The 57,032-nt window shown below is 63.4% G+C and carries 49 protein-coding genes and 1 riboswitch (2 of these 50 cut by a window edge); of the genes, 11 read left to right on the top strand and 38 right to left on the bottom strand.

Translation table 11 applies throughout. From position 1 onward, the window contains the following. The 6 genes from FDM28_RS04795 to radA form a co-directional block, all read right to left on the bottom strand. Positions 1-716 carry the 5' portion of a cytochrome b/b6 domain-containing protein gene (locus FDM28_RS04795; RefSeq protein ID WP_138513551.1) on the bottom strand. The gene continues 40 nt to the left of window position 1, outside the view, so 716 of the gene's 756 nt are visible here — the first part of the coding sequence; its start codon is at positions 714-716; its stop codon lies off the left edge, out of view. 26 nt (positions 717-742) lie between these two features. Further along, a complete protein-coding gene (locus tag FDM28_RS04790) occupies positions 743-1,270 on the bottom strand; it encodes a diheme cytochrome c (protein WP_138513549.1) in 528 nt (175 codons plus the stop codon). 32 nt (positions 1,271-1,302) lie between these two features. Then, positions 1,303-1,713, bottom strand: coding sequence for a DUF1924 domain-containing protein (locus FDM28_RS04785; protein WP_240791892.1), 411 nt, complete (start codon positions 1,711-1,713; stop codon positions 1,303-1,305). A 101-nt stretch (positions 1,714-1,814) separates the two neighbouring features. Then, complete coding sequence (locus tag FDM28_RS04780; RefSeq protein WP_138513545.1) at positions 1,815-2,150, bottom strand: hypothetical protein; 336 nt, start codon at positions 2,148-2,150, stop codon at positions 1,815-1,817. 8 nt (positions 2,151-2,158) lie between these two features. After that, positions 2,159-3,949, bottom strand: a complete 1,791-nt coding sequence (locus FDM28_RS18085) for a methyl-accepting chemotaxis protein (protein WP_138513543.1) — start codon at positions 3,947-3,949, stop codon at positions 2,159-2,161. Positions 3,950-4,036: 87 nt separating this feature from the next. Further along, positions 4,037-5,404 (bottom strand): DNA repair protein RadA, encoded by a 1,368-nt coding sequence (radA, locus tag FDM28_RS04770; RefSeq protein ID WP_138513541.1) that lies wholly within the window; start codon positions 5,402-5,404, stop codon positions 4,037-4,039. A 159-nt stretch (positions 5,405-5,563) separates the two neighbouring features. Between radA and FDM28_RS04765 the strand changes: the two genes are divergently transcribed. After that, positions 5,564-8,197, top strand: a complete 2,634-nt coding sequence (locus FDM28_RS04765) for a cation-translocating P-type ATPase (protein ID WP_138513539.1) — start codon at positions 5,564-5,566, stop codon at positions 8,195-8,197. Here the strand turns inward: FDM28_RS04765 and FDM28_RS04760 are convergent. Both FDM28_RS04760 and alr read right to left on the bottom strand, forming a co-directional pair. Then, complete coding sequence (locus FDM28_RS04760) at positions 8,172-9,398, bottom strand: HD-GYP domain-containing protein (protein ID WP_138513537.1); 1,227 nt, start codon at positions 9,396-9,398, stop codon at positions 8,172-8,174. The two genes, FDM28_RS04765 and FDM28_RS04760, sit on opposite strands and share 26 nt — an antisense overlap. A 6-nt stretch (positions 9,399-9,404) precedes the next feature. Beyond that, positions 9,405-10,499: an alanine racemase gene (gene alr, locus FDM28_RS04755; protein ID WP_138513535.1), complete on the bottom strand. Its 1,095-nt coding sequence runs from the start codon at positions 10,497-10,499 to the stop codon at positions 9,405-9,407. 126 nt (positions 10,500-10,625) lie between these two features. On the opposite strand from alr, the gene lplT reads away from it, so the two are divergent. Next, the gene (gene lplT, locus FDM28_RS04750; protein ID WP_138513533.1) at positions 10,626-11,909 is read left to right on the top strand and encodes a lysophospholipid transporter LplT; all 1,284 of its coding nucleotides are present in this window, start codon (positions 10,626-10,628) and stop codon (positions 11,907-11,909) included. A gap of 3 nt (positions 11,910-11,912) precedes the next feature. Here lplT and FDM28_RS04745 read toward each other — a convergent pair whose 3' ends face one another. Next, positions 11,913-13,130, bottom strand: a complete 1,218-nt coding sequence (locus tag FDM28_RS04745) for a GGDEF domain-containing protein (RefSeq protein WP_170211593.1) — start codon at positions 13,128-13,130, stop codon at positions 11,913-11,915. Positions 13,131-13,236: 106 nt separating this feature from the next. Between FDM28_RS04745 and FDM28_RS04740 the strand changes: the two genes are divergently transcribed. After that, positions 13,237-13,719, top strand: coding sequence for a glutathione peroxidase (locus FDM28_RS04740; RefSeq protein ID WP_138513529.1), 483 nt, complete (start codon positions 13,237-13,239; stop codon positions 13,717-13,719). Between the two features lie 30 nt (positions 13,720-13,749). On the opposite strand, the gene glcF is transcribed toward FDM28_RS04740, so the two are convergent. The 6 genes from glcF to glnK form a co-directional block, all read right to left on the bottom strand. Then, entirely contained in the window at positions 13,750-14,985 is a 1,236-nt protein-coding gene (gene glcF / locus FDM28_RS04735) for a glycolate oxidase subunit GlcF (protein ID WP_138513526.1), read from the bottom strand. A gap of 2 nt (positions 14,986-14,987) precedes the next feature. Further along, positions 14,988-16,142, bottom strand: a complete 1,155-nt coding sequence (gene glcE / locus FDM28_RS04730) for a glycolate oxidase subunit GlcE (protein ID WP_138513524.1) — start codon at positions 16,140-16,142, stop codon at positions 14,988-14,990. 101 nt (positions 16,143-16,243) lie between these two features. Continuing rightward, a complete protein-coding gene (locus FDM28_RS04725; protein WP_138513522.1) occupies positions 16,244-17,155 on the bottom strand; it encodes an SMP-30/gluconolactonase/LRE family protein in 912 nt (303 codons plus the stop codon). Then, positions 17,152-18,030, bottom strand: a complete 879-nt coding sequence (locus tag FDM28_RS04720) for an aldose 1-epimerase (RefSeq protein ID WP_138513520.1) — start codon at positions 18,028-18,030, stop codon at positions 17,152-17,154. The genes FDM28_RS04725 and FDM28_RS04720 overlap by 4 nt, the downstream gene beginning before the upstream one ends. A 148-nt stretch (positions 18,031-18,178) precedes the next feature. Further along, complete coding sequence (locus FDM28_RS04715; protein WP_138513518.1) at positions 18,179-19,687, bottom strand: ammonium transporter; 1,509 nt, start codon at positions 19,685-19,687, stop codon at positions 18,179-18,181. Between the two features lie 18 nt (positions 19,688-19,705). Beyond that, on the bottom strand, positions 19,706-20,044 hold the full coding sequence (glnK, locus tag FDM28_RS04710) for a P-II family nitrogen regulator (RefSeq protein ID WP_138513516.1): 339 nt from the start codon (positions 20,042-20,044) through the stop codon (positions 19,706-19,708). Positions 20,045-20,293: 249 nt separating this feature from the next. Here glnK and FDM28_RS04705 point away from each other — a divergent pair, with 249 nt between their 5' ends. Further along, positions 20,294-21,847: a YifB family Mg chelatase-like AAA ATPase gene (locus FDM28_RS04705; RefSeq protein WP_138513514.1), complete on the top strand. Its 1,554-nt coding sequence runs from the start codon at positions 20,294-20,296 to the stop codon at positions 21,845-21,847. A 103-nt stretch (positions 21,848-21,950) separates the two neighbouring features. Here the strand turns inward: FDM28_RS04705 and FDM28_RS17725 are convergent, their stop codons facing one another. The 12 genes from FDM28_RS17725 to FDM28_RS18080 form a co-directional block, all read right to left on the bottom strand. Next, on the bottom strand, positions 21,951-23,198 hold the full coding sequence (locus FDM28_RS17725; protein WP_138513512.1) for a tetratricopeptide repeat protein: 1,248 nt from the start codon (positions 23,196-23,198) through the stop codon (positions 21,951-21,953). Further along, complete coding sequence (locus FDM28_RS04695; RefSeq protein ID WP_138513510.1) at positions 23,195-24,112, bottom strand: ExeA family protein; 918 nt, start codon at positions 24,110-24,112, stop codon at positions 23,195-23,197. Before FDM28_RS04695 ends, FDM28_RS17725 begins: the two co-directional genes overlap by 4 nt. Then, on the bottom strand, positions 24,112-25,854 hold the full coding sequence (locus FDM28_RS04690) for a pilus (MSHA type) biogenesis protein MshL (RefSeq protein WP_138513507.1): 1,743 nt from the start codon (positions 25,852-25,854) through the stop codon (positions 24,112-24,114). Before FDM28_RS04690 ends, FDM28_RS04695 begins: the two co-directional genes overlap by 1 nt. 11 nt (positions 25,855-25,865) lie before the next feature. Next, positions 25,866-26,336 carry a hypothetical protein gene (locus FDM28_RS04685; RefSeq protein ID WP_138513505.1) on the bottom strand — a complete coding sequence of 157 codons (471 nt, stop codon included), beginning with the start codon at positions 26,334-26,336 and terminating at the stop codon, positions 25,866-25,868. Continuing rightward, positions 26,333-26,959, bottom strand: a complete 627-nt coding sequence (locus FDM28_RS04680; RefSeq protein WP_138513503.1) for a hypothetical protein — start codon at positions 26,957-26,959, stop codon at positions 26,333-26,335. The genes FDM28_RS04685 and FDM28_RS04680 overlap by 4 nt, the downstream gene beginning before the upstream one ends. After that, positions 26,956-27,657 carry a PilN domain-containing protein gene (locus FDM28_RS04675; RefSeq protein WP_138513501.1) on the bottom strand — a complete coding sequence of 234 codons (702 nt, stop codon included), beginning with the start codon at positions 27,655-27,657 and terminating at the stop codon, positions 26,956-26,958. Before FDM28_RS04675 ends, FDM28_RS04680 begins: the two co-directional genes overlap by 4 nt. A 12-nt stretch (positions 27,658-27,669) precedes the next feature. Continuing rightward, positions 27,670-28,728: a hypothetical protein gene (locus FDM28_RS04670; protein ID WP_138513499.1), complete on the bottom strand. Its 1,059-nt coding sequence runs from the start codon at positions 28,726-28,728 to the stop codon at positions 27,670-27,672. A gap of 159 nt (positions 28,729-28,887) precedes the next feature. Continuing rightward, on the bottom strand, positions 28,888-32,205 hold the full coding sequence (locus FDM28_RS04665) for a DUF6701 domain-containing protein (protein WP_138513496.1): 3,318 nt from the start codon (positions 32,203-32,205) through the stop codon (positions 28,888-28,890). 182 nt (positions 32,206-32,387) lie between these two features. Further along, the gene (locus tag FDM28_RS04660) at positions 32,388-32,780 is read right to left on the bottom strand and encodes a hypothetical protein (protein WP_138513494.1); all 393 of its coding nucleotides are present in this window, start codon (positions 32,778-32,780) and stop codon (positions 32,388-32,390) included. Further along, positions 32,777-33,673 (bottom strand): type II secretion system protein, encoded by an 897-nt coding sequence (locus tag FDM28_RS04655; protein WP_138513492.1) that lies wholly within the window; start codon positions 33,671-33,673, stop codon positions 32,777-32,779. Before FDM28_RS04655 ends, FDM28_RS04660 begins: the two co-directional genes overlap by 4 nt. A 2-nt stretch (positions 33,674-33,675) precedes the next feature. Next, positions 33,676-34,110 (bottom strand): type IV pilus modification PilV family protein, encoded by a 435-nt coding sequence (locus tag FDM28_RS04650; protein ID WP_206021910.1) that lies wholly within the window; start codon positions 34,108-34,110, stop codon positions 33,676-33,678. After that, positions 34,103-34,627, bottom strand: a complete 525-nt coding sequence (locus FDM28_RS18080) for a pilus assembly FimT family protein (protein WP_138513488.1) — start codon at positions 34,625-34,627, stop codon at positions 34,103-34,105. The genes FDM28_RS04650 and FDM28_RS18080 overlap by 8 nt, the downstream gene beginning before the upstream one ends. Positions 34,628-34,755: 128 nt before the next feature. On the opposite strand from FDM28_RS18080, the gene FDM28_RS04640 reads away from it, so the two are divergent. Then, positions 34,756-36,813 (top strand): O-antigen ligase family protein, encoded by a 2,058-nt coding sequence (locus FDM28_RS04640; protein ID WP_138513486.1) that lies wholly within the window; start codon positions 34,756-34,758, stop codon positions 36,811-36,813. A gap of 73 nt (positions 36,814-36,886) precedes the next feature. Here the strand turns inward: FDM28_RS04640 and FDM28_RS18075 are convergent, their stop codons facing one another. The 8 genes from FDM28_RS18075 to FDM28_RS04600 all read right to left on the bottom strand — a co-directional run bounded on the left by FDM28_RS18075 (position 36,887) and on the right by FDM28_RS04600 (position 47,004). Then, positions 36,887-37,300 carry a pilin gene (locus FDM28_RS18075; protein WP_138513484.1) on the bottom strand — a complete coding sequence of 138 codons (414 nt, stop codon included), beginning with the start codon at positions 37,298-37,300 and terminating at the stop codon, positions 36,887-36,889. Positions 37,301-37,481: 181 nt separating this feature from the next. After that, on the bottom strand, positions 37,482-38,003 hold the full coding sequence (locus FDM28_RS04630; protein ID WP_138513482.1) for a hypothetical protein: 522 nt from the start codon (positions 38,001-38,003) through the stop codon (positions 37,482-37,484). Positions 38,004-38,006: 3 nt separating this feature from the next. Beyond that, positions 38,007-39,245 carry a type II secretion system F family protein gene (locus FDM28_RS04625; RefSeq protein WP_138513480.1) on the bottom strand — a complete coding sequence of 413 codons (1,239 nt, stop codon included), beginning with the start codon at positions 39,243-39,245 and terminating at the stop codon, positions 38,007-38,009. A 2-nt stretch (positions 39,246-39,247) separates the two neighbouring features. Further along, positions 39,248-41,014 carry a GspE/PulE family protein gene (locus FDM28_RS04620; protein WP_240791891.1) on the bottom strand — a complete coding sequence of 589 codons (1,767 nt, stop codon included), beginning with the start codon at positions 41,012-41,014 and terminating at the stop codon, positions 39,248-39,250. Positions 41,015-41,060: 46 nt separating this feature from the next. Beyond that, the gene (locus tag FDM28_RS04615; RefSeq protein ID WP_138513477.1) at positions 41,061-41,918 is read right to left on the bottom strand and encodes an outer membrane lipoprotein; all 858 of its coding nucleotides are present in this window, start codon (positions 41,916-41,918) and stop codon (positions 41,061-41,063) included. 190 nt (positions 41,919-42,108) lie between these two features. Beyond that, positions 42,109-44,874 (bottom strand): methionine synthase, encoded by a 2,766-nt coding sequence (gene metH / locus FDM28_RS04610; protein ID WP_240791890.1) that lies wholly within the window; start codon positions 44,872-44,874, stop codon positions 42,109-42,111. A gap of 40 nt (positions 44,875-44,914) precedes the next feature. Then, positions 44,915-45,913, bottom strand: a complete 999-nt coding sequence (locus FDM28_RS04605; RefSeq protein ID WP_138513475.1) for a Gfo/Idh/MocA family protein — start codon at positions 45,911-45,913, stop codon at positions 44,915-44,917. 14 nt (positions 45,914-45,927) lie between these two features. Next, positions 45,928-47,004, bottom strand: a complete 1,077-nt coding sequence (locus FDM28_RS04600) for a homocysteine S-methyltransferase family protein (protein WP_138513473.1) — start codon at positions 47,002-47,004, stop codon at positions 45,928-45,930. 24 nt (positions 47,005-47,028) lie between these two features. After that, a riboswitch (S-adenosyl-L-homocysteine riboswitch) is annotated at positions 47,029-47,108 on the bottom strand. Positions 47,109-47,317: 209 nt separating this feature from the next. On the opposite strand from FDM28_RS04600, the gene FDM28_RS04595 reads away from it, so the two are divergent. Continuing rightward, positions 47,318-49,252, top strand: a complete 1,935-nt coding sequence (locus FDM28_RS04595; RefSeq protein WP_138513471.1) for a RecQ family ATP-dependent DNA helicase — start codon at positions 47,318-47,320, stop codon at positions 49,250-49,252. Between the two features lie 13 nt (positions 49,253-49,265). On the opposite strand, the gene FDM28_RS04590 is transcribed toward FDM28_RS04595, so the two are convergent. Together FDM28_RS04590 and FDM28_RS04585 are read right to left on the bottom strand one after the other, a co-directional pair. Then, positions 49,266-49,559, bottom strand: a complete 294-nt coding sequence (locus FDM28_RS04590) for a hypothetical protein (RefSeq protein ID WP_138513469.1) — start codon at positions 49,557-49,559, stop codon at positions 49,266-49,268. A gap of 187 nt (positions 49,560-49,746) precedes the next feature. After that, positions 49,747-52,074: an ATP-binding protein gene (locus FDM28_RS04585; protein WP_138513467.1), complete on the bottom strand. Its 2,328-nt coding sequence runs from the start codon at positions 52,072-52,074 to the stop codon at positions 49,747-49,749. Positions 52,075-52,221: 147 nt separating this feature from the next. Between FDM28_RS04585 and FDM28_RS17595 the strand changes: the two genes are divergently transcribed. From FDM28_RS17595 to FDM28_RS04575, 3 genes are all read left to right on the top strand, one after another. Then, a complete protein-coding gene (locus FDM28_RS17595; RefSeq protein WP_170211589.1) occupies positions 52,222-52,362 on the top strand; it encodes a hypothetical protein in 141 nt (46 codons plus the stop codon). A 13-nt stretch (positions 52,363-52,375) separates the two neighbouring features. Beyond that, positions 52,376-52,981: a glutathione peroxidase gene (locus tag FDM28_RS04580; RefSeq protein ID WP_138513465.1), complete on the top strand. Its 606-nt coding sequence runs from the start codon at positions 52,376-52,378 to the stop codon at positions 52,979-52,981. A 214-nt stretch (positions 52,982-53,195) separates the two neighbouring features. Continuing rightward, positions 53,196-55,079 carry a phosphoenolpyruvate carboxykinase (GTP) gene (locus FDM28_RS04575; RefSeq protein ID WP_138513463.1) on the top strand — a complete coding sequence of 628 codons (1,884 nt, stop codon included), beginning with the start codon at positions 53,196-53,198 and terminating at the stop codon, positions 55,077-55,079. 84 nt (positions 55,080-55,163) lie between these two features. On the opposite strand, the gene FDM28_RS04570 is transcribed toward FDM28_RS04575, so the two are convergent. Then, complete coding sequence (locus tag FDM28_RS04570) at positions 55,164-55,571, bottom strand: hypothetical protein (RefSeq protein WP_138513461.1); 408 nt, start codon at positions 55,569-55,571, stop codon at positions 55,164-55,166. 130 nt (positions 55,572-55,701) lie between these two features. Here FDM28_RS04570 and FDM28_RS04565 point away from each other — a divergent pair, with 130 nt between their 5' ends. Further along, a complete protein-coding gene (locus tag FDM28_RS04565; protein ID WP_138513459.1) occupies positions 55,702-56,664 on the top strand; it encodes a LysR family transcriptional regulator in 963 nt (320 codons plus the stop codon). Next, positions 56,661-57,032, top strand: the 5' end (the start) of a protein-coding gene (locus FDM28_RS04560; protein WP_138513457.1) for a metallophosphoesterase. The gene runs 435 nt beyond the window's last position; the window shows 372 of its 807 coding nt (coding positions 1-372); its start codon is at positions 56,661-56,663; its stop codon lies off the right edge, out of view. The genes FDM28_RS04565 and FDM28_RS04560 overlap by 4 nt, the downstream gene beginning before the upstream one ends.

Raw genomic sequence — 57,032 nt, 5'->3', positions numbered from 1 at the left:
TCGCTCACCGCCTGCGCCGAGATGAGGCCGTTGGGAGACTGCTGCCACTCCCAGCTCCAGTAGCCCAGCACCGCCACCAGCATCAATACCGCCAGCCAGCCGTGGTTGCGCTGCACGAGATCGGGGCCGGGGCCCTCGGTGCGGCCGTGCACCATCTGCATAGCCATGTTTTTGCGGCGCAGCAGGCTCATGAGCGCAATCACCCCGATGTGAGCCAGCACCAGCAGCAAAAAGGCGTTGCCCGCCACCTCGTGCACCTCGCCCAGCCAGTCACCCCATTCGTTGTAGGTGGCATACCCGGACGCGGTGAGCGGCACCACCAGCACCAGCAGGGCCACCACCGCGATGGCCAGCACCAGGTTTTGGCCCTGGCGCCAGTTCACGGCCACCAGACTGCCGTCTGCCACCCCCTGCTTGAGCGACGCCAGCCACTGCGGCAGAGAACCCAGCTTGCGCCAGAGCAGGCTCAAGCGGGCCTGGCGTGGACCTACCAGCCCGTAGACCACCCGGAACGCCAGCAAGCCGGCCATGCTGTAGCCCAAAGTCACATGCAGCAAGCGCATGGACTCGCCCTCGGACGTGAGGTAAGCCCCCAGAAAGCACAACGCGAACAGCGCATGGAACACCCGCGTGGGTGCATCCACCACGCGGCGGCTGCGCGCGGGGGAGGCAGGGGCGCGCGTATCTGCTGCGCCGGAATAAGAGGTAGAAGACATGAAGACGCCTTTCAATGGCCGGGCCATCAGTCGGGCCAGCCGCGGCGAAAGCGCGCGTCCAGCCCTTTGGGAAATTGGATTTCAGATTCGCGGAAACTGCCCTTGTCGGCGGCGGTGTGGCAGGCGGCACAGTTGGCCGCGCTTTTGACGGCCGCCTGCTTCCAGATTTGCGGATCTACCTCGCGGTGTTTGCGCACAAACCACTGCGAACGGGTGATGCGGTCCTGCGGCGGCTCTTCGGACACCCGCTTGTAGGTGCCCGCATGGGTTTGCAGCCAGCCGCTGATCTCGCGCACACTGGCTTCGTCCAGCGAGGCATCGGTGCCGAAGTGCTTGTCCAGCGAGCCCATGATGCGTTTCCACGACGCGGCCGGCAGCATGCCCGGCGGGTAAGCCACGTGGCAGGCCACACATTCCTGCTGGTATTTGGGCAAAGGGGTGACGCGCTGCGGGCTGTCAGCCTGCGCAACACCGGCAAGCAAGGCACCAACAATTGCTACACATTTGATAGCTACTTGCGCACGAAACGCGGGCGCTAGAGGGCTATTTTTCATGAATTTCTCCTGTCCACGGTATGCAGAAGGGCTCAGCGCTTGAGGCTGATGAGCCAGGCCAGCATGTCAGCCTTTTCGGCGGCGGTGCACTCGCGGGCGAGCACGTCGTTGCAGTTGCGACGGAACCACTTTTCGCTCTTGGCGGGGTCGGTAAAGCGCTCGGGGTTGAAGGCCGGGGCCAGGGCGGAGATGGTTTTGCCGGTGTTGGCGTGCTTGCCCTCGCCCGTTGGCTGGGCGTTGTGGCAGGAGGCGCAGCTCCATTCACGGCCATGCTTGGCGTTGAAAAACTGCTGGCCCTGCGCCGGGTTGGGGCTGCGGCCAGCCTGAGCGCTCAAAGCGTTGAGCTGCTCTTGCGGGGTGCCGGCCCAAGCCGTGCCCGCCAGGGCGGCGACCAGCGCCAAGCTCCCTGCCAGCGGGCGGATTACGGTGCGGATGAATGACATGCTTACCTCCATGCCCTGCATGGTGGCCGGCCAAGATTAAGCAGGTCTTAAGGGACGCCCCGGCGGAGCACCACCGGTGCCAGCGCAAAGAGCAGCGCGGGCTAGAGGTCCGCGCGGGGATGGTCGCTGTGGCTCACCTCCAGCCCATCGGCCACATAGCCGGGGCCCTTCATCACCATCACCACCACACAGCCGATGGCGACGGTGAGCACCAGGGTCCAGTGAAAAATCAGTACCCCCAGCACGATGTAGTCCGCCAACTGCAGGGCCCGCGCCTGGGCCGGGGTGCCACCGTCTTGCGCCCAGTGGTAGAGCAGCAAGCCCAGCACCGGCAGCAGCGTGCCCAACAATGCAATCAGCGGCAGCTTGCGCCACAGCGCCCACTCCAGCCCGGAGGCCGAGCGGATGCTATGGGGCAACTTGTTGAGCCAGCGCATGGAAGGGCTTAGAAGGTTTCCCAATCGTCATCCCCGCCGGCGGGAGTGGCTTTGGCCAGTTTCGGTGGGGTCCGCAGCGGCTCCGGGGCGGGCTTGGGCACGCTCGCCTTGGGCTTGGCAGCCACTGGCGCTGCAACACGCGCCAGCACGGGCGCGCTGACAGACGCAGCCGCCAAGCTCCGGGGCGCCGATGCGGTGCTCAGTTTGGGCGGCGCTTTGACCACCGCCGGGGTGGCGCGCGCGGTGGCCAAACCCGGTTGCAGCTTGAAGGACGCCACCACCTGCGCCAGGCGATGGGCCTGGTCTTTCATGCTGCTGGCAGCGGCCGCAGACTCTTCCACCAGCGCGGCATTTTGCTGGGTCATCTGGTCGAGCTGGCCCACGGCGCCATTCACCTCGGCAATGCCATCCGACTGCTCGGTGGCGGCGGCTGTGATCTCACCCATGATGTCGGTCACACGGCGCACCGAGCTCACGATTTCGGTCATGGTCTGGCCGGCCTGGGCGACCAGTGCCGCACCACCATCCACTTTTTCAACGCTAGTGTTGATCAGGGTTTTGATCTCTTTGGCGGCATCGGCCGAGCGGCCGGCCAGGCTGCGCACCTCGCTGGCCACCACCGCAAAGCCCCGGCCCTGCTCGCCGGCGCGGGCGGCTTCCACCGCCGCATTCAAGGCGAGGATGTTGGTCTGGAAAGCAATGCCGTCAATCACGCTGATGATGTCGCTGATCTTGCGGGAGCTGGCGTTGATGTCATCCATGGTGGACACCACCTGGCTCACCACCTCGCCCCCGCGCTCGGCCACTTGGGCAGCCGAGGCAGCCAACTGGTTGGCCTGGCGCGCCGACTCGGCAGACTGCTTCACCGTGCCGGTGAGCTGCTGCATGCTGGAGGCCGTTTTCTCCAGGTTAGACGCCGTTTGCTCGGTGCGGTTGGCTAGGTCTTGGTTGCCGGTAGCGATTTCTTCGCTGGCGGTGGCAATGCTGTCAGTGCCATGGCGCACATCGGCCACGAGGTGCACCAGCTGGTCTTGCATATGGGCCAGCGCGAGCATCATTTCGCCAAACTCGTCACCACGGTCGGTGTGAATCCGGGCACTCAAATCACCCGAGGCAATTTTTTCGGCCACCGCAATCGCATCTTTGAGCGGCTGGCGAATCTGGCGGACCAGCACCATGGTTCCAGCCGCCAAGAGCAGCAGCAACACGCCCACCATGCCGCGCGTCAACCAGTTGTTGGCGGCACGCTCATCCTGCAGGTGCTCGTTGAGCTTGGTGGAGCGGCTCTTTTGCAGCTCGGTGAACTCTTGCAGCGACTTCACATACTTGTCGACGCCGGGCTGCAAATTCGTTTTGGCCTCTGCGGCGGCAGACGGCTGGTCCCCGGCAGCTTTGAAATCTCGCACTTTGGCCAGCGACACCAAGGCAACCTTGCGCTCTTCCACAATGCGGGCGACCAGGGCCTTCTCTTCGTCATCCAGGCCGCTGGCTTCCACCTGCTTCTGGATTTCGGTGATGCGCGCGCTGGCGGCTGGAATCTGCGCTTTGAACAGCTCGTCCACCGCGGTGTCGGCCGTCGCAGCCGTGGCCACGATGCGGGTCAACTGGGTTTCCACCTGGCCAGCCCACTGCAGTGCGAGATTGATTTTGGCGTTTTGGGCGGTTGCGGCGGCATCCGCACGGGCCTGGAGCGCGCTGCTGCGGGCGGTGGCAAACATCAGCGTAAACACCAACAACGCCATGATGCCCCCAACGAACAGCCACAGTTTCGCGGCCAGGGTGAGGTGACTGGATTTCATGAACAGGTCTCCTTTTATGGTTTGGAGCCATCTTAGCCCTGCCCATGGGCTACAACAACCCGAGGAAAGACGGATTTAGCGCCCGTGTCAGCCCAGGCCGCGCACCACGTTCATGGCCTCTTCCACCCGGTCCACCGCGTGGATGATCATGCCCTCAATGGGTTTTTTGGGTGCATTCGCCTTGGGCACCACGGCCATGGTGAAGCCCAGCTTGGCAGCTTCTTTCAGGCGCTCCTGCCCGCGCGGTGCCGGGCGCACCTCGCCGGCCAACCCCACTTCGCCAAACGCGATGAAGCCTTTGGGCAGCGGCTTGCCGCGCAGGCTGGAGGTGATGGAGAGCATGACTGCCAAGTCGGCCGCGGGTTCGCCGATACGCACGCCGCCCACCGCATTGATGAACACATCCTGGTCCATACACGCCACGCCGGCGTGACGGTGCAACACGGCCAGCAGCATGGCCAAGCGGTCTTTGTCCAAGCCCACGCTCAAGCGGCGAGGGGACGGGCCACCCATGTCCACCAGCGCCTGAATTTCCACCAGCAACGGGCGGGTGCCCTCCAACGTCACCATCACGCAACTGCCGGGTACCGGCTCGGCGTGCTGGCTCAAAAAGATGGCGCTCGGATTGCTCACGCCCTTGAGGCCTTTTTCGGTCATGGCGAACACGCCAATCTCGTTCACCGCGCCAAAGCGGTTTTTGATGGCGCGCACCAGCCGGAACTGGCTGTGCGTGTCGCCCTCAAAGTACAGCACCGTGTCCACCATGTGCTCCAGCACGCGCGGCCCGGCCAGCGCGCCCTCTTTGGTGACATGGCCCACCAGCACGATGGCGGTGCCGCTGGCCTTGGCCGTACGGGTCAGGTGGGCTGCGCACTCCCGCACCTGGGCCACCGAGCCCGGCGCGCTGGTGAGCTGCTCGGAGTACACGGTCTGGATGGAGTCAATCACCGCCACGTCCGGGCGGTTGGCCTCCAGAGTGGCGAGGATTTTTTCGAGCTGAATCTCGGCCAGCACTTTCACCTGCGAGTGGTCCAGCCCCAAGCGGCGCGATCGCAAGGCGACCTGCGCCCCACTTTCTTCACCGGTCACATATAGCGTGGACTTGCCCGAGCGCTGCAGCGAATCCAACGCCTGCAGCAAGAGCGTGGACTTGCCGATGCCGGGGTCGCCACCAATCAGCACCACGCCGCCTTCCACCATGCCACCACCCAGCACGCGGTCCAGCTCCTCGTGGCCGGTGGGGGTGCGCTCCACGTCCTGCGCCTCGATGTCGGAGAGCACCGTGACCTCGGCCGTCTTGGCCAAGGAAGCGAAGCGGTTTTTGGCCGGGGCGTCGCTACTCGCCACGGATTCGATGAGCGTATTCCACGCATTGCAGTGCGGGCACTTGCCCAGCCACTTGGGGCTGGTGCCGCCGCATTCATTGCAGGTGTAGATGGTTTTTTCTTTGGCCATGGCGCCCATAATACTGTACAAAATCACAGATACACAAACCGCCGCCACCATGTGCCAGATCACAGACTTGGCAGCGCAGGCGGTCTAACATGGGGCACTGCGCAAGGCTCTGCTTGCTACCAAATCAGGAGCTGCTTGCGCATATTCCACGGGGGCTAGATGGCACTTTCATCTGAAACCAGCGCAGATCGCACGAATGCGGCCGAGCCCGCCAGCCGGGGGCTGAGCAGCGCCCGCGCCGCCGAGCTGCTCGCCACCCACGGGCCCAATACGCTGCCCGGTGCCGGTTCACGCCGGTGGACCCACATCGCCCGCGAAACGCTCACCGAGCCCATGTTTTTGCTGCTGCTGGGCGCCGCCTTGCTTTACGGCCTGCTCGGCGACTGGCAGGAGGGCAGCATTCTGATGGGGCTGGTGCTGCTGGTGCTGGCCCTCACCCTCTACCAGGAGGGCAAAACCGAGCACGCCATGCAGGCCCTGCGCCAGCTCGCCAGCCCGCAGGCCCAGGTGCTGCGCGACGGCGTCACCCAGGCCGTACCGGGCCACACCGTGGTGCCCGGCGATGTGCTGGTGCTGGCCGAGGGCGACCGCGTGGCGGCAGATGCGCGGCTGCTCAGCGGCAACGAGGTGATGGCGGATGAGTCCATGCTCAGCGGCGAATCGGTGCCGGTAGACAAGGCCCCGGAGGGCGATGCCCAACTCTTCGGCGGCACCCTGCTGGTGCGCGGCCACGGGCTGGCGGTGGTGGAGCACACCGGTGCGGCATCCGCCATGGGGCGCATCGGCAGTGCGCTGGACGGGCTGGGCCCCGAAGACTCGCCGCTCAAGCGGCAAACCGCCGTGCTGGTGCAGCGCCTGGCGGTCATCGCCGGCGCGGCCAGCCTGCTGCTGTTTCTGGCCAGCGGGTGGATGCATGGCGACTGGACGGCCGCCCTGCTCTCCGCGATTGCGCTGGCCATGGCCTTGCTGCCGCAGGAGTTCACCGTCATCCTCACCGTGCTGCCAGCGCTGGGCGCGTGGCGGCTCGCACGCCAGCAGGTGCTGACCCGGCGCTTGGCCGCCATTGAAACCCTGGGCGCCACCTCGGTGCTGTGCGTGGACAAAACCGGCACCCTGACCGAAAACCGCATGCGCGTGGCCGCCCTGTTTGCCTATGGCGGCACAAGCGCACCCGATGCCACCCTGCCCTTGACCGATGCGGCGCCCCACGCCTTGCCGGAGGCCTTTCACGGCGTGGCTGAATACGCGATTCTGGCCAGCGTGCAAGAACCGTTTGACCCGATGGAGCAAGCCTTTCACCACCTAGGCGCGCAAACCCTGCAAGACACCGAACACCTGCACCGCGACTGGACGCTGGTGCGCGAATACGGCCTGAGCCCCCAGCTGCGCGCCATGTCGCATGTGTGGACGGCGGTGGATGGCGATGCCCACATCGTGGCCGCCAAAGGTGCGCCGGAGGCGGTGTTTGACTTGTGCCACCTGCCACCGGATGAGCTGGTCCGCGTACAGGCAGCGGCTACCGCCCTGGCGGGCCAGGGCCTGCGGGTGCTGGGTGTGGCCGCCGGCCGGGTGCCGGGGGCGGCGGGCACCGTGACCTTGCCTGGGCATGAACATGATTTCGACTTCACCCTGCTCGGCCTGATCGGGCTGGAAGACCCGCTGCGCCCCGGCATTGCCGCCTCGGTGGCGAGCTGCCACCAGGCAGGCATCCGGGTGGTGATGATCACCGGCGACCACCCCGGCACGGCCACCGCGATCGCCCGGCACGCCGGCATCCTGCGCACAGCACCCGACGCAGCAGGCGCACAGGGCGCGCAGGTGCTGAGCGGCCACGAGATCGACACCCTGGACGACACAGCCCTGCGCACCCGCATGCGCCACACCCGGGTGTGCGCCCGCGTGGCGCCGGTGCAAAAGCTGCGCATTGTGCAGGCCTTGCAAGCGGAGGGCCAGATCGTGGCCATGACCGGCGACGGGGTGAACGACGCCCCCGCCCTCAAGGCCGCTCACGTCGGCATTGCTATGGGCCAGCGCGGCACCGATGTGGCCCGCGAAAGCGCGGCGCTGGTGCTGCTGGACGACAACTTTGCATCGATTGCCGCCGCCGTGCAGCTGGGCCGGCGCATTTTTGACAATGTGCGCAAGTCCATGGCCTATGTGCTGGCGGTGCATGTGCCGATTGCCGGCATGGCGCTGCTGCCCGTGCTGCTGGGCTGGCCCACGGCCCTCTACCCGCTGCACATTGCGTTTCTGGAGCTGGTGATCGACCCCGCCTGCTCCATGGTGTTTGAAAACGAGCCCGCCGAGCAGGACGGCATGCAGCAGCCTCCGCGCGATGTGCGTGCAGCGCTGCTGGGCCGCTTCACCCTCTGGCAGGCGCTGGCCCAGGGCGGCTTGGGCTTGCTGGCGGTCATGGGGGCCATGGCCTGGGGTTTGGCGCACGCCACCCCCGACTACGGCGGCCCCGAGCAGGCGCGCACCCTGGCGTTTGCCACCCTGCTGCTGGTGAACCTGGGCCTGATCTTGATGAACCGCAGCGCGCACTGGAGCCCGCGTACCTGGCTGCTGCCCCCCAACCGGCTGCTGTGGGGCGTGTGCGCCGTGGCGCTAGCGGTGCTGCTGGCCATGGTGTATGTGCCCTGGCTGCAAAAGCTTTCGGCCTTTGCACCGCTCGATGCAGCGCAATGGGGCGTGTGCGCCGCGCTGGTGGGCCTGACCCTGGCGGCCTGTATGGCCCTCAAGGCAGTGCAGCCCTTGGCCGCCGCGCTCAGGCGCTCTTCAAAGCCGGCTTAGGCAGGCGGCTGCGGGCGCGCTGGGCCTTGTCGGCATTCACGGCGACCCGCACCGTCTGAAAACTCAAAGGGGCCACCAGCGCCCAGGCAGGGTCGTTGGTGTCGCGGCAGGTGTATTGCAAGACCGGCATGGCGTTTTTATCGAGCACCGGAATCACCCAGGGCGCGTTGGCGCGGATGCCACGCTGGGCTACCACCGCCGTGTCGCCGCTGGCCAACATCACATAGGTGCCGGGCGGGTAAAAACCGGCCACAGTGGCCATGGCTGCGCCCACAGTAGCGGCCTCGCCCTCGGTACCGGCGAAGATGGATTTGGCAGCCGCAATCGGTGGCAAGGGCCCGCGACTTTTGCGGGCAGCCATCTTGGCGACAAACGCATCGGCCGTGGCCAGAATGCGGCGGGCCATGCTGTTGCGCGGCAGCGCATCCGGGTGCTGCGGGTGGTGGTGCCAGCGCACCAAGTCAAGCGTGTCTTCGTCTTCCAGCCCCAGGTTGCGCAGGGTGGTGGCGCTGATGACCGGGTGGTCCACAATCAGTTGGCGCTGCCATTTGGTGGGCGGTGTTTTTTGGCGGGAGAGGCTGTCCTGGTCGCGCGCCATGCCGATGTTCATGGTCAGGGCGGCGTCCAACAGGCTGCGGCGCACGCTGGCATCCAGCCCCAGTTTGTCGGCGGTCAGCAGGCTGATGGTGCCGCACAGCAGGCCGTGGGTGGCGCAGTAGCCCAGGCTGTTGTCGGAGAGCATTTGGAAGAGGCGGAACAAAGCATCGTCCGGGTCAGCCGCCACCAGCTTGAGCACCGCACGGGCAATGCCGTCGAGCCGGGACAAGGGGCTGATCGCCAGCCCGCCCTGGTAAACGATGCCGCGCAGCACATCCTGCACATCGGGCCAGCCACCGCTCAAAGGAGTGCCGACCACGTAGTCGGCCTCGCGGATGCGCTGAGGCATGGGCGCTCTGGCGATGGTTTGCACATCCACCCCCTCGCGCAGCATCTCGTGCACCATGCGCTCGTAGGCGCGCTGCCAGGCCAGTGCGTCGCCCGGCGTGGAGCAGGCGTTGAAGGCGTGCAGCTTGGCGCGGTGCTGCTCGGAGACGACGGGCTGCCCTTTCTTCAGGAGCAACTGGCCGGTGTCGCTCCAGATGTCAATCGGCAAAGGGCTGCCCACTTCCAGCATGGCGATAGGAATGGGCACATATTTCATGGGGGGCTAGTCTGCCACGACCACCGGCACCCGCTGCGCGAGCGCACACATCAGCTCGTAGCCCACGGTGCCGGCTGCGGCGGCCACTTCGTCAATCGGCAGCACCGCGCCATTCGCCGCCCGGCCCCACAGCGTGACGTCGCTGCCCATGCCGGCCTGGGGCACGGGGTCGAGATCGACGGTAATCATGTCCATGCTGACGCGGCCCACGATGCGGCTGCGCACCCCGTTGATGAGCACCGGGGTGCCGGTGGGGCAGATGCGGGGGTAACCGTCGGCATAACCGCAGGCCACCACACCGATGCGCATGGGCTTGTCAGCTACAAAAGTAGAGCCATATCCGACTGTATCGCCCGCCGATAGTGCGCGAGTAGCTATGATTTTTGCAGCAAGCGTCATGGTGGGCTGCAGGCCCCAGTGGGCGATGTCGTGCTCGGGGTAGTCGGGCGCACTGCCGTAGGTGGCAATGCCGGCCCGCACCCAGTCGGACACCAAGCCAGGGCCGGAGTGCCGCAGGGTGGCCGCGCTGTTGCTCACGGTGCGCTCGCCGGGCAGGTCGTCGGTAGCCCGCTTGAACACCGCCATCTGCTGCGCAATGCCTTTGGGGCCGTCGGCATCGCTGAAGTGGGTCATGAGCGAAATCTCGTCCACTTGCGGCAGGGCGTTGAGGCGCGTCCAGGCCGAGCGCACCTGCTCGGGCTGGAAGCCCAGGCGGTTCATGCCAGAGTTGACCTTGAGGAACACGCGGTGCGGCTCGTTGGTTTTGTGGATGGCCAGCATGTCGATCTGCTCCTGGCAATGCACCGTGTGCCACAGCCCCAGGCGGGAGCACAGCTCCAGGTCGCGTTGTTCAAACACGCCCTCCAGCAACAGGATGGGCCCGCGCCAACCCAGGTTGCGTACCCGCTGGGCCTCGTCCAGATCCAGGAGTGCAATGCCGTCTGCGCCCCGCAAGCCCTCGAAAGCACGCTCGATGCCATGGCCATAGGCGTTGGCTTTGACCACGGCCCAGATACGGGCATCCGGCGCAGCGCGGCGGCAGGCTTCGAGGTTGTGGCGCAAGGCCTGGGTATGGATGGTGGCTTGTATGGGACGTGGCATGGGCAGGACGGCAAGAAGGAACTGGGAGAATTTTGACATTCCATGCCGTGCTATAACCATCGCACGTTTGGAGACTCACAACAATACCCTGCGCATTAGCCCCGCTAATGCGCCCTGACCCGACCCATGAAACGCGGCTTTTACACCATCATGTCAGCGCAGTTTTTCAGCTCGCTGGCCGACAACGCCTTGTTTGTGGGAGCCGTCCAGTTGCTGCGCAGTTCCGGTTCGCCGGAGTGGCAGCAAGCGGCGCTCGTACCCATGTTTGCGTTGTTTTACGTCGTTTTGGCGCCTTTTGTGGGTGCGTTTGCCGACGCTATGCCCAAGGGCAAAGTCATGCTGATCAGCAACGGCATCAAGGTCGTGGGCTGCCTGCTGATGCTGTTTGGCACCCACCCGCTCATGGCCTATGCCATCGTGGGCCTGGGCGCGGCGGCCTACTCACCGGCGAAATACGGCATCCTGACCGAGTTGCTGCCCGCCTCCCAACTGGTAAAAGCCAATGGCTGGATCGAGGGCCTGACGATTTCTTCCATCATCCTGGGCGTGTTGCTGGGCGGCCAGCTGGTGAGCCCCACCATTTCGGGCCTATTGCTGTCGTTCGACTTTCCGGTGATCGACACCAGCATCGACACCGCGCCCGAAGCCGCCATTGGCGTGATGATTTTTGTCTACCTGGTTGCGGCCTGGTTCAACACCCGCATTCCCGAAACCGGTGTGAGCATGCGCGCCATGCCCAAAAATCTGTTGACGCTGTTGCCCGATTTCTGGTCGTGCAACACCAAGCTCTGGAAAGACCGCTTGGGCCAGATTTCGTTGGGCACCACCACCCTGTTCTGGGGCGTGAGCGGCAACCTGCGCTACATCGTGCTGGCCTGGGCCTCGGCTGCGCTGGGCTACAGCGTGACGCAGGCGTCGGCGCTGGTGGGCGTGGTGGCCATCGGCACCGCCGTGGGCGCGGTGGCAGCCTCGCTGCGCATGCGGCTGGAGCATGCGGTGAATGTGCTGCCCTTGGGCATCGCCATGGGCCTCTTGGTGATTTTGCTGAACTTCATCACCAACGTCTGGGTGGCCGCACCGTTTCTGATTTTGCTGGGGGGCCTGGGCGGCTTCCTGGTGGTGCCCATGAATGCCTTGCTGCAACACCGCGGCCACAACCTGATGGGTGCGGGCCGCTCGATTGCGGTGCAAAACTTCAATGAGCAGGCCTGCATTCTGGGCTTGGGCGGGTTTTACAGCCTGTCGACCGGCATGGGCCTCTCGGCATTCGGAGCGATCAGCGTGTTCGGCATTGTGGTGGCCGGATGCATGTGGCTCATCAAGCGCTGGCATGAACGCAACTGCCGCGAGCATGCGGCGGTGGTCAATCACTTGCTGGATGTGGCCCGCAACGACAGCCTACACGGCTAAGATTTAGCCTTCGGGCGCGGCGTACTCTACCCGGTCACGCCCCAGCTGCTTGGCCACATACAAAGCCCGGTCGGCTGCGGCGTAAATGGTGTCTACCGTGGCCGTCTCGCTGGCCGCGGTACCCGCCAACATGCTGCTCACACCAAAGCTGGCGGTCACGGGAATATTGGTCCCCTCAAACACTACCACCATCTGCCACAGGGCCTCCCGCAGCTTGGCTGCCACCCGTAGGGCACCCTCGCGCCCGGTGTCGGGCAGTAGCACGATGAACTCCTCACCGCCCAAGCGGGCCAGTGTGTCGGTGACCCGCAAAGCCTGTTGCAGGCAGGCGGCGGTAGCGACGAGCACCGCATCCCCACCGGGGTGGCCGTGGCGGTCGTTGATTTGCTTGAAGTGGTCCAAATCCACCATGATCACCGCGGTTTCGCCGGGGACCCGGCTCGCGCGGCGCAGCTCCAGTTGCGCCAGCCGCATGAATTCGCGGCGGTTGTAGAGGCCGGTGAGCGCATCGTGGTCGGCCAGAAAGGCGAGCTCATGCTGTTGGGCGGCCATGGCCTCGTTGCTGCGGCTGAGCTGGCGGCGCAGCAGCACTGCTTTGGAGTACTGGGACCAGTTGATCCACGAGGTCATCAGCGCCAAGGCGGGCGCCACCAGCGCCAGAATGCGCACGCTGGTGAGCTGCGATGCGCTCACCGTGGCGCGCTCCAACAACCAGGCAAACACCAGATACGTCAGCAGGTACACCGGCACCGAAATCGCCGGACGCATCAGCGCCAGCACTCCGAACATGATGCAAATCATCAGGTACGTGGCCACACCCGCCCCGGTGTTGAAGGCCAAATCAATCAATGTGACGTGGGCACCAAAGTACAGGTAGGCCGCTGCCACCGCTATTTGCAGGCCGATGGCGCCGGCCGTGGCCCGCTGGCGGTAGGCCACAAACCAGTGGGCCCACAGGGCGGTGAGCACCACCCCCGCCGCCGCCGCCAGATGGGCTTGCGCAATGGCAGTGCCCCAACTGGCCAACTCGGGGCGGCCACTCGGCGCGCCGCCGGTGCCAAAAATGCCGGCCACGGCCAAGTGCAATGGCGCGGTAAAGCACGCAATGATGCGGTAACGCCGCAAGGACTCCATGGTGGCCTCGCCCTGGACTTGCGCACTGGCGCTGCGTGCCCCCATCCACAGGGCCCACCAGCGTTGATACCACGGTGTGTTTCGCAATCTGTGTCTCCTTCTCCCCCACAAATCTTCCCAGCATTGCCATGCGAGCACAAGTTTTTTAGGCGGCTGGTATGGTGTGCAGGACTTCACCACTCCGAGGAACGCCATGAGCAGCATTTACGATTTCGAGGCCCTGTCCATCCAAGGCAAGCCGGTGCCCCTGCGCACCTTCGAGGGCCAGGCCCTGCTGATCGTCAACACCGCCAGCGCCTGCGGGTTCACGCCCCAGTTTGCCGGCCTGGAGGCGTTGCACAAGACGTATGGCACGCGGGGCCTCGTGGTGCTCGGGTTCCCCTGCAACCAATTTGGCAGCCAAGACAAGGGTAGCAACGACGAAATATCGGAGTTCTGCCAACTGAACTACGGCGTGAGCTTCCCGATGATGGCCAAGATCGATGTGAACGGCAGCGAAGCCCATCCGCTCTATCAGTGGCTGGTGAAGGAAGCCCCCGGGCTACTGGGCCTCAAGGCCATCAAGTGGAACTTCACCAAGTTTTTGATCGGCAAGGACGGTCAGGTGCTCAAGCGCTATGCACCTACCGACACACCGGCCAGCCTGGCGAAGGATATTGAGGCGGCGCTGGCCTGAGCGCCCCCGGCGGCAGGCGCCCTGCGCGGCTTAGCCGCCTGCAGTCAAAGCCGCGTCCAGCACCTCGACCCAGTGCCGCACTGCGGTTTCTGTGCCACTTTGCAGGTGGCTGATGCAGCCGATGTTGGCGCTGATAATGACTTCATTTCCGGCGGGCGCCAGGTGGCCCAGCTTGCGGTCCCGCAGCTGGTAGGAAATTTCCGGGTTCAGCACCGAATACGTGCCTGCCGAACCGCAGCACAGGTGGGACTCGTTAGCCGCCACGCGCACCGCAAAACCCAGCGCGCTCATATGGGCCTCGACCCCGCCTTTGAGTTTCTGGCCGTGCTGCAAAGTGCAGGGCGGGTGGAACACCAGTGCCGGGGTGGCGGCATCCACACGCACCCAGGCTTTCAACGCCGGCACCAGCTCCGGCAACAACTCACTCAGGTCTTTGGTCAGCGCGCTGATGGTGGCGGCCTTGTCCGCATAGGCCGGGTCATCGCGCAGGATGTGGCCATAGTCCTTCACAGTGGCGCCGCACCCCGAGGCATTCATCACCAGGGTGTCCACGCCTTGCTCCACATAGGGCCACCAGGCGTCGATGTTGGCGCGCATGTGGGCCTTGCCGCCGTCCTGGTCGTTCAAATGGAATTTCACCGCGCCACAGCAACCGGCGGCAGGCGCCACCACGGCTTGAATGCCCGCAGCGTCCAGCACGCGGGCGGTGGCGTTGTTGATATTGGGCGACATGGCGGGCTGCACACAGCCTGCCAACATCAACGCTTTGCGCGCATGGGTGCGGGTGGGCCAGGCGCCCGCCTCGTGCGGCACCGGCACCTTGTTTTTGAGGGCCTGGGGCAGCAAGGGGCGCACCAATTGACCCAGCTTCATGGCCGGCGCAAACAGGGGCGAAGGCAAGCCTTCTTTCAGCGCCCAGCGCAGCGCCTTCTCGCCCGCGGGGCGCGGCACCTTGGCATCCACCAGCTTGCGGCCGATGTCCACCAGATGGCCGTAGTCCACACCGCTGGGGCAGGTGCTTTCGCAGTTGCGGCAGGTCAGGCAGCGGTCCAGGTGCAGCTGGGTGGCGCGGGTGGGCTCCTGCCCTTCGAGCACCTGCTTCATCAGGTAGATGCGGCCTCGCGGGCCGTCGAGCTCGTCACCCAGCAACTGGTAGGTGGGGCAGGTGGCAGTGCAAAAGCCGCAGTGCACGCATTTGCGCAGGATGGCTTCTGCGGCTTGGCCGTCGGCGGTGTTCTGGTATTCGGGGGCGAGGTGGGTTTGCATGGTCAGAAGTCGGAGTACAGACGGCCGGGGTTGAAAATGCCCGCCGGGTCAAACGCGGCCTTCAGGCGCTGGAGCAAGGCGCCCTGCCCTGCCGATGAGGAATGATTTTGGCCTCTAGCGCCTGATAGGTCTGCGCCAGCAGCTACAAAAACAGTAGCATTTCCACCTGCGGCTTTGGCGGCTGCCTGCAGCTGCGCACCGGCATCCAGCGGGGCCCACAGCCAGCGCAAACCGCCCTGCCACTCCACAAGCTGTGCCCAGGGCAGGTCCAGCGCAGGCGCTGTCTGGGCCACCGACAGGCGCCACAGCACCTGCCCGGTGCGGGCACCGTCGGTAAAGAACGGGAGTTTCTGGTCGCGGCACAAGGCCCAATCGGCAGCCGCCTGGGCGGTGTCCATGCGCTCACCGGGCACGTCGGCCAGCATGCGTTGGCACGCGGCCTCTACCGCCGCCACGGCACCGCGCAGGCGCACAAAGAGCAAATCCTGCCCGGTACCGCCTGCCGATGGGTCATGCACCCAGCAACTCGCATTGAGCGGCAAGGGCTGCCCGCCCCAGCAATGCAACTGCTCCAGCGCCGCCGCTTGGGCCAGCGGGAACACCAGCGTTGCCTCCGCCGGTGGCACCGGCAGCACTTTGAGCGACACCTCGGTGATCAAGCCCAGCGTACCCATGGCGCCGGCCATGAGGCGCGACACGTCGTAGCCCGCCACGTTTTTCATGACCTGGCCACCAAACGTGAGGTACTCCCCCTTGCCGTTGACCAGCTTCAAGCCCAGCACATAGTCACGCACGCTGCCTGCCGTGGCGCGCGCCGGGCCGGCCAAGCCGCTTGCCACCATGCCGCCCACGGTCGCCATGCGGTCACTCCCCGACCAGCCGAAGTGCGGTGGCTCAAAAGGCAGGCACTGCCCTTGGGCGGCTAACAAGGCGTCCAGCTCGTGCAAAGGGGTACCGGCCGCCACTGTGACCACCAGCTCGCTGGGGGCGTAGTCGATGATGCCCGTCAGGCTGCGGGTGTCCAGCAGCGCAGCGGGCTGTATAGAGCCATAAAAGTCTTTGCTGCCACCGCCCCGGATGTGGAGCGGTGTGCGCTGGGCGGCAGCGGTGCGGATCTGGTCCAGCAGGGGCAGGAGGGCGTCGGGCGGTGAAGACATGGCGGCAATGTTAAGCGGCCCCCCCTGCCTTGAGCGTGAATTTTTTGAAACCGCAGGCGCCGGTTTTTTGACCTTGGCGCCTCCATCCGCCCCGCCGGGGCTCAGCCGGCGAAGCTGTTCACCGGCAAACCGGCCACCTCCACGCGCATGAAAAATACCGCACCGGACAAGGGAAACTGCGCCAGCTCGGCCGCACTGCGCCCGTGGCGGGCGGTGGTGATGTAGAGGGTTTTCAGGTCCTCGCCCCCGAAGCACGGCATGGTGGGGCACTGGGCCGGGGTTTCCCAGCTGGCGAGCAGGCGGCCATCGGGCGCGAACTTGCAGATGCGGCGTCCTTCAAACATGGCGGCGTAGTAGTTGCCCTCCACATCCACGGCCGCCCCGTCCGGCCGGCCGGCGTAGGCGGTGTGCTCGAACGTCCAGCCCGCCGGTTTGGCGTCATAGGTGCGCCACACGCGATGGGCACTCAAGGTGTTGGCTGCCAAATCGAAGTCCCAGGCGTGGGTGAGGTGGTTAGGCGTATCGGACCAATACACCGTGCGGTTGTCCGGGCTCCAGGCCAGGCCGTTGGCGGTCAAGGCATCGCCGGCATGGCGCTGCACCACCGCACTACCCTGGCGGCAGTCAATGGAGAACAGCTCCGCCGCCCGGCCCGCCTTGGGCTCGTCAATCGTGCCCACCCAGAAGCGGCCTAGCGCATCGCATTTACCGTCATTGGCGCGAATCACCGCCGTGTCGTACGGCAGCGTGGCAATGCGCTGCAGCGCTCCACCCCACGCGTGGGCGCGGAACACACCGTCGCGCAGGGCAATCACCAAGCCGCCTTGGGCCGCAGGCGCTATGCAACCCGGCTCGCTGGGCATGTCCCAGCGCTGCACGGTGCCCATGTAAATGTTGGCGCGCAAAATGGCCTTGCCCGGGATGTCAACCCAATAGAGCTGCTGCTCCGCCGGGTGCCAGAACGGGGATTCGCCCAGTTCGAAGACGTCATCGCTCAATGCCTGCCAGCTCATGCTTGCACCTCCTGCGCGGCACAGACTTCGATCCGCATGCTGCAGCTAAAGCTCGCCCCCGGCTGCAACACCACCACCCCCAGGCTGTCTGCGCTGGCTCCCGTGGCGGCCATCAAATTCAAGGCATTGTTGACGTGGCTCACCGGCTCCACCGCGATGTTGTCGCGCTGAGGCGTGGTGAACACCACCAACCGGCTCAAGGCCGAGCGGACGGTTACCTGGAGCAAGCTATCGCGCAGCGTGAGCACCCCGCCCCAGCCGTCAAAACAGTGGTCCACGGTCAAGGCAGCCGTGGCTTGGTCTAGGCCCGCATGGGGTTCGCGGTGGGTGGGCAATTTGTCAGCCGCCATTTCCCAGCGGCCGGTGGCGGCGAACTGCACTTCCGCATCAGGGCGCTTCACAAAATACGGATGCCAACCCAGACCCACGGGGGCAGGCGTATGGCCTTGGTTGGTAACGCTCAGGCTCATGTCGAGCGCCCCGTCTTCCAGCTTGAAGACTTGGGAGCAATCGAAGTCAAAGGGCCAGGCCGCATCGGCCTTGTGCTCCAAGGACAGCAGGGCATAGCTGTCGGTGCTTTCCAGCACCGCCCAGGGCCGCTCCCAGCCAATGCCGTGGATGGTATGGGGCTCGGGGTCAAAATTTTTGACCAAAGGGTGGTCCGTGCCCGACCACGCCAAGGTGCCATAGCCGATGCGGTTGGAAAACGGCACCAGCGGAAAACTGCCCGACTCCCGCACCGAACGCAGCTCGGTGCCCGGTGTGGAGCGCATGACCGGGAGGTCTTGCAACCACATGCCGGCAATCGAACCGCCCAATGCAGGGCAAATGTCACAGCGCAAGGGGCCGTGGCGCAGGGTCAGGGGCGTACTCATAGGGTATCCATTCTGAGAGGGGCAATACAACAGCGTGGCATTGTGCACCGCCCGTGCGTAAAAAAGCCCGGCCACCTTGCGGGGACCGGGCTCAAGTCTCAAGAAGAAACTCGTTGGAAACTGCAGCGCGGAGCGCTGCGTTCAGAACTTAGCGGTTGTAAGCGGTTTCGCCGTGGCTGGAGATGTCCAGGCCTTCGCGCTCTTCTTCTTCAGAGACACGCAGACCGATCACCAAGTCCACCAATTTGAAGGCAATGTAGGCCACGACCGCAGACCACACCACCGTCACCAGCACGCCTTGCAACTGGATCCACACCTGGCCGCCGATGGAGTACTCAGCGCCCACAGCATTGGCCACATAGTCGTACACGCCGGTACCACCCAAGGAAGGAGCCGCAAACACGCCGGTCAACAAAGCACCGACGATACCGCCCACGCCGTGCACACCAAACACGTCCAGGGAGTCATCCGCACCCAGCAGGCGCTTCAGACCGTTCACACCCCACAGGCAGGCAAAGCCGCCGATCAGGCCGATCGCAATCGATCCCATGGGGCCCACGAAACCGCAAGCAGGCGTGATGGCCACCAGGCCAGCCACTGCACCGGATGCAGCGCCCAACATGGAAGCCTTGCCGCGGGACAGGGCTTCACCGGTAATCCAGGCCAAGGTAGCAGCCGCAGTGGCCAACAAGGTGTTGATGAAGGCCAGAGCAGTCAAGCCGTTGGCTTCGAGGTTGGAGCCGGCGTTGAAGCCGAACCAGCCGAACCACAGCATGGCAGCGCCCACCATGGTCAATGTCAGGCTGTGAGGCGCCATGGGTTCCTTGCCGTAACCGATACGCTTGCCCACCACATAGGCACCGACCAGGCCGGCAACCGCTGCGTTGATGTGCACCACGGTGCCACCTGCGAAGTCCAGTGCGCCCTTGGCCCACAGGTAACCGGCAGCAGCCACCACTTTTTCCAGAGAAGCAGCGTCCGTGATCGCATCAGGGCCGGCCCAGTACCAGACCATGTGTGCCATGGGCAGGTAGCTGAAGGTGAACCAGATCACGCAGAAAGCCAACACAGCGGAGAACTTGATACGTTCCGCAAAGGCACCGACGATCAGCGCGCAAGTGATGGCCGCAAACGTCGCCTGGAAGGCCACGAAGGTGAGCTCAGGAATCACGACGCCCTTGCTGAAGGTGGCAGCCACCGAGTCAGGGGTAATGCCCTTGAGGAACAGCTTGTCAAAGGTGCCGAAGAACGCGCCATCGCCACCGAATGCCAAGGTGTATCCGTACACGGCCCACAGCACATAAATGAGTGCGGTGACCACGAACACTTGCATCAGCACGGACAGCATGTTTTTGCTACGCACCAAGCCGCCGTAGAACAGGGCCAGGCCGGGCAGGGTCATGAACAACACCAGGGCGGTGGAGATGGTCATCCAGGCGGTGTCGCCCTTGTTAGGTACGGGCGCAGGGGCTGCTGCGGGAGCGGCTTCTGCAGCCGCTGGAGCGGCAGCGGGGGCTGCGGCAGGCGCAGCAGCTTCCGGTGCGGAGGCGGTTGCCGCGGGGGCATCTGCAGCCGGCGCAGCCGTTTGGGCCAGGGCGAAGGTGCCTGCGGTCAGCAGACTCATGCCCAAGGCAATGGTGGCGAGAAGTTTTTTCATGGTCGGGCTCTCTTTCTTTTACAGCGCTTCGTTACCGGTTTCACCGGTACGGATACGCACCACTTGTTCGAGGTCGTAGACAAAAATCTTGCCGTCACCGATCTTGCCGGTGCGGGCTGCGGCTTCCACCGCTTCGATCACGCGCTCGACGAGGGCGTCGTCAATCGCGGCTTCGATCTTCACTTTGGGGAGAAAGTCCACCACGTACTCTGCACCGCGGTACAGCTCTGTGTGGCCCTTTTGGCGGCCGAAGCCTTTGACTTCGGTCACGGTAATGCCTTGTACGCCCATGCCGGACAAGGCTTCGCGCACCTCATCGAGCTTGAACGGTTTGATGATGGCCGTCACGAGTTTCATGTGTTCACCTCAGCTTGATAGTTGATGACAGAGTCCGGCCCCGGCGACGCAATGCACCAGGTTTCGGGAGCTGAATGACGTAAAGCAGAAGCCGTGCCAAGTTCTCGCGCTGCCACGCAGCGCAGATTTCCCCGCACGATTTAAGGACTTGCGATAAGATAACTGTACAAAACAACAGTACGCACGCTTGTGGTGCAAACAGGCGCCATGCACCGTGTCGTTGCGCACCTTTTTGGGAGGAACGGAAATATGAGCTTGTCTTTGGTGCAAAGCCGCGCCTTATTGGGGCTGGAAGCGGTGCAGGTCACCGTGGAAGTCCACCTTGCCAACGGGCTGCCCAGTTTCACGCTGGTGGGTTTAGCCGATGTCGAAGTCAAAGAAGCCCGCGAACGGGTGCGCTGCGCCATCCAGAACAGCGGGCTGGAGTTCCCCAATAACAAACGCATTACGGTGAATTTGGCGCCGGCTGACCTGCCCAAAGACTCGGGGCGGCTGGATTTGCCGATTGCCCTGGGCATTCTGGCTGCCAGCGGCCAAATCGACGCGGCAGCGCTGGCCGGCTTTGAGTTTGCAGGCGAGTTGTCCCTGTCCGGCGAGCTGCGGGCCGTGCGCGGCGCCTTGGCCATGGCGCTGGCCTTGCGCCGCAGCCCCACGCGCCCCCAACTGGTGCTGCCGCCGGGCAATGCCGAGGAAGCCGCGCTGGTGCCGGACTCCCGGGTCATCCGCGCGCGCCATTTGCTGGATGTGGTGCACCACTTTGCACCCGGCGGGCAGGCCAAAGATGCCGAAGGCGTGCCCCTGGAGCAAGACCCGGAAGGCTGGGTGCGGGTGGTGCCCGCGCCCCTTCAGGCCCGCGCACACCACGCCGATATGGCCGATGTCAAAGGCCAGGCCAGTGCCAAACGGGCCCTGGAAATTGCAGCGGCAGGGGGCCATAGTCTGTTGCTCGTAGGTCCGCCCGGCTCCGGCAAGTCGATGTTGGCCCAGCGCTTTGCGGGCTTGCTACCCGACATGAGCACCGACGAAGCGCTGGAGAGCGCGGCCATCGGCAGCCTGTGCGGTCGCTTTCAGATACAGCAGTGGGGCCAAAGGCCGACGTGCCACCCCCACCACTCCGCCAGCGCGGTGGCCTTGGTGGGTGGAGGCTCCCCGCCGCGACCGGGTGAAATCTCGCTGGCGCACCATGGAGTCCTCTTTTTAGATGAATTTCCAGAGTTCAGCAGGAGCGCGCTTGAGGCTTTGCGCGAGCCGTTGGAGACCGGCACCATCACCATCGCCCGGGCTGCGCGGCGGGCGGAGTTTCCGGCCCGCTTCCAGCTGGTGGCGGCCATGAACCCCTGCCCCTGTGGCTACCTCGGCTCCAGCACCAGCACCTGCCGCTGCACGCCGGACCAGGTGCTGCGCTACCAAGGCAAGCTCAGTGGCCCCTTGATGGACCGCATCGATTTGCATGTGGAAGTGCCCGCGCTACCGGCCGACGAACTGATTCAAAGCCCGCCGGGCGAAAGCAGCGCCGCCATCCGTGAGCGCAGCGTGCAAGCCCGCGAGCGGGCCATCCGGCGCCAGGGCCACCCGAACCAGACACTCAGCGGTCAAGCCATCGACCAATCGAGCGCCTTGGACCCGGCAGCGGCCAAATTTTTGCAAACCGCAGCCACCCAGCTGGGCTGGTCGGCCCGCAGCACCCACCGCACCCTGAAAATCGCCCGCACGATTGCCGACCTGGCGCAGTCCGACGCCACCCTGCTACCCCATGTGGCCGAGGCCATGCAATACCGGCGGGTGCTGCGAGCCGGTGGGTAGTACCCGCTTCAGCGCGGGGCGCAAGCACCCCATTGCCGCAACACATTTGCTACTAAATAGATAGCTGCTTGCGCATACTCCACGTGCGCTAGAGCCAGATTTATTACTTATCTGGCAGTGCAACACCCTGCTGGCGCAGATAGCCCAGCACGTCTTTACTGACCGGCCCGATGGCGCGTGCCTTTTCTGCCAACTCAGCGGCTTGGCTTAGCTGCCCCAGCGCGGCCAGAGACACCGCGCTGCCCAGCAGCCAGCGCTGCTCGGCAGGCCGGGTTTGCAGCGCCGTGGCATAAAACTGCACCGCCTCCTGATGACGCCCCAAGCGCTGTGCCGCGTTGGCGCGCACCGCCCACAGGTCGGCCTGGCCCGCCAACAGCGGCTCGACGCGACCTAACAGCTCCAACACCGCCGCAGCCCGGCCTTGGGCCAGCTCCATGCGGGCCAGCTCCCGTACCAGCGACAGTTGGACTGCCACGGGCGCCGGGGGCGATGCCCGCTCCGCCACGGAGAGCGCATCCTGCAACAAGGCCATTGCTGCATCCGCCGAGCCACCGTTGTACAAGCCCTGGGCTTGCACCAGGGCTTCGCGCGCCGCGTTCTGCTGTCGCTGCGCCTGCACGGCGGGCTCTGGCGCCACCGGGACCACGGCGGCTGGTGCAGGCGTCGCGGCTACTTTTGGCGGTACGGGCGGGGTGACACCCCAAATCGACGGCGTGAGTTGTAAGCCGGTGCGCTCTGCGGACGGCGGAGCTACCGGTGCCTTAGGCGCAACAGACGGCAGCTGCAACGGTGTCGCGGTCTTCGGAGGCGTTGATGTAGCGGGCACAGAGGCCGGGAGCGGCGCGGATGCAGGTGCAGGTGCAGGTGCAGGTGCTGGTGCTGGTGCTGGTGCTGGTGCTGGTGCTGGTGCTGGTGCTGGTGCTGGTGCTGGTGCCGCCATGGACGAGGATGCAGGCACATGCTGCGCGGCAGCACCCCCCGCTGCCACGGGGGCGGCGGACACGGGCAACTCCACCGGCCCACTGACACCCGCATCTGCACTAGCACTTGCGCTGGCGGTCGTCGCTGCCGGCACAGCACTCACGGCCGGCACAGGGGGCGTGGCCACGACCGGCGCAGCTGCCACCGGCGGGGCAGTCGGCCGGGGCTGCGCTTGCAGGTACCACCAGCCCGCCGCACCCAAACCCGCGACCAAGCCCACGGCCGATAGCCCTTGCGCCACGCGCCGCAACGACCGCGTGCCCGCCACCGGTGGTGCCAGTACTGCACGCGTTCCGGCGCGCAGACCTGGCTCCAGGCTGGTGGCACGGCGCTGGTCCAGGTCGCGCAGCATTTTGTTGATCACACTCATTCGTCTACCTCTCCGGCGGTCCGGGTGCTCACGGCGGCGCGGGGGCGCCGGCCCCACAAGCCGGCCCACCACGCGCGCCACGTCCAGGCGGCGGATGGCACGCCCGGCGTGTCCCGGGCTACCCATTTCACATGCTGAGCGCTCACCCGGTGCACCCCCTCGCCATAGGCCAGCATCAGGCACTTGTGCGCCAGGATGTTGAGCAGCCGTGGCACCCCGCCACTGGCCTTGGCCAGGGCCCGTACAGCCGCCGGGGTGAACACATCGAGGTCCGTGGACTCGTCCCGCGCCGCGCGGGCCAGGCGGTGGCGCAAATAGTCGCCCTCGCTACCTTGGGCCAGGGGTCCGAGGTACTCGCTGAAGGTGATGCGTTGCAGCAGCTGCCGTATTTCCGGGCGGGCCAGCTTGCTGTCCAGATCGGGCTGGCCCAGCAGCACCAATTGCAGCAGCTTGCGTTTTTCAGTTTCCAGGTTGGACAGCAGGCGCAAGCTCTCTACCGTGCGCACCGGAATCGCCTGCGCCTCGTCGATACACACCACCACCCGCCGGTTGTGAGCCGCGTGGGTCAGCAGGCACTGCGCAATGTCAGCCAGGATCTGGTGGCGGTGCGGGGGCTGGCTGACGCTCAAGCCCAGCTCCAGGGCCAATGCCGCGAGCAAATCATCCGGACCCATGTCGGGGTTGGGGATGTAGGCGGTCACGCACTCGTCTTGCAGCGTCTTGAGCAGTTGGCGGCACAACACGGTTTTGCCACACCCCAACTCACCCACGACTTTCAAAAAGCCTTCGCCACTGCGCAAGGCCACGAGCAAGGTGTTCAGGGCGGACTGGGCACCTTCATGGGCGAAGTAAAAATCGGTATCCGGCGTGATGGAAAACGGGGCCTCACGCAGCGAAAAGTGCCCCAAATACATTACTTGGCCGGACCATCTAGCTGGATGACCCGGGCGCGGGCGGCATCCATATCGTCAATGGCGGCGCGTGCGCGGCGGCCTTGGGCTTCCCAGTCTGCGGCGGTGCGGATGATGGTGGGCTTGATCAGCACAATCACTTCCTTCTTGCGCCCCTGGCTGGCACGGTTGCCAAACAAGGCCCCCAAGCCAGGCATGCTGGTGGTACCGGGAATGCCGGAGGCATTGCGGCTGGACTCCAGCTGCATCAAGCCACCGATGGCCACGATGGCGCCGTCCTGAATACGCACCAGCGTGTCGGTTTCATTGACCGCACTGGACGCCAGCGGCAACTTGAAATTGCCCGCGCTGCCCAGGTCGATCTGCTTGGATTTTTCGGACACCGTGGTCAGGGCCGGATGCACATGCAGCGTGACATTGACGCCATCGTCAATCTGCGGCGTCACATCCAGCGAGATGCCGGAGAAAAACGGCGTCAGCGTCACTGTGGGCAGGGTGCTGGTGCTATTGGTATTGGTGGTCGTACTGGTGGAGTTGGTGCCACCGGACACATTGGTCACAAAAAACTCGTCAGTGCCGACTTTGAGCACCGCTTTTTGGTTATTGAGGGTGGCTACGCGCGGGCTGGACAGGGTTTGCACATCGCCCTGGGTTTCCAGAAAGCCCAGCACGGCGCCGAACTGGCTGGTGGCCAAGGCCAGGCCAAACAAGCCGCCGCCGGTGGCTACCGACGGGAAGGCCACCGCACCATTGATGGTGGTGGTGCCTTGCACATAAGCGTTGGTGCTGGTGACGCCGCTGCCGATGACGCCGGCCGCCGCTTGGGTGGTGCCATCGTTGCCAAAGGCGCCCCAGTTCACGCCGCTCTGGTAGCCATCGCGCAGCTCAACCTCCACCACTTTGGCCTCCAGCATCACCTGGCGCTCCACAGAGGCCTGGGTGGCTTTCAAGAACTTGTCCACCTGGCGCAACTCTTCGGGCATGGCGCGCACCGCCAGAATGCCGGCCTGCGGGCTGGCCACCACGCTGCGGCCCTCGCCATTGCCCACCAGGCTCTTGATGGCACCCGTCAGCTCGCCCCAAAAGTCGGACTTGGAGGTGGTGGAAACGCGGCTGTTTTCCGGCTGGGCCGCTCCAGAAGTGGCATTGTTGGCCGTAGTGGTGCTGCCGCCCGAGGTGGACTGCTGCAGCGCCGCGCCGGAGGACACGCGCAACTCACTGCTGCCCTGGCGCTGGGAGGTGGGGTAATTCAGCGTGAACACCCGAGTTTGCAGCGTGGGGGCGTACACCGTGATGCGCCGGCCTTCCATTTTGAAGTCGTAGCCATACACATCACGAATCGCCTCCAGCGCCTCCAACACGGTGACGCCACGCAAGGTGACCGACAGGGTGCCGCTCACATCCGGGTGCATCAGCATGCTGTAGCGGGTATCGGCCACGATGGCCAAAAACACCTCACGCGCTTGGGCGTTGTTCACCAGCAAGTCCAGCCGGGGCTCGGGTGGTGGGGCCACGGCAGGCGGCGCGGGCTCGGCCAGGGCATCGCTCACCTTGGAAGGCACCACCGCAGTGGTTTTGGGGGCCGCCGCAGGCAAATCGGCCTTGATGGCCGCACTGACATCCGGTGTGCGCAAGGAGCGATCCAAAGCACCGCAACCGCTGAGCAAGGCAGTGCCCAGGAGCGAGCACAGTGCCAACCGGGGGAAGCCCGAGTGCAAGGAGGACAGGGAGACAGAAGGGTTCATAGGTCGGGACTTTACGGTTGGGCTCCATCGCAGGGAGCCACTGTGGTCACGGCGCGATCGGTTGAGGGGGGCTGTGCCGCGCGGCTGCGCGCACGGCGGGGGGAGGAGGCGGGGCGTGCCGGGGCGCACGCCTCCGCCTGGGCCACCCGGCGCTGGATGCCGGCAAACCGGGGCACCTTGGTGACGTGCTTGCCTTCTTGCAGCCAAATTTCTGTTTCGGTGATGCGGGCCAGCGTGGCGTTGCCCACCTTTTGGCCTACCGCATACAAGCGGGTGCCGACCACCAGGTACGGTTTGCCACTCTGCACGATCACGCTGCTACCCGCAGGCAAGGGGCCGTTACCGCCACCGGCACCACCCGTCAGCCCTTCGGCCAGCGCCGGGGCGGCAGTCGGGTCGCGGTCTTGGGCCTGCGCCTGTGCAATCACGAAGATCGTCAGCACCATGGCAATCACCCGGCTCCCCAGGCTGCGCGGCATCATGGTTGCACCTCCAGCACATACACCCGCAAGGTCAGCTCGGTGCCTTGCTTGTCAGCCGACAGCTGCATGCTGCCCCAACGCAAACGGGGGAGCGCCTGCTCCAAGCTTTTAACGTACCGGGTAAGGTCGCCATACGAGCCCGCCACCTTGAGCTCTAGGCCGCGGCGCTGAATGCCGGACACAGAAGCCGGGGCCACCCCGCTGGGGTCAGCATCTGCCGCGACGGTACCAGACGACACCAAACGCAAACCCGGGCTGCGGCGCAGAAACTGCACCAGCACCGGCTCCAGTGCTTGCGCACTGGCGGCGTCGGGGGCCAACAAGGCCATTTGGGCGCGCAAGTTTTCAATACGGTTTTGCGACTCCGCAATCTCGGCCTGCAGCGCCACACTCGCATCCACCGGCGCGGGCACAGCGGCCAACTCGGCCCGCAAACGCCGCACTTCCGCGCTCTGGGTCGTGAAGCGCTGCTGCGCCAACTTATAGGCCGCCTGTGCTGGCGTGAGCCACAGCACATCTGCAATAGCCAGCACGACCACCAACAGCGAGACGAACAAAAACACCCGCTCGCGCAAGCTCAGCGCATTGATGCGCGCGGACTGGACCAACCACCACGCCTTCATGGCTTGCCCCCCGCTGCCGCATCCAATACCGGCGCAACCTGGGCACTCACCAGAGTGAACGACCAGGCCTCACGCCCGGGTGCGGTGCCACCGCCGGGGTTGGCAGCTGCGGTCTGGGGCGTCGCATTCGCAGCGGACGGATTTTGCAAGGTCGTGCTTTGTACCTTGACGGTGGCCAGACGCAGCCCCTGCATAAGTGGGCTGACCGACAGGCGGGCCACCCAGTCATTGAGCGCAGAGGGCTCCAGGGTAAAACCATCGACTTCCATGCGGGCGCTGTCCGCCTTGACGCTGGTAACCCAGACCTCCGGCGGAATGCTGCGCGCGACCAAGGCCAGGCGGTCAGAGTGGCCGTAGCCTGGTACCAGCACGCCTTGCTGGAGGGCGCTCAGCATCCGCTCTTTGGCCTCCACCTCGGTGCGGCGGGCTTGCGCTTCTTTGACCAGTTCCGGCGAGGGTGGCTGTGCCATGGCTTTGCTGCGGTCAATGGCTGCCTGCAGGGTCTGCATTTCCAGGGTTTGGGTTTGTGTGGCACTGGCAAAGCCTTGCGCAGCACGCTCCAGATTCCACACCCAGGCTGCGCACAGGCAGCCGCCCAGCACCACAAACACCCCCAGCGCCACAGCCATGGTGTCGGCAGAAAACTGCTGCCGCGGTTTTTGCAGGGTCAGGGCGCAAAGATTGATTTGTTGGGGCATGGTGAGCGGGCCTCAGGCGGTGCGGTGCTCGGTACGCAGCAACACGCCCAACAAGGGCAGGCAATAGGGCTGATCGGCGGGGCTGACGGCGCTCCAACCGGGAAAGGCAGTGTCCCATGCAATGGGCTGCACGCGTTGGCCCGTGTCCCGCTGCAGCCAGTCTGCCAACTCGGCACTGCGCTCGCCGGCAAACACGTGCAAGCCGGCCAAAGGCAGGTTAGACCAGGTGCGGTCCCACAGGTCGATGGAGCGCTGCACTTCCACCAGCAAACGCTGCGCGCGGTCAATATCGGATTGCTCGGGGCTGGCCGTGGCCGCGCCGGTGGTGGTGAACGCCGCAGCGCCATAGGCACCGCCGCCATAGTCCGGCACATACTCTTCCACCGGCGTATAGGCATCTACGGGCGCTTGTTCGGCGGTGGCCACAGCAGTCCAGGTCATAGCCATAAAGCCATCGGGCAGGTCCAGGCGGCGGCTGTAAAACAGCTCGCCACCGGCACTGATGGTGAGCAGCGCCTGGCGGCCCTCGGCCAGAACGAGGCAGGCATTGGCCCGCTCGGGCTCTGCCATGGTTTGCAGGTTACGCTGGGCCATGTCTTGCACATCAATCAACCGCACATCCCACTGCATGGCATGGGCCAGGTCCATGGCATCGCGCACCACGGCGTTGTTGGCTGCCACTACGAAAAGCTGCGATGCAGCGCGGCCTTGGCCATCTCCCACACGGAGCACATCGATGGTGAGATCGTCCAGATGGACATCCACCATTTCTTTGATCTGGTAACGGGCTGCCGAACGGAGTTCCTCGGGGGCGACCGCAGGAGCCTCAATCTGCAGCAATTGGTACTGCTCGGGTTTAAGCATGAACTTCGCGTGCACCCCCTTCAGCCCCAGGGCTTGAAGCCGGCGGACAAAGTCTTCGCGGGAGTCACTGCCTTGCACCTCTACCCCGGCACGGATGATCTTGAAATCGTTGCCAGCACGCTTCGCATGCACATACGACATGGCCTGGCCGGACCAGGAAACGACCAAGCGTTCACCGGAAGCATTACGTTGCCAAGGCCAACGCATACTCAATGGGCTCCAGGCAGGCTGAGGTGTGATGGGCGCGTCGCTTCAATCATGAATCTACTGAATCTCCAATCGGCTTGCTCTCATTTTAATAGCTGCTTGCGCAATCATGACATCGATTGGACGGGGTTTTTCAGGAGAATTGATGAATTCCGGCATTCAGTAGTTTTCACGGAGATAAATCAGCGGGCTTTTGTAGACCCCAAAGGTGGCTCTGGCCGTCGGGTTGCTGCCGAACCACGGCAAGTTGGCTGCGGTGGCATTGCTCTCCGTGGTCGAAACACAGGTTTTGCCAGTCGCGGTGGCAGACACGTTCAAGGTCAACAACACGCTGCCGCTGTTGCCGGCACCCGGCTTAGACAGCACCAGACCGGGCGAAAGCAGTTTGCCTCCGTTCAAGGTCTGGTTCGTGGTGGGGCTGATTTGCGTCTCACAGGCGGCCAAGCCCGTGGGCAAGTTGGACACATAGTTCGACATGATGACGCTGGAGAGGTTGAGCGTGGTGCAGCTGTCCAAGGTGTTGGTAACGTAAAAGCTGCCGTTCCAATACCGCGCCTCCAACGGCACCGGCAAAGCCAACAGCTCCGAGCCATAGGTATTGAACAAGCGCATTTGCCCGTAACGGACGCGGGTGGTGTTGGTTTCGTTGGTCGCGCTCAGGAAGGTGGCGCCATCGGGATCGCTGATGGCAGCTTTGAGCTTGAAGCTGTCATACGGCCCATCGGGCGACGCCAGTTTACTGAAGGCGTAGGTGTCATTGATAAGCATTTGCCCGGCGCTCCACAAGGCGGTGTTGGGCATGGCCGGAAAAGCCGGGCTGCCTAGGCGGGACACTGCCACCGCAGTTCCACCGTTATCCCCACTGATGGTGACAGGCGCCAAGCGGCTGTAGCCACTGGTATAGCGGCTCAGCACCGGATCGCTGGCAGAGGCCGCGCCCCCCGTGGTGGCATGGGCCTTGAGCGTGAGTACGACCCCCAGTGCATCCTGATCCATATAGGTGAAACCACCGGCTGCACAGCTCGCCGTCAGTGCCCCTGAAAACGAATAGTGGCTGGGGTACCAGCGGCCGAATTTGGCCGTGGCCGGACTGCCGATGTTGCAGCCGTACTTGCCGCCGCTCAAGGTGTTGGAGGTGCTGCCGGTCACACAACCGTTGTTGGATTGGTCAATAGCGGTAAAGCTGCTGTCCACCACCGTATCCGCAGGAAACTGGATGTTGCCCACGTCCTGGTAGGTGAACGAGGTGCCGGTCGCACCGGTGCCAGTACCCGCCGAAAAGCTGCCGCTCAGGGTATTTGCGGCGATAGTCACGCCGTTATGGTCCAGAACCTTGGTGCTGTCGATGGTAGGGGTGCCAGTGTAGCCCGCCGTCACACCCGCTGCTGCCGTCAAGGTAAACGCTGTACCGGCCTTGGCAGCCGGCGTGCCTGTGAGGGCCGTGTTGCTCATCGCAGGAGCCGTCACTGTGAACTGCTGAGGACGCACGGAAAACTGGTCTGTCGAGCATGCAGGTGAAACCGCGGTGAATGCCGAGCAGGTGCTGCTGGTGCACTCTTTCACGCGGCAGATGAGCTTGGCCCGTGCCGACGGAACGGTGAAGTTTGGGGTCTTGGTGCGCCCTGCCGCACCTGAAAAGGTACCGGAAGCAAACGTGACAATCTGGCTTGCTACAGGGCTGCTGTAAGCACTGCAAGAGGCCGCAGGCGAGGTGTTGTCAAACAACTCGGCCAACACATACTTGGAATTAGCGCCAGCCGCGACGTAGTTGCTCTCCAGGGTTCCGTCCGACTTCAAGGCCGCAATATCGAAGGTGAAGTTGGTCGCTGCCAACTTGGTATACAGAGGCCTTACTGTCGAACTGGTGGTTGCCACCCAGGGCACATTGGTGCCGGTTTCCAAACAATCAAAGGCGGCGGCGGCGGTCGAACTTCCGGGGTCCGTCACATAGGTGGCGCAAACACTCAGATTCGTCAGTTCATGGATGTTGGTGCTTCCCCCGGTGCCCCCCGTCAGAGACAACAACAGGTTGGTGGGAACTGCCGCCTGCCCACTGTTGGTGCCCAACACGTCAAACTTGGGGATGAGCGTCGTGAAACTATTGCCGGTGGCCGTGGTGTCGCGCTCCAGGGTCACGTAGGCATTGACGTTGTTGGAGTTGTCGATGGTGATGCGGAACCGCTGCACCGTGCTGGAGGTGCTGGACCTATTCCAAATGACTGGGCTGACCGTGCCGGTATTGGCCAGTAGCTTGTAGCCCGTTGTTCCCGAGCCCGAGCCGCGCACCGCCACGCTGTTAGGGTAAAAACCGGCCGATGTGTTGGCGCCCGTCGGCGCCGTCCAGCCCGAAGGGTAGGTTTGCCTGTTTTGGTTGGTGTTGGGAAAGTTGCCGTATTCATCAATACCAACCCCCAGCCATCCACCGGAAAACCCGGCCGTGCTGTCACTCTGCGCATACCCCAGCGACCCGCCGGCCCCTCCCGGTGCAGGTGATATGCCGGCATCCGAAAAAACCACCACCACACCATCCGCCCCGGTACCGTTATATACGGAATAGTCAAATTGCACGACCACTTTATTGCCGGCAGCGGGAAACCATTTTTTCAACTGCACCATAGTGGCTTCACTCCCGCGGGCGTCGGTCAGGCGAAGGCGGTTTTGGCTGCCAACGGTGACCACCTGAGGTGTAAACGAGCCTGACAAGGTCAAGGCGTTCCAGAGTGAGGTGTCCAGCGTACCGGTCGAAAAATTGTCCGTGATGCAGGTTTGCGATGGCGCGCACGCAGCCGGCATGGCCAGGCTGGTGTTGTTGGTCACGCAACTATTGCCGCAACTCGAACCGCAGCAAACGCTATTGATGCTGGCTCTGTAATTCAGCGTAATGGCGGCCGAGCCCGTGGACTTGACACATGCGCCTGCCACCGTTTCGTTGTCCATCAGGATGGTGCCGGAGGAGCTGGTGACAGAGCCCGTGACTTGTGCGCGGTATTGCACGTTGATAGCCCCGGTGCCGCCGGATATAGAGCCATTGATTACCGATTCGTTTTCAATGGTGATGGCACCGGTAGTGGTCACCGAGCCATTGATCTGGGATTTGTACTTGATGCTGATCGCACCGCCCGAACTGCTGGACACCCCGCCGGAAATCACCGCCTCGTTGCCCAGAGTGATAGACCCGGTGCTGGAGGAAACGTTGCCACCTGCCGTCGTTTTGTACCCCAAAACAATATTGCCTGACGTCGCGGTAACCGTACCGCCAAACACCACATTGCCCCCGGAATCATTAACGGATCCAGCCTGCACGTTGGCATTGACGTTCGCCTGATAGGCAGTCGTAAAACTCCCGGTCACGACAAAGGAAACATTCGATGCCGTGCCCGATTTATTGATTTCAGCGTTGTCGGTAGAGACGTTGCCGTTGACTGTCACGGTGGCAGGCAACTGCGAGCTGAATACCAGTTTGTCTCCGTTCGCCAATGTGAGTCCAGTGCAGGTGTAACTAGGGCCGGAGCCAGTGCATGTGGACGGCAGGGCGCCCGGAAATGTGTAGTTGGCCGCGAATGCAGCACCGGACATCAGCACACCGCCCAAGACAGCCCCCAATACGCACACGACAAACCGGAATGCGACAGTGCGAAGTACGGCGCCAGGCAACATAGTTACATCTCCAAGGAAGCGCTCACACTGCGCTCTACATAGTTATTTGTGCCCGCCGTGCCCAGACTGGCGCGGGACTCCAAGCGGTAAATCAGCACGGTGTTCGCCCCGTCCACATAACTCGACGGGGTGCAGGTAACGTTGACCGTAAAGCCATCCACCGTCGTGGGCGTACCGGCGGGGCACCCCGGTGTTGCCACAATCTTGGCCACCGCCCACGCCAAGCCGGCACGCGCCGCCCAATAGGCCCGCGAGCCCTGCAAGTCTTGCGCCGCCGTCAATTGCTGGGTGTTGGAAAACGTCAGCATGAAGCCGCCCAGCGCCGCCAACAGCACCACCAGAAAAATGGCGGCAATGGCGGCAAAGCCGTGTTGGGGTGATGTGCGCACGCTCATGGGGTGTTGTTCACATTGATCTGGTGGTACAAGCTCACGGTTTCGCCATCTCCGGTGCCGTTGCCCAAGCTGATTGCCATCTGCACCAAGCCGTTGCGCTGCAAATCGTTGCCGTTGTAGGTGAACGCACAGGACGTGAGGTTGGACACCAGCACCGGCGCGGCGCTCAGCGTCGTTGCAGTACCGCAGTAGCTGGTGGCGCTGCTGGTGAACAACGCTCCGGTGCCGGTGGTGAGCCCCGGTGTTACCAGGCGGCGCAAAGTCGTGCCGTTACAGACATAGGCGACCACATTTTCTTCCACCGGAATCACATGAAAACGCTTGCTCCCCGACTCCAGGGGAAACTGCTTGGGCGTTGTGAAACTGATGGTGCTTTCTTCGCTACCGCTGGTGGTGTCTGCGACCACGGTGCTGACACGGGCCACGTTGTCGCCGTTGTAGGCAGTGGCGCCAGTGATGCCAAGGTTGTAGACGGCAATCAGGTCATTGGATTTGATTTGCTGGTCAGCGCTCCAATCCGCATTGCGACCCAGCATATTGAAGCCGCTTTCGGCAATGGCAAAGTTCATACCTTTGCCATCACCGGAAGTGCGGTCTTGCTCGCGGTAGCGCCCGCCCGTGCGGGTGGGGATGAACTCCAGGCAGGTGCCTGCAGCATTGACCCGAAGACTGTTGGGCAAGGCTTTGCGGATATCGCGGGACATGCGGCGCACCGCCGTATCGGCCACATCACTCATGGCGGCGCGGCGCCCACTGGCAAAGTACGCATCGATAGGCGCCCGCATGAACACCGCCACCACCCCGCCAATCACACCGAGGATGACAATCACCATCACCAGCTCCACCAAGGTGAAGCCGCGCTGCCGACTGTATGAATGGGACTGATGCGCCATAGTCAATAGTTGGTCCGGTAGCCGGTGAGGGTGATGGACTCGGCGCCCCGGGTCACGGTCACGGTGACTTTTTTGGCCGTCAGGCCCGGCAGGGTGGTGGTGTCGTCCACCACGCCAATGGCGATGGTGTAACCCGACAAGGCCGGGGGCAGGCTGAACGCGGCCTGAGTTTGGTTTTTGTAGTCGTCCACGTTGTCCCAATCGCTGCGGCCGGTTTCGCCCACATTGGTGCTGTCCGGATCAGCATAGGCTTTTTGCAGCACCTCTTCCAACACCGACTCTGCCAGGGCAATCGCCTGCTTGCGCACCATCGGGTCGGCACTGGACTTCACGGTAGTGTTCATCACCAGCAAAATGCCCGCCAGCCCCACTGCCACGATCACGATGAAGATGATCAGCTCGATCAACGTAAATCCACGTTGCGAGGGCTTATTCATGGACATAGCCCGTCCCCGTCTCAATGGTGATGCTGCGCGACACATTGGCCACCTGTAGCACCTGCGTAGCCGCTTGCGCCGGCGTGGCGGCAGTCGTCACCGGTTGGCCTAGAGCGTCGAAATTGAAGTTACTCAGCGTGCTGCTGAACGCCACCCCACTGCGTGCACTGAGTGCCGCCTCGCCATTCGGCCCCGGTAACGTAGCCGCGCAGGTATTGCTGGCGGCGGCAGACGCCATGCTCAGGCTGATACCGTTGCTGCTCAGCGTCACACACACCGTACGGCGCTGGGCGATGGCGGTCTTCTGGGCGTAGCGCAGGTAGGCCAGCGATTGGTCGTGAAATCCGCGGGCATAAAAATCACCGGTGTTGATCATGCGGGGGACCGCATACACCGCCAAAATGCCCAACAGCACCAGCACCATCACCAGCTCGATCAAGGTGAATCCGCACTGCGGCCGACCTGGAGCGGCCACCCAGGGCAATCGGGCACGTTGAGCCAGCGAAGATGAAGGCATGGATGGTTTACAGTTGCTACGCTTTTAGGAGCTTGTGGCGCACTGTTGACGAGCGCCAGAGCCCTATTTAACCACTAAACAGCTGCTACGTTCCGCCTGTGCGGTGTGGCAGCACGTCACACCGCACCATGCTTGCCACACCCGATCACAAGACCCTCCTCAAGGCCTACAAGTTCCCGGCCGCAGCATGGTGTTTGGCCGTCACCTTGTTGCTGGTGCCCGTGGCCGGTATTCCGGGGGAATGGGTGTTGCAAGACACCCTCAAATCCACCATATTGGTGTTGGGCACCCTGTTGGCCGCAGTGGTGTTGCTGACGCAAGGTCTCCACTCGGGCCGTGGCAACATGTTGCCGGCCTTGCGCTGGCATGGCGTGCTGGCATTTCCACTGGTGCTATGCGTGTATGCATTGGGCAGCATGGTGTGGTCGCACACCTACCTGGCCGCCGCAGAGGCCTGCCGCTGGGCCGCACTGGGCGTACTCATGGCGCTGGGCCTACAAATACTGCGGCGAGCCACCATGCCCCTGCTCGTGTGGGCGATCCACTGGGGAGCGGTGGGGGCCAGCGCCTGGGCGGCCGCCCAGTTTTGGGACGGGCTGGACTGGTTTCCGCAAGCGGCTGCACCTGCATCCACCTTTGTGAACCGCAACTTCTTCGCGGAGTACCTCGTCTGCACCCTGCCCTTCTCGGCCTACGCCTTCGCGCAACTGCGGCAAGCGCCTTGGCGTCCGCTCGTGGCACTGTCCATCGCCTTCAACCTCGTCGCACTGATGATGACCGGCACCCGCTCCGCCTTGGCGGCCTTGCTGCTCATCGGGCCGCTGCTGGTGTACGCCCTGTGGCGCTACCGCCGCGCGTTGGCTTGGGCCCAATGGAGCCGGGGCTCACGCTGGTTGGCAGGCTGCACCTTGGCAGCGGGTGTGCTGAGTTTGGGCGTGCTGCCCACGACCCAGCAAGACCTGATCGCAGAGGGCAATGGCAGCACCGCACTGCAACGCAGCTTTTTGCGGGCCGGCTCCGTCATGAAAAGTCAGGAGTACACCGTGGGCTCGTTCTCGGTGCGGGCCAGCATGTGGAAGTCCACTGCCCGCATGGTGATAGACAACCCATGGACCGGCGTGGGCGCTGGCGCCTGGGAAGTGCACATCCCCCGCTACCAAGGCTGGAACAACTCGGTGGAAACCGACTTTTACGCCCACAACGAACTGCTGCAACTGCTGGGCGAATACGGGCTGCCCGTGGGCGGCGGCGTACTGGCGGTGCTACTGGCCTACCTGCTGTGGAGCGCACAAACGACCTGGCGCATGCCCGTCCACGGACGTGCAGGACACGACGCCGCGCTGCGTGCCGTAGCCCTGTGCAGCCTCTTGGCACTGCTGGTGGTGAGCAACGCTGGCTTCCCTTGGCGACTGGCCAGCACCGGGGCGCTCATGATGGTGTCGCTGGCGCTGTTGGCATCCGGCTCGACGCGAACCTTGGTGGTGTCGCGGCGCACGGTTCAAGGGCTACTGGCAATAAGCGTGCTAACCTTTTGCGGCGCAGCCATCGTGAGCGCGCAGGCCATGCGTGCAGAGAGCAATATTGTGGGCAGTGTGCAGCTACTCAACCAACTGGTGCTCCACCCGGACATGCCTGTACCCGATCGCCAAACTCTACAGGACCGGGCCTTTGCGCGACTGCAAGAAGGCGTACGCATCAACCCCCACTACCGCAAGCTCACCGCCTTGGCGGCTGACCAGTTTGCCGCCACCGGCAACCTGGAAGCCGCGCTCTGGGCCCAGGACTCGGTGGGCGCCTCGCGCCCCTATATCCCGGATGTGCAAGCCAACCGGGTGCTGCTGCACTCCAGCCTGCAGCATCCGCAAGCTGCGCGAGAGGCATGGGAGGCCCTGGCCGCGCTGCAGCCTGATGCCCCGCGTACCCGCGCTTTAGACATCCTGTTGCTGCGCCGTAGCGGAAAGGATGCCGACGCTGCCCACCGACTCCTCAGCTACTTCAATCAAGGCATTCACGACTACGACTTGCTGCGTTTTGCCATAGCGATCGGCGTGGAGACGCACGACCAAGCCCTTGCCATCCAGGCCTACCGCCTATGGGTCGCAGGCTGGCCCACTGAAGCGGAAATGCAAGCAGAAGCCTTGGCCCTTGCGCCCCCAGCGTGGCGCATGGAGATGCAGCAGCACTAGGCAAAACAAAAGCCAGTGAGGTTGCCCTCACTGGCTTGGTATTCAGACACAGACGGCTCAAGCCGTCCGTCATTTAAGGAACAGCGATTGCTGTAAAAGAGGCAGTCACTGCCGAGCCACTAGTGGGCGTCAATGTCAATGTGCAGGTATTTGAGGCTCCAGCGACTGCATTTGCACCTGCAAATGCAGTCGCATCAGCCGAATACGTACCGCCACTAGTAGGGTAAGTGCCACCCTGCAGCGTTGCTTTTGCAGCATCGCAAGAATTAACAACCACACGTCCGCCAGAAGTGCCTTTTGCTGCATAAGTCGCGTAGTTGATAGCCGAGCCAGAGGACAAAGCACCTGCAACGCCTTGCGTAGACGCCGCACGCGCATCCGACGACAAATCCACAAACTTCGGAATCGCCACGGCGGCCAAAATGCCCAGAATCACGATGACCATGACCAGCTCGATCAGGGTAAAGCCACGTTGCACTTGTTTCATGTTGTCCACCTTTCAAGGAAATTGTGTATCCGGTACCCAGCGCTCTCAACGCCTGACCCACCGGCTATCTGCGACTAATTCTAGGCCAATGACGTATTGTTGTGCATGAGCTTTACGCGGCAAGTACACGACTTTTCATGCTTTTTCGCAAAGTTTGCGCGTTTTACGACAGCCGCCACCGCTACTCCAGAGGCACTCCACTCCAGACATACGGTTGCAAAGGACGCAGCTGGGGAGCGGCCCCCGTGAGCTCCACCACAAACCACACCGCTTGCGCGCCAGCCGGGGCGTCCAGCACCGCAACATCCTGGGGTTTATAGCCCACACAGCCACAGCGCTTGTCGAACACCCAGCTACCGCCCGCCACCTCTTGCAAGAGAGCCGCAGGCACTTCGCCCGCGTAATTCACGCTGGCCTGCTGCAACAAGGCAAACGGATTGGGTGGGGTCGTGGCCTGCGCAACCGGTACCACCGTTTTTTTGGCCGCAGGCAACATGCCCCGCACATAGTCCAGCACCAGGGCGGTGCGCAGCGCCCCCAGCGTGCTTTGCACCGCCGCCCGCTCGGATTGGGCACGCACCTGCTGACCATAGCGCCACAGCACGCCGGTCACCAGCGCGATACACACCGCCAGCACGCCCCACTCCACCCAGCGGCTGCTCCAGAACGGGCGCGGACTGGCGGGTATGGAAGCGGTAGCCACCGCTTAACCCCCGCCCTTGCCCATGGCGGCCTGACCCATGTTCCACAAGGGTAGAAACACGCCGAGCGCCAACAACAAAACCAGCACACCAATGATGGCCAACAAAATCGGCTCAATGGCTGCGGACAAGCCTTTGATGCTGTAGTCCGTCTCGCGCTCGTACATGGCGGCAATTTCGAACAACAGGTTGTCCAGCTCGCCGGTTTCCTCGCCCACATTGATCATTTGTAGCACCACCGGTGTGAACACACCGGTCGCCGCCGCGCAGCGCGAAATGCTTTCGCCGCGCTCGATACCATCGCGCATCTGCTCGATACGGGCGCCGATGAAGGCGTTGTCCACCGTCTGCGCGACCACCGTCAAGGCCTGGACCAGCGGCACCCCACTCTGGCTGGACAAGGCAAAGCTGCGGGCAAACCGGGCCAAGGTGGCCTTGCGGATGATGTCGCCCACAATCGGCAGCTTGAGCTTGCGCGAGTCCCAGCGGTAGCGCCCATCCGGTGTGCGCAGGTAAGCCCGTATCGCCACCACCGCCCCGGCGGTGACCGCCAGCAGCATGGGCCACCAGTTAATCATCCAATTGGAGAACCCGAGCAAGCCACGTGTGATGAGCGGCAGCTCGCTGTTGAAGCCGGCAAACACCTTGGCAAACACCGGAATCACAAAGATGTTGAGAATCACGATGGCCGCTGCCATGGCCATCATCACAAAACTGGGGTAGCGCATGGCCTGCTTGATGCGCTCGCGCACATCGCGCTCAAACTCCATGTGCTCGTTGAGGCGCAAAAACACCTCGGTGAGCCGCCCGGTCATCTCGCCCACGCGGATCATGGCGATATAGAAATTGCCGAACAAAGCCGCATGGCGGGCAAGCGCAGCAGACAATTCGCGCCCTTGATCCAGGCTGGCGCGTATGTCTTTGAGCAGCTCCACCATGGCCGGCTTGGTGGCTGATGCCTCCAGCCCCGCAAAGGCCCGCAGAATAGGCACTCCCGCTTTGTTGAGGGTGTACATCTGGCGGGAGAAGATCAGCAAATCCTCCACATCCACCGGGCGGCGGGTCAAAAAGGCCAGAGGGTCTTTTTTCTCTTTGCTCTCCGCCACTTTGGCCAGCGCAATATGCACCGGTGCCACGCCAATAGACAGCAGCTGGTCGGCCACGCCGCCTTCGGTCATGGCTTCCAGCTGGCCGCTGACGGCCTCGCCCCGGTTATTACGGCCGCGCCAGTCGTAAACAGCCATCGTCAGCCCACCAAGGCCACGTCGTCATCGGCATCGAAGCCGATACGCAAGGCCTCGGCCAGCGAGGTTTTGCCGGCCCGCACCAGCTGCAGCGCATGAAACGCCATGGTGTGGCCTTTCATACGCTCCCGCGCAGTGCGCAAAAAGCCGGCCGGGTCGCTGTGCGAAGCCGCATGGGTGAGGGCGGCGTCCATCTCCAGCAACTCGTACACCCCCTGGCGACCGAAGTAGCCGGTGCCGTTGCAGTGCGAGCAACCCAGACCCCGCTTGGGCTGCACCGTGTCGCCGGGCTCCAGCATGGACTCCAGCCACGACTGCTCTTGCGGCGTGGGGTTGTGCGGTGCCAGGCATTCCGGGCAATTGAGACGCAGCAAGCGCTGGGCAATCACCGCCTGCAGCGAGGTGGCCACCATGAACGGCGGCACGCCCATGTCGAGCAAGCGAAACGGCGTGCTGATGGCATCGCGTGTGTGCAAGGTAGAAAGCACCAAGTGGCCGGTAATAGCGGCGCGCAGGCCGATTTCGGCCGTTTCAGCATCGCGCATTTCGCCGACCAGGATCACGTCCGGGTCTTGCCGCAGGCAGGCGCGTAGCACGCGGGAGAAGGTGAGCTCAATCTTGTCATTCACCTGCACCTGCGTGATGGCGGGCAGGCGGTATTCCACCGGGTCTTCCACCGTGATCACCTTGAGCTCCGCCGCATTGATTTCGGCCAGCGCGGCATACAGCGTGGTGGTTTTGCCGGAGCCGGTGGGGCCGGTGACCAGCACCATGCCGGAGGAGCGGGACAGCACTTCGCGGAAGCGCTTGAGCATCTCGGGCGGCATGCCGATGGTGTCGAGGCGGCGCATGCCGGCGCCTTGGTTCAACAGACGCATCACGGCCGATTCGCCGTAGGTGGTCGGCAGTGTGGACAAGCGCACGTCAATCGTGTTGTCTTTCAGGCGCACGCTGAAGCGGCCGTCCTGCGGCAAGCGCTTTTCTGAAATATCCAGCCCCGCCATCAGCTTGAGGCGCTGGGCCAGCGCACCGCCGATGCGCTTGTCAGCCTGCGTTTGGGTTTGCAGCACACCGTCCACCCGCACACGGATTTGCAAAAAGCCCTCTTGCGGTTCGATGTGCACGTCAGATGCGCCGACTTGTATGGCGTCCTCAAACAAAGACTGAAGCAAGCGCACCACGGGCGCGCCCTCCAGGCCTACGCTGGCGGTGAGTTCGCCGAAGTCCACCGCATCGCCCAGGTCTTTCTCCAGGGCACGGGCCAGGCCACTGATTTCTTCGGTGCGGCGGTACAGGCGGTCAAACGCCAACGCCAACTGGCTCTCGGGCACGGCAGCAATGCCAATGTTGCGCTTGAGCAGGCGAGTCAGCTCGTCGTAGGCGAACAAATCCAGCGGGTCGGCCAGCGCCACCAGCAGGGTGTCGCCCCTGTCTTCCAGCACCAGCGCCTTGAAGCGGCGGGCGGCCGCCTCGGGCAGCAGCTTGATCACATCGGCACGGAAAGGGAATGTCTTGAGGTTGACGAACGGAATCCGCAGCTGCCGCGCCAGGCCGTTGGCCAGCAGCTCCTCGGTAATGACGCCGGTTTCAATCAGCAGGCGCCCCACCTTTTTGCCGGTGGTGCGCTGCAAGTCCAGGGTTTGCTGCAGTTGCTCTTGCGAGATCAGCTTTTGCTGAACCAGCACATCGCCCAAACGCAGTTTCTCAGGGCGGCCCGAAGGGGGCCGATGGGCGTCCGGCGCACCGGGCGCTGCCGTTGCCATGTTCATGCGCTATTCCTTTTGCGGTTTGCAAAAATAATAGCACGGGGGCCTTTCAGGTTGTGCTGTTGGCCACTGCCGGCGCACGCTCCGCGGCCGATGGCGCATTCGCGGGGGTGATGCGGTTGCCCTCCACCGTGACATGCTGACCCACACTGGCAGCGGTGGCTTGCTCGATGGAGCGCAAGCTGCCGTCTTCCATGCGCACATCCACCAGGTACACCGTGTCTTTTTTCAGGCGCTTTTCCACCGTGTTGCCTGCCCAGCCGCCCCCGAGCACGCCCGCAATCGTGGCCAAGGCCTTGCCATCGCCGCCACCGAACTGGTTGCCCACCAGCCCACCCAGCACCGCACCGGCCACGGCGCCCGCACCGCTGGGGTTGGCGCTTTCGCGCTGCACCGGGGTGACAGCCTCCACCACGCCGCAGTGGGTGCACACCACCTTGGCAGGCAGGCGCACCGGGGCCGGCAAAGTGGCAGGAGTGGCCAGCACGGACTCGTTCGCCGCCACCTGTACGCCGGTAGCGGGCGCTGCGGCGGGATGCGACGGCTTCACTGCTGCCACCGTCCCATCCGAATTTGCTATTGTTTTAGGAGCTACTTGCGCATGTTTGACGGGCGCCACAGGCACTTTTTGCTCCGATTTGGCCGCAACGACCGGCTTGACCGCGGTTTGCGCTGGGGCTGCAGTGGATTTTTCCATCAACTCGATCGCCGGAGCGGACGCAGCAGGCGCTGGCGCGCTGACGGCTACTACCTCCAACGGCGCTTCCGCCTGTGCCGTGTTGCTCTGCTGATGCAACACCACCGCCCCCAAGGCCAAAGTGCTGGCCCCAAGTGCGCCTACGGCCGCCCATAAAAACTTATTGCCGGCCGCCACGGTGGCGCCGGATGTGGATAAAGCAGTCGACATACATCTCCTTCAGACGTTCAAACCGGTGCCACGAAGGCACCCGCTGTAGAGCTAACGCTCCATGGGGTCTGAAGGTACACAGCCCATCCGGCTGGCAGGTATCTCTTTTGTAACGCTGGGTAAAGCTGTCCCCGCGCACACAGTGCACGCACACGGCACCCGGCCGCCGGGGCCGCGTACCGCGTTTTGCTTACAAATTGGGCGCCAGCAAGCGCTCCAAGGCAGCCCGCTCCAGCTGGCGGCGCTCTGCCAGCGCCTGCACCTGGTCTTCGCCGATCTTGCCGACGTTGAAGTACGCAGCGTCTGGATGGCCAATGTAAAAGCCGCTCACGCTGGCAGCGGGTGTCATGGCCAGGCTCTCGGTCACCGCCATGCCGATTTCATCGCACTGCAGCAGCGCAAACATGTCGTGCTTGACGCTATGGTCCGGGCAGGCCGGGTAGCCGGGGGCGGGGCGTATGCCCTGGTACTTCTCGCCGATCAGCTCCTCGTTGCTCAAGGTTTCGCCCGCGGCGTAACCCCACAGGTCGGTACGCACCTTTTTGTGCAGGCATTCGGCAAAGGCTTCAGCCAGCCGGTCGGCAATCGACTTGAGCATGATGGCGTTGTAGTCGTCATGCAGGGCCTCAAAGGCCTCGGCCCGCTTGTCCGCACCAATGCCCGCGGTCACGGCAAACATACCCGCGTAGTCCGGCTTGACGCCTGCGGGCGCCACAAAGTCGGCCAGGCAGCGGCTGGGACGCATCACGCCATCAATCTCCTGCTTCTCGGTTTGCTGGCGCAAGCCGTACCAGGTGAGGGCCACGTCGCTGCGGCTCTCATCGGTGTAGAAAGCAATGTCGTCGTCATTCACCGTATTGGCCGGGTACAGCGCCACCACCGCATTGGCAGTGAGCCAGCGGCCATCGATGATTTTTTTCAACAGCGCCTGGCCATCGGCCAAGACCTTGCGCGCCTGCTCGCCCACCACCTCGTCTTGCAGGATGGCCGGGTAGGGGCCCGCCAGATCCCAGGTCTGGAAGAAGGGGCCCCAGTCGATGTACTGAGCCAGCTCACTCAGATCGAAGTTTTTGAACACACGCCGGCCGATGAACTTCGGGCTAGTGGGCTGGTACTGCGCCCAGTCGATAGGAGTCTTGTTGGCGCGCGCCTTCGCCAAGGGCCACAGCGGTGTTTGCTTTTTGTTGGCGTGCTGGTGGCGCACCTTGTCATAGTCGGCATTCAGCTCGGCGATGTACGCGGCGGCGCTATCGCTGAGCAAGCCCTGGGCCACGCTCACGCTGCGCGAGGCATCAGGCACATAGACCACCGGGCCTTCGTAGTTGGGCGCAATCTTCACCGCCGTGTGCACCCGGCTGCAGGTGGCGCCACCGATCAGCAGTGGCGTGTTGCGGCTGCGGAAGTACTCGTCCTTCTGCATCTCACCTGCCACATACTGCATTTCTTCGAGGCTGGGAGTGATCAGGCCGGAGAGGCCGATGATGTCTGCGCCCTCTTCCTTGGCCTTGGCCAATATCTCGTGGCAAGGCACCATCACACCCATGTTGACCACGTCAAAGTTGTTGCACTGGAGCACCACGGTGACGATGTTTTTGCCAATGTCATGCACGTCGCCCTTGACGGTCGCAATCACGATCTTGCCCTTGGCCTTGGCCTCGCCACCGGCTTCCACCATGGCGAGCTTTTCAGCCTCAATGTAGGGCAGCAGGTGCGCCACCGCGCTCTTCATCACGCGGGCACTCTTCACCACTTGCGGCAGGAACATCTTGCCCTGACCGAACAGGTCACCCACTACGTTCATGCCATCCATGAGCGGGCCTTCGATCACGTGCAGTGGACGGCCGCCCTTGGCCAGAATCTCGCGGTAGGCTTCTTCGGTGTCTTCGGTGATGAAGTCGGTAATGCCGTGCACCAAGGCATGGCTCAGCCGCTGGGCCACAGTCACCGGCGCCTCGGGGGTGCCGCGCCATTCGAGCTTTTTGCTCTCGTCCTTGGCACCGCTTTTCGCGGTCTCGGCAATCTCCACCAGGCGCTCGCCTGCGTCTTCGCGGCGATTCAGCACCACGTCTTCCACCCGCTCGCGCAGCGCAGGCTCCAGGTCGTCGTACACGCCGACCATGCCGGCGTTCACGATGCCCATGTCCATACCCGCTTGAATAGCGTGGTACAGGAACACGGTGTGGATCGCCTCACGCACCGGATCGTTGCCGCGGAAGCTGAAGGACACGTTGGACACGCCACCGCTCACCTTGGCGCCGGGCAGGTTCTGCTTGATCCAGCGGGTGGCCTCAATGAAGTCCACCGCGTAGTTGTTGTGCTCTTCGATGCCGGTGGCAATGGCAAAGATATTGGGGTCGAAGATGATGTCTTCAGGCGGAAAGTCCACTTCGTCCACCAGCACGCGGTAGGCGCGCTCGCAGATTTCCACTTTGCGTTGGTAGGTGTCGGCCTGGCCTTTTTCATCAAAGGCCATCACCACGGCGGCGGCACCGTAGCGGCGCAGCAGCTTGGCCTGGCGCTTGAACTCATCCAAGCCTTCTTTCATGCTGATGGAGTTCACCACCGCTTTGCCCTGCACGCAGCGCAGGCCCGCTTCGATCACGCTCCACTTGGAGCTGTCGATCATGATGGGCACGCGGGAAATATCGGGCTCCGACGCGATCAGGTTCAGGAAGCGCACCATGGCGGCCTGGCTGTCCAGCATGGCCTCGTCCATGTTGATGTCGATGATCTGCGCCCCGTTTTCCACCTGCTGGCGAGCCACGGCCAGGGCCTCTTCAAACTGGCCGTTCAGGATCATGCGGGCGAATGCCTTGGAGCCGGTGACGTTGGTGCGCTCCCCCACGTTCACAAACAGGCTGCGGCTGTCGATGGTGATGGGCTCCAGGCCCGAGAGCAGCATGGGCGCTACGGAATTAATAGCTGCTTGCGCAGAAGATGCGGGGGCTTGAGGCATAAACGACCTGTAATTTTTATGATGCAGCTGGAGCAGCCACTTAAACCGTCACCCAGCCGCCAGTGCGCTGGGAAGCAAACAGCGCGTCGATGATGCGCATGTTCTGAATGGCGTCTTCCACGCCGTAGTGCAGGGGCTGCTCGCCGCGAATGGCGAGCGAGAAGGCATCACCCTCCAGGCTGTACTGGTCGCAGGGGGCGAAGGTTTCCACCACCGCTTCGCGACCACCCAGCACCTTGCCGTCATCCACAAAAATGCGGGTTTCCTGGCCTTGAGGCGCGTTGAAGGGAATCTCAATCTCCACCCGCTTCTCGGTGCCGATCACCTGCACCCGCTGGTAAGGCGTGGTTTGCATGGAGACGGTGAAGTCCAGCCGGCGGCCATTACCGAAATCGAGCAAGGCGCTAAAACTGCGGTCCACGCCAAAGTCCGGGTCCATGTCGGCCAGCGCCATCACCCGCACCGGCTCGGCGCCAAACAAAAAGCGTCCGGCCACAATCGGGTAGCAACCGATGTCCATGAGCGCACCGCCACCCTTGCTGGCGTCGTTGCGGATGTTGGTGGCACTGCGGTTGAAGTACGAGAACCACACCTGCACCGCCCGCACATCACCCAAAGCGCCGCTTTGCACCAGCTCGCGCGTGCGCAGCCACTGCGGATGAAAGCGCACCATGAAGGCTTCCATGATGTGCACCTTGCCCGCCACCTCGCGCAGCTGCGCCGCCTCGTTAGCATTCAAGGCGATAGGTTTTTCGCACAGCACATGCTTGCCCGCACGCGCGGCCGCCAGTGTCAGGGGCACGTGTTGGTCATTGGGGAGAGGGTTGTAAATGGCCTCGATGGACGGATCTGCCAACAGCTCCTCGTAAGAGCCATAGGCTTTGGGGATGCCCAACTTGCCCGCCGCCGCCTGCGCGCTCTCCAGCGAACGCGAGGCAATCGCCTGCACATCACACCACTGGCTGCGCAGCAGCGCAGGCGTGACTTTCTCCATCCCGATTTTGGCGGTGCTCAGCACGCCCCAGCGGACTTTGTTCATGGCGATGTCCCGGCTCACGCCGCCTCTTTGTAAAAGTACCCACGCTGCACCCTCCGCGTCGCAATCGGGTTCACCGCCTGCGCAATCGCACCAATGTGGTCAGGCGTAGTGCCGCAGCAGCCCCCCACGATGTTGACCAGCCCCTCTTGCGCAAACTCGCGCACCAAGCGGCTGGTCACGTCCGGGGTTTCGTCAAAGCCGGTGTCGCTCATGGGGTTGGGCAGGCCGGCGTTGGGGTAGCAGCTGATGAAGGTGTCGGTGGCGACTTTGTTCAGCTCCTGAATGTAGGGGCGCATCAGCGCGGCACCCAGCGCGCAGTTCAGGCCGATGGCCAAAGGCTGCGCATGGCGCACGCTGTGCCAGAAGGCGGTCACGGTCTGCCCGCTCAAAATACGACCGGATGCGTCGGTCACGGTGCCGCTGATCAGGATGGGCAGGCGTTCGCCACTGGCTTCAAAGTACTCGTCCACCGCAAACAGCGCGGCCTTGGCGTTGAGCGTGTCAAAAATGGTTTCCACCAGAATCACGTCCGCTCCACCTTCGACCAGTGCCTTGGTCTGGTCGTAATAGGCGGCGCGCAGCTCTTCAAACGTCACATTGCGCGCGCCGGGGTCGTTCACATCAGGGCTGATGCTGGCCGTCTTTGGCGTAGGGCCGAGCGCGCCGCAGACAAAGCGGGGCTTCTCAGGGGTGCTGTATTTGTCGCAGGCGGCGCGGGCCAGTTGGGCAGACACATAGTTCATCTCAATGGCCAAGTCGGCCATGTCGTAATCCGCCTGGGCCACGGTGGTGGCGCCGAAGGTGTTGGTCTCGATCATGTCCGCACCCGCAGCCAGGTAAGCCTCGTGGATGTCGGTGATCACGTCCGGGCGCGTCAGGCTCAGCAACTCGTTGTTGCCTTTGACGTCTTTGGGAAAGTCTTTGAAGCGCTCGCCTTGGTTGCCCGGGCCGGTGTAGCCCTCGCCCCGGTACTGCGCCTCGCCCAGCTTGAAGCGCTGAATCATGGTACCCATGGCGCCATCCAGAATGGCGATGCGGCTGGCCAAAATGCCGGGAAGTGCTTGGGCGCGGGTGTAGGTGATGGGCTTCATGGTGCGGCTCACTGTGTGGATTGAAACAAGTGAGCGCAGTTGGGGTCCCCAAGCCTGACCGGTTTTGCGGTATCGCAAACTCGGCTGCAGCGCCCCTTGGGTGACGCGGATTTTAAACGACAAGCGACCCGGTAGCGGCAAGCACGGGCTTGTCGGCGGCAGCGTGCCAGCAGGCAGCGGCCGGGCTTGCCCGACAATAGGCCCTTCGCAGTGGCTCAGCTCCTCAAGCCGCCACCGCCCTATTTACGAATGTTTTATGCCTCTAGCGCCCGCCACGCATGCGCGAGCAGCTCCTGATTTGATAGCGTTTTAAGTGCCCCACCTGCAGATTCTTCACGACGTATTCGGCTATCAGGCCTTCCGCGGGCCCCAACAGGCCATCGTGGAGCACGTGATTGCGGGCGGCGACGCGCTGGTGCTCATGCCCACCGGTGGCGGCAAAAGCCTCTGCTACCAGGTGCCGGCCATTGCACGCCAGCAGGCCGGGCTGGGCGCCACCCTCGTCATCTCCCCCCTGATCGCGCTGATGCACGACCAGGTGGGCGCGCTGCACGAAGCCGGCGTGAGCGCAGCGTTTCTGAACTCCACCCTCAGCAGCGACGAGGCCTACCAGATCGAGCAGCAACTGCTGCGCGGCGAAATCACCCTGCTCTATGCAGCGCCGGAGCGCGTCAGCAACGCCCGGTTTCTGGCTTTGCTGGATTCGCTATTCGAGCGCGGCAAGCTCAGCCTGTTTGCGATTGACGAAGCCCACTGCGTGAGCCAGTGGGGCCACGACTTCCGGCCCGACTACCGCAACCTCACGGTGCTGCACGAGCGCTACCCCGGCGTACCCCGCATAGCGCTCACCGCCACCGCCGACGACCTGACGCGCGCCGACATCCTGGAGCGCCTGCAACTCGAAGAAGCCCGCGCTTTTGTGAGCAGCTTCGACCGGCCCAACATCCGCTACACCATCGTTGAAAAGAAAGACTCCACCACCCAACTGCTGCGCTTTATTGAGCGCGAGCACGAAGGAGAGGCCGGCATCGTCTACTGCCAGAGCCGCAAAAAAGTGGAAGACATGGCGCAGACGCTGGTAGACGCGGGCATCAAGGCCCTGCCCTACCACGCCGGGCTGGATGCCAAGGTGCGCCAACAGAACCAGGACCGGTTTTTGCGCGAGGAAGGCATCGTCATGGTGGCCACCATCGCCTTTGGCATGGGCATCGACAAGCCGGATGTGCGCTTTGTCGCCCACCGCGACATGCCCAAAAACATCGAAGGCTACTACCAGGAGACAGGGCGCGCAGGTCGTGATGGCCTGCCCGCCGACGCCTGGATGGCCTATGGCCTGCAGGACGTGGTGAACCAGCGCCGCATGATTGACGAGAGTCCGGCCAGCGAAGAGTTCAAACAAGTCATGCGCGGCAAGCTCGACGCGCTGCTCGGCTTGGCCGAAGCCACCGACTGCCGCCGGGTCCGCTTGCTGGGCTATTTTGGCGAGGTTTACGGACGCGGGCCACAATTCCCCGCTGGGCCGCCCCAAGGGGAATTCGCCCCCCCGGGGGGCAGCGACCCGCAAAGCGACGGAGCGTGGGGGCGATGTGGCAACTGCGACAACTGCCTGAATCCGCCAGACGTGTGGGACGGCACAGATGCCGCCCGCAAGCTCCTCAGCACCATTTACCGCGTCCAGCAAATGAGCGGGGTAAGCTTTGGCGCGGGCCACTTGATGGACATCGTGCGCGGAAAAACCACCGAAAAAGTCACCCAATACGGCCACGAGGCGCTCAGCACCTTCGGTATCGGCCAGGATTTCAGCGAACTGCAATTGCGCGGTGTGCTGCGCCAGCTGATCGCGATGGGCGCTGTCGCGGTGGATGCCCAGGCTTTCAATACGCTGCAACTGACCGCCGAATCTCGCGGCGTACTCAAAGGGGAGGTGGCGGTGATGTTGCGGGAGTCCGTCTCGACCCCGGCGGACCGCAAACCCCGGCGCAACGCGCGCTTGGGCGCTGTGGTCAAAGCGCCTATCAATCTGGACAGTGAGGGATTGCTACGCTACTCCGCCCTGAAGGCGTGGCGTGCAGAGGTGGCGCAGCAGCACAATCTGCCGGCCTATGTGATTTTTCATGACGCCACCCTGGCCGCGATTGCCCAACGGGCACCGCAAACGATTGACGATTTGCAGGGAATCAGCGGTATTGGCGCCAAAAAACTGGAAGCTTACGGCGACGACGTGCTCCAAGTCGTCGCCTTGCAGTAAACCCCGGGAACGCTCAGTGGCGGTGGAAACCGCTCTCGTACGCCACGGCCGCGCCGGACATAGTGTTCTGCAGGCGCTCAATGGCACGCATGTGGCGCGCACCGGTGGCGGCATCCGCCGCTTGGGCACGGTGCTGCTGCACCAAGGCCTGGAATTTGGACTTGCACGCATCCAAGGCGCCGGCGAAATTCAGTGCGATGTAGGCATTGTGGCCGGCATGGGTCTGGCGGAACTCGCCCGACCAGTAGTCAAACAGCTGCCACTTGTAAGTTCCTTTTTCCGGCACTTGAATCGTGTTTTTTTGCATATCTGCTGCGTAATAAGTCATGAATGAGCACATTTCACGCCCTGTTTTGGGCTCCAACGATGGAAGAAATGCACTCGCTTAGGGTAATCACGCACCAGCTAGGGGACTGGTTGACAGAAGTTTGAAAAAGTTTCAAAGAAGTTACCACGGGGTCTGCACCGCACCTGTCCCAGCGCACAGCCCGGCCTCAGGCGGTGAATCCCATGGAACGCCGCTCCCGCACCTCGGGCTTCAGGCGGTGTTCGGCCTCCAGCTGCGCCAGAAACTCTGCCTGTGTCATGGCAACACCCAAAATCTCGGCCTGGCGGCGCACCGCCGCGAAGTCCCCCAAGCTGAGCTGGTCCAGCTGGCGCAAGGCGTGGCGTATGGAGCCATCGACGCCAGCAACGTCCCCTGCACAGGCTTCCTGCACGAAAACGGCCTCCCGCTGCTCCGCGCTCAAGCAACGGAAACGGATTTTGAAAGTAAATCGCCGCAGGGCCGCTTCGTCCAGCCGGTCCATCAAATTGGTGGTGCAGATGAAGATGCCGCGGTAGCGCTCCATCCCCTGCAGCATTTCATTCACTTCGCTGACCTCGTAGTGCCGGTGCGCGCCCCGGCGGTCCTGCAAGAAGCTGTCGGCCTCGTCGAGCAGGAGCACGGCCTGCTCCGCCTCGGCCTCGCGGAACATGGCGGCCATGTTTTGCTCGGTTTCCCCCACATACTTACTCATCAAATCGCTGGCGCGCTTGATGAGCAGTGGGCGCCCCAGCTCACCGGCTATGTGCTCGGCCAGCGCTGTTTTACCGGTGCCCGGCGGCCCATAAAAGCACAAGGTGCCATGCCCACGCACCTGCAAAGACTGCACCATGGCCGGTAGCGCAAACCGGCTCTCTATATGGAGGTAGCGCAAGTCGTACTGGCTGAGTGCGTTGGGGCGGGCGGCGGGGGCTGCCGTGTTGCCCAGGGCCAGATCGGCATTTTTGAGTTGCCGGTCCATCAAGGCTTCCATCAGCGCGCCATCCATTGCCTTGTCTTCTTGGGCGCTCAAGCGGGCAAACCGGGCTGCCGTGCGGATTTGCGCCGGAGTCAGGCCCTTGCGGCCACTCAAGCGGGCCACAAACGCATCACTCACCGCAATGCCCTCCAGCGTTTTGCGCACAACGCCTTCCCGCGCGCCAGGCGGAGGCGATTTGAGCTCGAGGTGAAAGGCGAACCGGCGGCGAAAAGCCGGGTCAATCTGCTCGATGCGGTTGGTGACCCAGATGGTGGGGACCGGGTTGCTCTCCAGTATCTGGTTCACCCACGCCTTGCCGCTCACGCTGGCACTGGGCGTTGCCGCATGGGCGTCAGCACGTGCCATATAGTGCGCGGCCTCCGTACTGAGCGGGGGGAAAACATCTTCCACCTCGTCAAACAACAGCGCCGCCTGGGCGCTGCCTTTCAAAAACACCTGGGCAATCTGCAGGGAACGGTAGCGGTCGCGGCCACTGAGTGAGTTGCCATCGCGGTCCGCATGTTCGACCTCAAACAAGTCAAGCCCCGCCTCTTGGGCCAGCACTTTGGCCAGCTCGGTTTTACCTGTGCCGGGGGGGCCGTACAGCAAGATGTTGACCCCTGGCTCGTTGCGCGCCACCGCGTGGGCCAGCATATTGCGCAGCACCGAGGCCTCCTCGCCCACAAAAGCGAAGTCCGCCAAGGTCAAGTGCGTTTTACCTGAGAGTCGGGTAAAGACGGCCATCAGCTCCGACTGGTCCCGGTACTGGCGCATCAACACGGGGGGCAGCTTCTCGCTCACCTTCATCAGGTCCGCGAGGTCGGTGATGTTGTGCTCCGAGATCAGGTTTTCCACCAACCCGATGCGCTCCAACCGCGAGCCAGCGCGCAAGGCCTCGCTCAGCTCCTGGGCATTCACATGGGCCACTTCGGCAATGGCGGCGTAGGCCTCGGCCGCGTTGTTTACCTTGAACTCCACCAGAATGCTGCGCATATCTCGCTGGTAGCGGGCCAGCGTTCCGTACAGCAACAAGGCACGTTCTGCCTTGTTGAGCTGGAGCAGGCCCGCTAAGGCATTGATATTTTTTTCCACCAGGGTGGACTGTTTTTTCAAGGCCTGCTGCAACCACTCTCCGGTAACTGCCAGCACCGAAATCAGGTCCTTGGGTTGGTCTTTGGCGTATTCATCCAGAAAGAAAAACAGCGTGGCTTCGTCATAGGGGCCGCACCAGGTGCCGAAGCGGGTCAAAAACTCGGGCGCGCTCAGCGCCTCGTGCCCACGCCACAACTCATTGCCCACACACCGGCGGGCCAGGAATTCGCGCAGCCGGGCCAACACCGACACCGGCCAGACCAAGTGCCGCCCGGCCAAGCCGACCACCCCGTTGAAATCGCGCCGCACATTGAAGCTGGCGCCTTGGCGGGCTGCCAGGGTCAACACAAAATGGGAGCACATCAAATCCAGCACAGGCGCGCGCTCCAACCCGGGGGAAGGTAAAAGATGCCCGCCTTGCGGCAGAAACAAGGAACGCTTGGCCATTCAACGCCTCCGGCACTGCCTTGTGCCGGAATCACGATAGCGCAGGAACTACCTCCTTGCAACAACCCTTGGCAAGACACGGGGTGACGCCCGGGCACGCATACCGCTAAAATCCGGCGATACCAACGTACAACCTGAGGTTTGACTATGTCCGCACCCGCCCACTCTGACGACCACCACGCCGCCGACCCTGTTGATGAGGTCGTCCCCTTGATGCCCGTGGTGCTGCCCATCGTGGGCGCGGTTCTGATGTTTTTGCTGGCGTTCATTGCCGTGTCCATGGCCTGAAGGCCCTGCCGCCATGTACAGCACCTTGCGTGCTCCATCGCGGATGACACTCTGTACAAAAGCGGCTTCGGCCGCTTTTTTATTGCTCATCGCCCACACCGTGCTTGCAGCGCCACCGCCGCCCCAAGCGCCGTCCTGCCCCGCCCTCTGGCAAAAGACCATGCCTCGCTTGCAAGACGACGCACCCCAAAGCCTGTGCCAGTTCAGCGGAAAAGTCGCCTTGGTGGTCAATACCGCCAGCTACTGCGGATTTACCTCCCAATACGAAGGGCTGGAACGCGTTTACGCGCGCTTCCAAGGCCAGGGCTTGGTGGTGTTGGGCTTTCCGTCCAACGACTTCGGCCAGCAGGAACCCGGTAGCAGCGCTCAAATTGCCGACTTTTGTTTCAACACCTACGGCGTGAAATTCCCGATGTTTGCCAAAAGCAAGGTCACCGGCAGCGCCAGCAACCCCTTGTTCAGAGAGCTCGCACAACAAAGCGGGCAAAGCCCCCGCTGGAACTTTCACAAGTACCTCATTGACCGCCGGGGCAAGGTTGTTGGCAGCTTTGCAAGCGAAACCCTGCCTGAAGACCCCCGGTTGCTGGAGCGCATTCAAAAGGCGCTGCAAAGTCCCTGACCACCACCCTACGCATAAACCCATGCATGGTTTGCATAAAATTGATTCGTAATCGCTTGGTAACTTGAGTACCTATCCCTAGAATCACCGGCACTCTCCGTCCTCCCGCTGCTGCGGGCAAGACCTTGAAAGCCGGTTTCTCAAAGTTCGTGGCAGTGCTGATGTCAGTGGCACCTGATTTTGAAAAGACGATTTTCAAACTTAGGAGCTTTTCATGAACGCACCCGTGATGCAGGGCCTGGCCCTCAACACCCCCAGCTACGTCAAAAACGCCAAACTCATTGCCTGGGTGGCGGACATGGTGGCCCTGTGCAAACCCCAAAACGTGTACTGGTGTGACGGCTCCGACGAGGAATACCAGCGCCTGTGCCAGCAACTGGTCGACGCCGGCACCTTCAAAAAACTCAACCCCGCCAAGCGCCCCAACAGTTTCCTGGCCTGCTCCGACCCCAGCGATGTGGCCCGCGTGGAAGACCGCACCTACATCTGCTCCGAGAAGAAGGAAAACGCCGGGCCCACCAACAACTGGATGGCGCCGGCCGAGATGCGCACCCTGCTGCAAACCGGCAAGGACGGCGAAAAAGCCCTGTTCGATGGCTGCATGGCCGGCCGCACCATGTATGTGGTGCCCTTCTCCATGGGCCCTCTGGGCAGCCACATTGCCCACATCGGCATTGAACTCTCTGACAGCCCCTACGTGGCCGTGAACCAGCGCATCATGACCCGCATGGGCAAGGCGGTGTTTGACGTGATTGGCGTGGACGGCCCCTTTGTGCCCTGCGTGCACACGGTGGGTGCGCCCCTGGCCCAAGGCCAATCCGATGTGAAATGGCCTTGCAACAAGACCAAGTACATCGTGCACTACCCCGAAACCCGCGAAATCTGGAGCTACGGTTCGGGCTACGGCGGCAACGCGCTGCTGGGCAAGAAGTGCTTTGCGCTGCGCATTGCCTCCAACATGGGCCGCGACCAGGGTTGGTTGGCCGAGCACATGCTCATCTTGGGCGTGACAAATCCCCAGGGCAAGAAGTACCACGTGGCGGCGGCCTTCCCCAGCGCCTGCGGCAAGACCAACTTCTCCATGCTGGTGCCACCTACCGGCTTCGAAGGCTGGAAAGTCACCACGATTGGCGACGACATTGCCTGGATCAAACCCGGCACCGACGGCAAACTCTACGCCATCAACCCCGAAGCCGGCTACTTCGGCGTGGCCCCCGGCACCAACTTCCACACCAACCCCAACTGCATGGCCAGCCTGGACAAGAACGTGATCTTCACGAACGTCGCGCTGACCGACGACGGTGACGTGTGGTGGGAAGGCATGGAGAAAGACACCGGCGGCCTGCCCGACCACCTGATCGACTGGCAAGGCAAGGACTGGACGCCCGCCATCGCCAAGGAAACCGGCGCCAAGGCCGCCCACCCCAACGCCCGCTTCACCGTGGCTGCCGGCAACAACCCCGCGCTGGACAGCCAGTGGGACGACGCCAACGGCGTGGCGATTGATGCTTTCATCTTCGGCGGCCGCCGCTCCACCACCGTGCCGCTGGTGACCGAAGCCCGCAACTGGACCGAAGGTGTTTACATGGCTGCCACCATGGGTTCTGAGACCACCGCTGCGGCCGTGGGCCAACAGGGCGTGGTGCGCCGCGACCCCTTCGCCATGCTGCCTTTCATGGGCTACAACATGAGCGACTACTTCCAGCATTGGCTCAACATGGGCGCCAAGCTGGCCCAATCCGGCGCCAAGCAACCCAAAATCTTCACCACCAACTGGTTCCGCAAAGGTGACGACGGCAAGTTCGTCTGGCCCGGCTACGGTGAAAACATGCGCGTGCTGAAGTGGATGATCGACCGCCTGGAAGGCCAGGCTGCGGGTGTGGAAACCGGCTTCGGCGTTGCCCCCCAGTACAGCGAAATCAACTGGACCGGTTTGGACTTCAGCCAAGCCCAATTTGACTCGGTGACCAGCCTCAACAAGGACGACTGGAAGGCTGAGATCGCCCTGCACACCGAGCTGTTCACCCAGCTCGCCTACCACTTGCCGAAGGAACTCGAAGAGACCAAGACCCAACTGGCGCAGCGTTTGGCTGCCTGAGCGGGTTGATAAGAAAAACAAAAAAGCCACCCGAGGGTGGCTTTTTTGCATCCGGTTCGTGAGCGTGAACCGGCGTGACAGCAATCAGGCTTCTGTCTGGCTGCGCAACCAAGCGTGTTGCAGCTCAGCCATGATGCGGGGGTCGTGGTGGGCGTATTCCCACATCTTTTCTTCCATGCGGCGCACTTGGTAGGCCTGCACGGCAGAAGCGATCAGGGTCGCCAAACCGGAAGACACTTTACGCAGCGGGGGCGCCAACAGGGCCAAGGCCGCAAATGCCACGGTCCACAAAGCCACCCAAGCCGCCAGCATGTGGCCGTCGACCCAAGTGTCGATCACCTGGTCTGCCACCACCAACAAGGCGGACAGCACTGCAGCCAGCAACATGCCGGACAGGGTACGGGAAGCTTCCACTTTTTCACGGCGTGCGCGGGGCGTACGGGGCTGAGCGGTGGAGTACGAGAAATAGGGGGTGTTGATAGCTTGTGTCATGGCAAACTCCTTGAAAAGGTTGATGCTCACTGGATAAAAATTTCTAAGATGGGCGAATCATAGGGTTTACCCCAGTGTCGTTCAACTTTATGTTGGTGATGCTTGGTATTCACAGAATTTATACTTCCCCATGGCCGCCCACCACATCAACCTCCGCACCTTCGACCTGAACCTGCTCAAGGTGTTCGATGTGGTCATGTCCGAACGCAGCCTGACACGCGCTGCCGAGCAGCTCAACCTCACCCAGCCCGCTGTCAGCAACGCCTTGCGGCGCCTGCGCGAAGCGCTGGACGACGAGCTGCTGGTGCGCAACGGCCGCACCCTGGAGCCCACCGCGCGCGGGCAGGAGCTGTGGCCCGCCGTGCGCGAAACCTTGCAAAAACTGCAGGCCTCCCTGGCGCCCAGCGTGTTTGAGCCGGCCGAAGCCACCAACACCTTTGTGCTCACCATGGCCGATGCCACCGCCGCCGAGCTGATGCCCGGTCTGGTCAAGGTGCTGGCGCGCGATGCGCCCGGCGTGTCGTTGCGGGTGGTCCCCCTGACCACCCGCGACCCCCGCAAGGTGCTGGAAGAAGGCGGTGCCGACTTGGCCATCGGCCACTTTCCGGCGGTCTTGGCCGACCTGACGGCGCGTGCGCAAGCCGGTGCCTCGGAGACCTTTTTGCACCACCGCCTGTTTGTGGGTGACTACGTGTGCGTGATGCGCAAAGACCACCCGCTCACCGTGGGCGAATTCACCCTGGACCGCTTTTGCAGCGCGCACCACATGCTGGTGAGCTTTTCCGGTCGCGCCTTCGGCTTTATTGACGAATCGCTGGTCAGCCTCAAGCGCACACGCCGGGTGGTGCTCACCGTCAACCAGTTTTTTACCGCCGGCAAAGTGGTGGTCCAGTCGGACCTGCTCACCGTGCTGCCCCGCCATTTTGTGAACGTCACCGGCTATGCCGACCAACTGGTCATCCGCGAACTGCCTTTCGCGGTGCCGCCGATTCAGGTCGATGCCCTGTGGCACCAGCGGCTGGACGGCGCCAGCCCCCACGCCTGGCTGCGGGCCCAGGTGGCGGCGCTGGGCGAAACCATTTTTTCCGCATGAAGATCCAGCTGCTCTCCGACCTCCATCTGGAGGCCCACCCCCATTGGCAGGCCACGCCGCTGCCCGGCGCCGATGTGCTGGTGTTGGCAGGGGATGTGGGCTCCTACCAGCCCGGCTCGCAGCTCGCCGGCGACGACTTCGGGCTGGAGCGCTTTTCGCCCCTGCACGACTGGCCGACTCCGGTGCTGTTTGTGCCCGGCAACCACGAGTACGACACGCTGAACTTTGACGCCGCACACACCCGTTTGCGCGCCACCTGCGAGCGCTTGGGCATCCACTGGCTGGAACGTGAAACTGTGTTGATGGAAGGCGTGCGTTTCGTCGGCACCACCCTGTGGACCGACTTTGACGCGCTCGCCGCCCAGGAG

The sequence above is a fragment of the Rhodoferax bucti genome (assembly GCF_005876985.1).
Taxonomy (GTDB): domain Bacteria; phylum Pseudomonadota; class Gammaproteobacteria; order Burkholderiales; family Burkholderiaceae_C; genus Allorhodoferax; species Allorhodoferax bucti.
The sequence above is the reverse complement of the archived record's forward strand: the minus strand, read 5'-3'. Positions and strand labels throughout refer to the sequence as shown.

What these genes read in the sequence shown, in the direction of transcription:
- FDM28_RS04790 (WP_138513549.1), bottom strand. Translation starts at nt 1,270, where the DNA reads ATGAAAAATAGCCCTCTAGCGCCCGCGTTTCGTGCGCAAGTAGCTATC.
- FDM28_RS04785 (WP_240791892.1), bottom strand. Translation starts at nt 1,713, where the DNA reads ATGTCATTCATCCGCACCGTAATCCGCCCGCTGGCAGGGAGCTTGGCG.
- FDM28_RS04780 (WP_138513545.1), bottom strand. Translation starts at nt 2,150, where the DNA reads ATGCGCTGGCTCAACAAGTTGCCCCATAGCATCCGCTCGGCCTCCGGG.
- FDM28_RS18085 (WP_138513543.1), bottom strand. Translation starts at nt 3,949, where the DNA reads ATGAAATCCAGTCACCTCACCCTGGCCGCGAAACTGTGGCTGTTCGTT.
- radA (WP_138513541.1), bottom strand. Translation starts at nt 5,404, where the DNA reads ATGGCCAAAGAAAAAACCATCTACACCTGCAATGAATGCGGCGGCACC.
- FDM28_RS04765 (WP_138513539.1), top strand. Translation starts at nt 5,564, where the DNA reads ATGGCACTTTCATCTGAAACCAGCGCAGATCGCACGAATGCGGCCGAG.
- FDM28_RS04760 (WP_138513537.1), bottom strand. Translation starts at nt 9,398, where the DNA reads ATGAAATATGTGCCCATTCCTATCGCCATGCTGGAAGTGGGCAGCCCT.
- alr (WP_138513535.1), bottom strand. Translation starts at nt 10,499, where the DNA reads ATGCCACGTCCCATACAAGCCACCATCCATACCCAGGCCTTGCGCCAC.
- lplT (WP_138513533.1), top strand. Translation starts at nt 10,626, where the DNA reads ATGAAACGCGGCTTTTACACCATCATGTCAGCGCAGTTTTTCAGCTCG.
- FDM28_RS04740 (WP_138513529.1), top strand. Translation starts at nt 13,237, where the DNA reads ATGAGCAGCATTTACGATTTCGAGGCCCTGTCCATCCAAGGCAAGCCG.
- glcF (WP_138513526.1), bottom strand. Translation starts at nt 14,985, where the DNA reads ATGCAAACCCACCTCGCCCCCGAATACCAGAACACCGCCGACGGCCAA.
- glcE (WP_138513524.1), bottom strand. Translation starts at nt 16,142, where the DNA reads ATGTCTTCACCGCCCGACGCCCTCCTGCCCCTGCTGGACCAGATCCGC.
- FDM28_RS04725 (WP_138513522.1), bottom strand. Translation starts at nt 17,155, where the DNA reads ATGAGCTGGCAGGCATTGAGCGATGACGTCTTCGAACTGGGCGAATCC.
- FDM28_RS04720 (WP_138513520.1), bottom strand. Translation starts at nt 18,030, where the DNA reads ATGAGTACGCCCCTGACCCTGCGCCACGGCCCCTTGCGCTGTGACATT.
- FDM28_RS04715 (WP_138513518.1), bottom strand. Translation starts at nt 19,687, where the DNA reads ATGAAAAAACTTCTCGCCACCATTGCCTTGGGCATGAGTCTGCTGACC.
- glnK (WP_138513516.1), bottom strand. Translation starts at nt 20,044, where the DNA reads ATGAAACTCGTGACGGCCATCATCAAACCGTTCAAGCTCGATGAGGTG.
- FDM28_RS04705 (WP_138513514.1), top strand. Translation starts at nt 20,294, where the DNA reads ATGAGCTTGTCTTTGGTGCAAAGCCGCGCCTTATTGGGGCTGGAAGCG.
- FDM28_RS17725 (WP_138513512.1), bottom strand. Translation starts at nt 23,198, where the DNA reads ATGAGTGTGATCAACAAAATGCTGCGCGACCTGGACCAGCGCCGTGCC.
- FDM28_RS04695 (WP_138513510.1), bottom strand. Translation starts at nt 24,112, where the DNA reads ATGTATTTGGGGCACTTTTCGCTGCGTGAGGCCCCGTTTTCCATCACG.
- FDM28_RS04690 (WP_138513507.1), bottom strand. Translation starts at nt 25,854, where the DNA reads ATGAACCCTTCTGTCTCCCTGTCCTCCTTGCACTCGGGCTTCCCCCGG.
- FDM28_RS04685 (WP_138513505.1), bottom strand. Translation starts at nt 26,336, where the DNA reads ATGATGCCGCGCAGCCTGGGGAGCCGGGTGATTGCCATGGTGCTGACG.
- FDM28_RS04680 (WP_138513503.1), bottom strand. Translation starts at nt 26,959, where the DNA reads ATGAAGGCGTGGTGGTTGGTCCAGTCCGCGCGCATCAATGCGCTGAGC.
- FDM28_RS04675 (WP_138513501.1), bottom strand. Translation starts at nt 27,657, where the DNA reads ATGCCCCAACAAATCAATCTTTGCGCCCTGACCCTGCAAAAACCGCGG.
- FDM28_RS04670 (WP_138513499.1), bottom strand. Translation starts at nt 28,728, where the DNA reads ATGCGTTGGCCTTGGCAACGTAATGCTTCCGGTGAACGCTTGGTCGTT.
- FDM28_RS04660 (WP_138513494.1), bottom strand. Translation starts at nt 32,780, where the DNA reads ATGAGCGTGCGCACATCACCCCAACACGGCTTTGCCGCCATTGCCGCC.
- FDM28_RS04655 (WP_138513492.1), bottom strand. Translation starts at nt 33,673, where the DNA reads ATGGCGCATCAGTCCCATTCATACAGTCGGCAGCGCGGCTTCACCTTG.
- FDM28_RS04650 (WP_206021910.1), bottom strand. Translation starts at nt 34,110, where the DNA reads ATGAATAAGCCCTCGCAACGTGGATTTACGTTGATCGAGCTGATCATC.
- FDM28_RS18080 (WP_138513488.1), bottom strand. Translation starts at nt 34,627, where the DNA reads ATGCCTTCATCTTCGCTGGCTCAACGTGCCCGATTGCCCTGGGTGGCC.
- FDM28_RS04640 (WP_138513486.1), top strand. Translation starts at nt 34,756, where the DNA reads ATGCTTGCCACACCCGATCACAAGACCCTCCTCAAGGCCTACAAGTTC.
- FDM28_RS18075 (WP_138513484.1), bottom strand. Translation starts at nt 37,300, where the DNA reads ATGAAACAAGTGCAACGTGGCTTTACCCTGATCGAGCTGGTCATGGTC.
- FDM28_RS04625 (WP_138513480.1), bottom strand. Translation starts at nt 39,245, where the DNA reads ATGGCTGTTTACGACTGGCGCGGCCGTAATAACCGGGGCGAGGCCGTC.
- FDM28_RS04620 (WP_240791891.1), bottom strand. Translation starts at nt 41,014, where the DNA reads ATGAACATGGCAACGGCAGCGCCCGGTGCGCCGGACGCCCATCGGCCC.
- FDM28_RS04615 (WP_138513477.1), bottom strand. Translation starts at nt 41,918, where the DNA reads ATGTCGACTGCTTTATCCACATCCGGCGCCACCGTGGCGGCCGGCAAT.
- metH (WP_240791890.1), bottom strand. Translation starts at nt 44,874, where the DNA reads ATGCCTCAAGCCCCCGCATCTTCTGCGCAAGCAGCTATTAATTCCGTA.
- FDM28_RS04605 (WP_138513475.1), bottom strand. Translation starts at nt 45,913, where the DNA reads ATGAACAAAGTCCGCTGGGGCGTGCTGAGCACCGCCAAAATCGGGATG.
- FDM28_RS04600 (WP_138513473.1), bottom strand. Translation starts at nt 47,004, where the DNA reads ATGAAGCCCATCACCTACACCCGCGCCCAAGCACTTCCCGGCATTTTG.
- FDM28_RS04590 (WP_138513469.1), bottom strand. Translation starts at nt 49,559, where the DNA reads ATGCAAAAAAACACGATTCAAGTGCCGGAAAAAGGAACTTACAAGTGG.
- FDM28_RS04585 (WP_138513467.1), bottom strand. Translation starts at nt 52,074, where the DNA reads ATGGCCAAGCGTTCCTTGTTTCTGCCGCAAGGCGGGCATCTTTTACCT.
- FDM28_RS17595 (WP_170211589.1), top strand. Translation starts at nt 52,222, where the DNA reads ATGTCCGCACCCGCCCACTCTGACGACCACCACGCCGCCGACCCTGTT.
- FDM28_RS04580 (WP_138513465.1), top strand. Translation starts at nt 52,376, where the DNA reads ATGTACAGCACCTTGCGTGCTCCATCGCGGATGACACTCTGTACAAAA.
- FDM28_RS04575 (WP_138513463.1), top strand. Translation starts at nt 53,196, where the DNA reads ATGAACGCACCCGTGATGCAGGGCCTGGCCCTCAACACCCCCAGCTAC.
- FDM28_RS04570 (WP_138513461.1), bottom strand. Translation starts at nt 55,571, where the DNA reads ATGACACAAGCTATCAACACCCCCTATTTCTCGTACTCCACCGCTCAG.
- FDM28_RS04565 (WP_138513459.1), top strand. Translation starts at nt 55,702, where the DNA reads ATGGCCGCCCACCACATCAACCTCCGCACCTTCGACCTGAACCTGCTC.